The 57,671-nt window shown below is 32.5% G+C and carries 54 protein-coding genes, 2 tRNA genes and 5 pseudogenes (2 of these 61 cut by a window edge); 28 read left to right on the top strand and 33 right to left on the bottom strand.

Features of this window, described 5'->3' with window-relative positions:
* Together lpxA and ACPWTF_RS09880 are read left to right on the top strand one after the other, a co-directional pair.
* Positions 1-226, top strand: partial view of an acyl-ACP--UDP-N-acetylglucosamine O-acyltransferase gene (lpxA, locus tag ACPWTF_RS09885; protein ID WP_427875315.1) — the end only. The gene continues 548 nt to the left of window position 1, outside the view; the window shows 226 of its 774 coding nt (coding positions 549-774); its start codon lies off the left edge, out of view; it ends in the stop codon at positions 224-226.
* Between the two features lie 42 nt (positions 227-268).
* The gene (locus ACPWTF_RS09880) at positions 269-862 is read left to right on the top strand and encodes a YdeI/OmpD-associated family protein (RefSeq protein WP_427875314.1); all 594 of its coding nucleotides are present in this window, start codon (positions 269-271) and stop codon (positions 860-862) included.
* Positions 863-931: 69 nt separating this feature from the next.
* Here the strand turns inward: ACPWTF_RS09880 and ACPWTF_RS09875 are convergent, their stop codons facing one another.
* The gene (locus tag ACPWTF_RS09875) at positions 932-1,813 is read right to left on the bottom strand and encodes a DMT family transporter (protein WP_427875313.1); all 882 of its coding nucleotides are present in this window, start codon (positions 1,811-1,813) and stop codon (positions 932-934) included.
* Between the two features lie 343 nt (positions 1,814-2,156).
* On the opposite strand from ACPWTF_RS09875, the pseudogene ACPWTF_RS09870 reads away from it, so the two are divergent.
* From ACPWTF_RS09870 to ACPWTF_RS09845, 6 genes and pseudogenes are all read left to right on the top strand, one after another.
* Positions 2,157-3,240, top strand: a pseudogene (locus ACPWTF_RS09870) (acyltransferase family protein).
* 120 nt (positions 3,241-3,360) lie between these two features.
* On the top strand, positions 3,361-3,993 hold the full coding sequence (locus tag ACPWTF_RS09865; RefSeq protein ID WP_427875312.1) for an SMI1/KNR4 family protein: 633 nt from the start codon (positions 3,361-3,363) through the stop codon (positions 3,991-3,993).
* 120 nt (positions 3,994-4,113) lie between these two features.
* On the top strand, positions 4,114-4,653 hold the full coding sequence (locus ACPWTF_RS09860; RefSeq protein WP_320495857.1) for a hypothetical protein: 540 nt from the start codon (positions 4,114-4,116) through the stop codon (positions 4,651-4,653).
* Positions 4,654-4,714: 61 nt separating this feature from the next.
* The gene (locus tag ACPWTF_RS09855) at positions 4,715-6,097 is read left to right on the top strand and encodes a hypothetical protein (protein WP_427875311.1); all 1,383 of its coding nucleotides are present in this window, start codon (positions 4,715-4,717) and stop codon (positions 6,095-6,097) included.
* Positions 6,081-6,920: a serine hydrolase domain-containing protein gene (locus ACPWTF_RS09850; protein WP_427875310.1), complete on the top strand. Its 840-nt coding sequence runs from the start codon at positions 6,081-6,083 to the stop codon at positions 6,918-6,920. Before ACPWTF_RS09855 ends, ACPWTF_RS09850 begins: the two co-directional genes overlap by 17 nt.
* A 35-nt stretch (positions 6,921-6,955) precedes the next feature.
* The gene (locus tag ACPWTF_RS09845) at positions 6,956-7,642 is read left to right on the top strand and encodes a DUF3471 domain-containing protein (protein ID WP_427875309.1); all 687 of its coding nucleotides are present in this window, start codon (positions 6,956-6,958) and stop codon (positions 7,640-7,642) included.
* A 92-nt stretch (positions 7,643-7,734) separates the two neighbouring features.
* Here ACPWTF_RS09845 and ACPWTF_RS09840 read toward each other — a convergent pair whose 3' ends face one another.
* On the bottom strand, positions 7,735-8,241 hold the full coding sequence (locus tag ACPWTF_RS09840; RefSeq protein WP_427875749.1) for an adenylate kinase family protein: 507 nt from the start codon (positions 8,239-8,241) through the stop codon (positions 7,735-7,737).
* Positions 8,242-8,564: 323 nt separating this feature from the next.
* Between ACPWTF_RS09840 and ACPWTF_RS09835 the strand changes: the two genes are divergently transcribed.
* Positions 8,565-9,620, top strand: a complete 1,056-nt coding sequence (locus ACPWTF_RS09835; RefSeq protein WP_427875308.1) for a hypothetical protein — start codon at positions 8,565-8,567, stop codon at positions 9,618-9,620.
* A gap of 73 nt (positions 9,621-9,693) precedes the next feature.
* On the opposite strand, the gene ACPWTF_RS09830 is transcribed toward ACPWTF_RS09835, so the two are convergent.
* On the bottom strand, positions 9,694-10,710 hold the full coding sequence (locus tag ACPWTF_RS09830) for a serine hydrolase domain-containing protein (protein WP_427875307.1): 1,017 nt from the start codon (positions 10,708-10,710) through the stop codon (positions 9,694-9,696).
* 217 nt (positions 10,711-10,927) lie between these two features.
* Between ACPWTF_RS09830 and ACPWTF_RS09825 the strand changes: the two genes are divergently transcribed.
* On the top strand, positions 10,928-11,284 hold the full coding sequence (locus tag ACPWTF_RS09825) for a MerR family transcriptional regulator (RefSeq protein ID WP_250837517.1): 357 nt from the start codon (positions 10,928-10,930) through the stop codon (positions 11,282-11,284).
* Positions 11,285-11,509: 225 nt separating this feature from the next.
* On the top strand, positions 11,510-12,217 hold the full coding sequence (locus tag ACPWTF_RS09820) for a DUF6090 family protein (protein WP_427875306.1): 708 nt from the start codon (positions 11,510-11,512) through the stop codon (positions 12,215-12,217).
* A gap of 63 nt (positions 12,218-12,280) precedes the next feature.
* On the opposite strand, the pseudogene ACPWTF_RS09815 reads toward ACPWTF_RS09820, so the two are convergent.
* From ACPWTF_RS09815 to ACPWTF_RS09795, 5 genes and pseudogenes are all read right to left on the bottom strand, one after another.
* Positions 12,281-12,400, bottom strand: a pseudogene (locus tag ACPWTF_RS09815) (transcriptional regulator); the annotation flags it as partial.
* Between the two features lie 130 nt (positions 12,401-12,530).
* Positions 12,531-13,085 (bottom strand): DUF6985 domain-containing protein, encoded by a 555-nt coding sequence (locus tag ACPWTF_RS09810; RefSeq protein ID WP_427875305.1) that lies wholly within the window; start codon positions 13,083-13,085, stop codon positions 12,531-12,533.
* Between the two features lie 90 nt (positions 13,086-13,175).
* A tRNA-Val gene (locus tag ACPWTF_RS09805) sits at positions 13,176-13,250 on the bottom strand.
* Positions 13,251-13,406: 156 nt separating this feature from the next.
* Positions 13,407-13,481 (bottom strand) — tRNA-Val (locus ACPWTF_RS09800).
* Positions 13,482-13,659: 178 nt separating this feature from the next.
* Positions 13,660-14,886, bottom strand: coding sequence for a bifunctional folylpolyglutamate synthase/dihydrofolate synthase (locus ACPWTF_RS09795; RefSeq protein WP_427875304.1), 1,227 nt, complete (start codon positions 14,884-14,886; stop codon positions 13,660-13,662).
* A 130-nt stretch (positions 14,887-15,016) separates the two neighbouring features.
* On the opposite strand from ACPWTF_RS09795, the gene ACPWTF_RS09790 reads away from it, so the two are divergent.
* The gene (locus tag ACPWTF_RS09790) at positions 15,017-15,712 is read left to right on the top strand and encodes a MotA/TolQ/ExbB proton channel family protein (RefSeq protein WP_427875303.1); all 696 of its coding nucleotides are present in this window, start codon (positions 15,017-15,019) and stop codon (positions 15,710-15,712) included.
* A 3-nt stretch (positions 15,713-15,715) separates the two neighbouring features.
* Positions 15,716-16,111 carry an ExbD/TolR family protein gene (locus ACPWTF_RS09785; protein WP_008464192.1) on the top strand — a complete coding sequence of 132 codons (396 nt, stop codon included), beginning with the start codon at positions 15,716-15,718 and terminating at the stop codon, positions 16,109-16,111.
* A gap of 392 nt (positions 16,112-16,503) precedes the next feature.
* Here the strand turns inward: ACPWTF_RS09785 and ACPWTF_RS09780 are convergent, their stop codons facing one another.
* The 3 genes from ACPWTF_RS09780 to ACPWTF_RS09770 form a co-directional block, all read right to left on the bottom strand.
* A complete protein-coding gene (locus ACPWTF_RS09780; protein ID WP_427875302.1) occupies positions 16,504-17,409 on the bottom strand; it encodes an energy transducer TonB in 906 nt (301 codons plus the stop codon).
* A 304-nt stretch (positions 17,410-17,713) separates the two neighbouring features.
* Positions 17,714-18,940, bottom strand: coding sequence for a Glu/Leu/Phe/Val dehydrogenase dimerization domain-containing protein (locus ACPWTF_RS09775; protein ID WP_427875301.1), 1,227 nt, complete (start codon positions 18,938-18,940; stop codon positions 17,714-17,716).
* Positions 18,941-19,082: 142 nt separating this feature from the next.
* A complete protein-coding gene (locus ACPWTF_RS09770; RefSeq protein ID WP_427875300.1) occupies positions 19,083-19,658 on the bottom strand; it encodes a chalcone isomerase family protein in 576 nt (191 codons plus the stop codon).
* A 491-nt stretch (positions 19,659-20,149) separates the two neighbouring features.
* Between ACPWTF_RS09770 and ACPWTF_RS09765 the strand changes: the two genes are divergently transcribed.
* From ACPWTF_RS09765 to ACPWTF_RS09750, 4 genes are all read left to right on the top strand, one after another.
* Positions 20,150-21,292, top strand: coding sequence for an acyl-CoA dehydrogenase (locus tag ACPWTF_RS09765; protein ID WP_427875299.1), 1,143 nt, complete (start codon positions 20,150-20,152; stop codon positions 21,290-21,292).
* A gap of 132 nt (positions 21,293-21,424) precedes the next feature.
* Entirely contained in the window at positions 21,425-22,402 is a 978-nt protein-coding gene (locus tag ACPWTF_RS09760; protein ID WP_427875298.1) for a M20/M25/M40 family metallo-hydrolase, read from the top strand.
* A gap of 35 nt (positions 22,403-22,437) precedes the next feature.
* Positions 22,438-23,115, top strand: a complete 678-nt coding sequence (locus tag ACPWTF_RS09755) for an SDR family NAD(P)-dependent oxidoreductase (protein ID WP_095931811.1) — start codon at positions 22,438-22,440, stop codon at positions 23,113-23,115.
* Between the two features lie 76 nt (positions 23,116-23,191).
* Positions 23,192-23,788 carry a SprT-like domain-containing protein gene (locus ACPWTF_RS09750; RefSeq protein ID WP_379798888.1) on the top strand — a complete coding sequence of 199 codons (597 nt, stop codon included), beginning with the start codon at positions 23,192-23,194 and terminating at the stop codon, positions 23,786-23,788.
* Positions 23,789-23,879: 91 nt separating this feature from the next.
* Here ACPWTF_RS09750 and ACPWTF_RS09745 read toward each other — a convergent pair whose 3' ends face one another.
* The 6 genes and pseudogenes from ACPWTF_RS09745 to gcvP form a co-directional block, all read right to left on the bottom strand.
* Positions 23,880-24,641 (bottom strand): ABC transporter ATP-binding protein, encoded by a 762-nt coding sequence (locus tag ACPWTF_RS09745; protein WP_427875297.1) that lies wholly within the window; start codon positions 24,639-24,641, stop codon positions 23,880-23,882.
* Complete coding sequence (locus ACPWTF_RS09740) at positions 24,641-25,387, bottom strand: MlaE family ABC transporter permease (protein ID WP_250837501.1); 747 nt, start codon at positions 25,385-25,387, stop codon at positions 24,641-24,643. The genes ACPWTF_RS09745 and ACPWTF_RS09740 overlap by 1 nt, the downstream gene beginning before the upstream one ends.
* Before the next feature lie 79 nt (positions 25,388-25,466).
* Complete coding sequence (locus ACPWTF_RS09735) at positions 25,467-26,315, bottom strand: glycosyltransferase (protein ID WP_427875296.1); 849 nt, start codon at positions 26,313-26,315, stop codon at positions 25,467-25,469.
* 88 nt (positions 26,316-26,403) lie between these two features.
* Positions 26,404-26,931, bottom strand: a complete 528-nt coding sequence (locus ACPWTF_RS09730; RefSeq protein WP_427875295.1) for a methyltransferase — start codon at positions 26,929-26,931, stop codon at positions 26,404-26,406.
* 281 nt (positions 26,932-27,212) lie between these two features.
* On the bottom strand, positions 27,213-28,271 hold the full coding sequence (locus tag ACPWTF_RS09725) for a 3-oxoacyl-ACP synthase III family protein (protein WP_379798881.1): 1,059 nt from the start codon (positions 28,269-28,271) through the stop codon (positions 27,213-27,215).
* Between the two features lie 410 nt (positions 28,272-28,681).
* A pseudogene (gene gcvP / locus ACPWTF_RS09720) lies at positions 28,682-31,530 on the bottom strand (aminomethyl-transferring glycine dehydrogenase).
* Between the two features lie 197 nt (positions 31,531-31,727).
* On the opposite strand from gcvP, the gene ACPWTF_RS09715 reads away from it, so the two are divergent.
* A complete protein-coding gene (locus ACPWTF_RS09715; protein WP_427875294.1) occupies positions 31,728-32,540 on the top strand; it encodes a hypothetical protein in 813 nt (270 codons plus the stop codon).
* A gap of 466 nt (positions 32,541-33,006) precedes the next feature.
* Here ACPWTF_RS09715 and ACPWTF_RS09710 read toward each other — a convergent pair whose 3' ends face one another.
* From ACPWTF_RS09710 to ACPWTF_RS09685, 6 genes are all read right to left on the bottom strand, one after another.
* Entirely contained in the window at positions 33,007-33,402 is a 396-nt protein-coding gene (locus ACPWTF_RS09710) for a DUF1090 family protein (RefSeq protein ID WP_427875293.1), read from the bottom strand.
* 67 nt (positions 33,403-33,469) lie between these two features.
* Positions 33,470-33,925: an SRPBCC family protein gene (locus ACPWTF_RS09705; protein WP_427875292.1), complete on the bottom strand. Its 456-nt coding sequence runs from the start codon at positions 33,923-33,925 to the stop codon at positions 33,470-33,472.
* 142 nt (positions 33,926-34,067) lie between these two features.
* Positions 34,068-34,976 carry a TIGR01777 family oxidoreductase gene (locus ACPWTF_RS09700; protein ID WP_427875291.1) on the bottom strand — a complete coding sequence of 303 codons (909 nt, stop codon included), beginning with the start codon at positions 34,974-34,976 and terminating at the stop codon, positions 34,068-34,070.
* A 163-nt stretch (positions 34,977-35,139) separates the two neighbouring features.
* Positions 35,140-35,958 carry a hypothetical protein gene (locus ACPWTF_RS09695; RefSeq protein WP_427875290.1) on the bottom strand — a complete coding sequence of 273 codons (819 nt, stop codon included), beginning with the start codon at positions 35,956-35,958 and terminating at the stop codon, positions 35,140-35,142.
* A gap of 27 nt (positions 35,959-35,985) precedes the next feature.
* Positions 35,986-36,726: a YqjF family protein gene (locus ACPWTF_RS09690; RefSeq protein WP_427875289.1), complete on the bottom strand. Its 741-nt coding sequence runs from the start codon at positions 36,724-36,726 to the stop codon at positions 35,986-35,988.
* Between the two features lie 61 nt (positions 36,727-36,787).
* A complete protein-coding gene (locus tag ACPWTF_RS09685; protein ID WP_427875288.1) occupies positions 36,788-37,291 on the bottom strand; it encodes a GbsR/MarR family transcriptional regulator in 504 nt (167 codons plus the stop codon).
* Positions 37,292-37,428: 137 nt separating this feature from the next.
* On the opposite strand from ACPWTF_RS09685, the gene ACPWTF_RS09680 reads away from it, so the two are divergent.
* The 3 genes from ACPWTF_RS09680 to ACPWTF_RS09670 all read left to right on the top strand — a co-directional run bounded on the left by ACPWTF_RS09680 (position 37,429) and on the right by ACPWTF_RS09670 (position 39,532).
* A complete protein-coding gene (locus ACPWTF_RS09680) occupies positions 37,429-38,691 on the top strand; it encodes a cation:proton antiporter (RefSeq protein WP_427875287.1) in 1,263 nt (420 codons plus the stop codon).
* Between the two features lie 246 nt (positions 38,692-38,937).
* The gene (locus tag ACPWTF_RS09675; protein ID WP_095931523.1) at positions 38,938-39,180 is read left to right on the top strand and encodes a type II toxin-antitoxin system HicA family toxin; all 243 of its coding nucleotides are present in this window, start codon (positions 38,938-38,940) and stop codon (positions 39,178-39,180) included.
* Position 39,181: 1 nt separating this feature from the next.
* Positions 39,182-39,532: a type II toxin-antitoxin system HicB family antitoxin gene (locus tag ACPWTF_RS09670; protein ID WP_427875286.1), complete on the top strand. Its 351-nt coding sequence runs from the start codon at positions 39,182-39,184 to the stop codon at positions 39,530-39,532.
* 31 nt (positions 39,533-39,563) lie between these two features.
* Here the strand turns inward: ACPWTF_RS09670 and ACPWTF_RS09665 are convergent, their stop codons facing one another.
* Complete coding sequence (locus tag ACPWTF_RS09665; RefSeq protein WP_095931521.1) at positions 39,564-40,223, bottom strand: SanA/YdcF family protein; 660 nt, start codon at positions 40,221-40,223, stop codon at positions 39,564-39,566.
* A 143-nt stretch (positions 40,224-40,366) separates the two neighbouring features.
* A complete protein-coding gene (locus tag ACPWTF_RS09660; RefSeq protein ID WP_427875285.1) occupies positions 40,367-42,394 on the bottom strand; it encodes a M3 family metallopeptidase in 2,028 nt (675 codons plus the stop codon).
* A gap of 219 nt (positions 42,395-42,613) precedes the next feature.
* Here ACPWTF_RS09660 and ACPWTF_RS09655 point away from each other — a divergent pair, with 219 nt between their 5' ends.
* Entirely contained in the window at positions 42,614-43,285 is a 672-nt protein-coding gene (locus ACPWTF_RS09655; protein ID WP_427875284.1) for a hypothetical protein, read from the top strand.
* Between the two features lie 115 nt (positions 43,286-43,400).
* Here ACPWTF_RS09655 and purE read toward each other — a convergent pair whose 3' ends face one another.
* The 6 genes from purE to ACPWTF_RS09625 form a co-directional block, all read right to left on the bottom strand.
* The gene (gene purE, locus ACPWTF_RS09650) at positions 43,401-43,886 is read right to left on the bottom strand and encodes a 5-(carboxyamino)imidazole ribonucleotide mutase (protein ID WP_007803541.1); all 486 of its coding nucleotides are present in this window, start codon (positions 43,884-43,886) and stop codon (positions 43,401-43,403) included.
* Between the two features lie 392 nt (positions 43,887-44,278).
* Positions 44,279-45,427 (bottom strand): 5-(carboxyamino)imidazole ribonucleotide synthase, encoded by a 1,149-nt coding sequence (locus tag ACPWTF_RS09645; protein WP_427875283.1) that lies wholly within the window; start codon positions 45,425-45,427, stop codon positions 44,279-44,281.
* A 176-nt stretch (positions 45,428-45,603) separates the two neighbouring features.
* Complete coding sequence (locus ACPWTF_RS09640; RefSeq protein WP_427875282.1) at positions 45,604-46,155, bottom strand: hypothetical protein; 552 nt, start codon at positions 46,153-46,155, stop codon at positions 45,604-45,606.
* 23 nt (positions 46,156-46,178) lie between these two features.
* Positions 46,179-46,580, bottom strand: a complete 402-nt coding sequence (locus tag ACPWTF_RS09635) for a TonB-dependent receptor domain-containing protein (RefSeq protein WP_427875281.1) — start codon at positions 46,578-46,580, stop codon at positions 46,179-46,181.
* Positions 46,531-48,282, bottom strand: coding sequence for a TonB-dependent receptor (locus tag ACPWTF_RS09630; protein WP_427875280.1), 1,752 nt, complete (start codon positions 48,280-48,282; stop codon positions 46,531-46,533). The genes ACPWTF_RS09635 and ACPWTF_RS09630 overlap by 50 nt, the downstream gene beginning before the upstream one ends.
* Positions 48,283-48,535: 253 nt before the next feature.
* Entirely contained in the window at positions 48,536-49,810 is a 1,275-nt protein-coding gene (locus tag ACPWTF_RS09625; protein ID WP_427875279.1) for a PQQ-dependent sugar dehydrogenase, read from the bottom strand.
* Between the two features lie 186 nt (positions 49,811-49,996).
* Here ACPWTF_RS09625 and hpt point away from each other — a divergent pair, with 186 nt between their 5' ends.
* The 5 genes and pseudogenes from hpt (at position 49,997) to obgE (ending at position 53,746) form a co-directional block, all read left to right on the top strand.
* Positions 49,997-50,527 carry a hypoxanthine phosphoribosyltransferase gene (hpt, locus tag ACPWTF_RS09620; protein WP_244165420.1) on the top strand — a complete coding sequence of 177 codons (531 nt, stop codon included), beginning with the start codon at positions 49,997-49,999 and terminating at the stop codon, positions 50,525-50,527.
* A gap of 66 nt (positions 50,528-50,593) precedes the next feature.
* The gene (locus ACPWTF_RS09615) at positions 50,594-51,166 is read left to right on the top strand and encodes an adenylate kinase (RefSeq protein ID WP_427875278.1); all 573 of its coding nucleotides are present in this window, start codon (positions 50,594-50,596) and stop codon (positions 51,164-51,166) included.
* Positions 51,167-51,418: 252 nt separating this feature from the next.
* Positions 51,419-51,888: pseudogene (locus tag ACPWTF_RS09610) on the top strand (CNNM domain-containing protein); the annotation flags it as partial.
* A gap of 120 nt (positions 51,889-52,008) precedes the next feature.
* Positions 52,009-52,641, top strand: coding sequence for a transporter associated domain-containing protein (locus ACPWTF_RS09605; RefSeq protein WP_427875748.1), 633 nt, complete (start codon positions 52,009-52,011; stop codon positions 52,639-52,641).
* A 102-nt stretch (positions 52,642-52,743) separates the two neighbouring features.
* Positions 52,744-53,746, top strand: a pseudogene (obgE, locus tag ACPWTF_RS09600) (GTPase ObgE).
* 108 nt (positions 53,747-53,854) lie between these two features.
* Here obgE and ACPWTF_RS09595 read toward each other — a convergent pair.
* The gene (locus tag ACPWTF_RS09595; RefSeq protein WP_427875277.1) at positions 53,855-54,385 is read right to left on the bottom strand and encodes an outer membrane beta-barrel protein; all 531 of its coding nucleotides are present in this window, start codon (positions 54,383-54,385) and stop codon (positions 53,855-53,857) included.
* Between the two features lie 314 nt (positions 54,386-54,699).
* Here ACPWTF_RS09595 and ACPWTF_RS09590 point away from each other — a divergent pair, with 314 nt between their 5' ends.
* A complete protein-coding gene (locus ACPWTF_RS09590; protein WP_427875276.1) occupies positions 54,700-56,844 on the top strand; it encodes a S46 family peptidase in 2,145 nt (714 codons plus the stop codon).
* 62 nt (positions 56,845-56,906) lie between these two features.
* Here the strand turns inward: ACPWTF_RS09590 and ACPWTF_RS09585 are convergent.
* Positions 56,907-57,671, bottom strand: a protein-coding gene (locus ACPWTF_RS09585; RefSeq protein ID WP_427872856.1) for an IS3 family transposase (it continues 503 nt past the right edge of the window). Within the gene, positions 56,907-57,671 belong to an annotated coding region that runs on past the window's edge; the region does not span the whole gene.

Genomic DNA, 57,671 nt, shown 5'->3' with positions numbered 1-57,671 from the left:
GAGGTTTGCGGGTGTAAATTCTGTTGGATTAAAAAGAAGAGGATTTAATTCTCGAAAAATTGACGAGATTCGGTCAATTTATAGAATTATACTTCAAGAGAAGAGAAATACAAAATTTGCTGTGGATATAATCAATGAAGAATTTGAGCAAACGGTTGAACGAGATAAAATTCTAAATTTCGTTCGTCAATCTAAAAGAGGAATTATTAAAGGTTTTGAAATTTAAATATATAAAAATGCTAAATTTATATTTATAAATTAACTCGTAATGACAAAACATAGTACAAACTCTAAAGTTGATTTTTATTTCGAAAAAGCTGAAAAATGGAGAGCCGAAATTGAACAAATGAGAGAAATTGTTTTAGACTGTCATTTGTCTGAAGAATTGAAATGGGGATCTCCTTGTTATACTTTCGAAAAAGCAAATATTGTATTAATTCATTATTTTAAGGAATATTGTGCTTTTTTGTTTTTCAAGGGTGCTTTAATGAAAGATCCTGATAATATCTTGATCCAACAATCAGATAATGTACAGGTGGCTCGTCAAGTTCGATTTACGAATGTAGAAGATATTTTAGCCAATAAAGAAATTCTAAAAAAGTATATTTTTGAAGCGGCCGAAATTGAGAAATCGGGACAAAAAGTAGAACTGAAAAAAGTTTCTGATTTTGAAATTGCAGAAGAGCTTCAGCATAAATTTGATTCAGATGCTGATTTTAAAAAAGCTTTCTATGCTTTAACTCCTGGAAGACAGCGAGCGTATTTGCTCCATTTTTCTCAACCTAAACAATCTAAAACTAGAGAAGCTAGAGTAGAAAAAAATATTCCGCGTATTTTAGACGGAAAAGGATTGAATGATTAAAAAAAATAAATAAAAACAAAAAACTCCTTTTATACAAAGGAGTTTTTTGTTTTTATTATTCTAAGAGATTTACTCTGTGATGGTATTTTTCTTTCGAATAGAAATTAAAGATTGGAAAAGAACGGAAGTCATAACCAAACTTATTCCTATATAAAAAGAGAAATTGACCGACTGGCCTTCATTAAAAAACAAAAAGGCTAATATTATCGAATAAATTGGCTCTAAGTTGAATGTTAGATTTATGGTAAACGCAGGGATTTTTTTAAGGGATTCTGCAAACATTACATAAAGAGCAACTGTACAGCATGAAGCTAAAATTAATAAATAGAAAATGTCTTTTAAGTTTGGAATAAAAACCTGTTTTGGAAAATTGTAAAAATAAAACGGAAGAGTAAGCCCTAAAACTAAAGTTCCTCCAAGCATCTGATAAAAATTAATGAGCTTGCTGTCATAAAATTGTACAAGTCTTTCGTTGTAAATAGTGTACAAGGCAGCAAATGCTGATGAAATTACTCCGAGTAAAATTCCAAGCTGATAAGAAGAATCAAAATGAAAAATCAAGCTTATTCCTAATAAGGTTAACATGCTTAATAAAACCTGAGTTAGATTGAATCTTTTTTTATTGAGAATAGGTTCAAAGAAAGCTGTAAAAAAACTGGTAAGACAATAGCAAACAACGCCAATTGATATATTAGAATATTTAATGCTGGCATAAAAGAAAACCCAATGAATGGTGATCAAAACTCCAGCTTTAGAAATTTTTACTGCTTCAGAAAATGACTTTAGCATTTTAAGATTGTAAATTTTTAAAATGAAAAAGAGAATAATAGAAGCAAATAATACTCTATACCAAACTAAAGTAATTTCGTTAAGAGAAATAAGTTTTCCGAAAACGCCAGTAAAACCAGCAAGTAAAACTGCAGAATGCAGTATCAAATAAGATTTTTTCATAAGAGTTGTCTATCCTTTTTTTGAAGGATGTTTTTTGAATATTAATAATGTGATTGAGGTAAAGACACAACTAATAGGACTGAAGATTCAGTCAAGTGTCAATACTAAAGAAGCATTATTAATTTACTGGAGGAGGAAGACAACCTTTAAAACTCATGATAAAATTTAATTTTCGGTAAAATTAAGAAAAAAGCATTCCCTGAAAAAGTGTAAAAAGTTATTTAAATGTGAAACTTCAAAAATTTAACAATTGAATTAAATAGATCTGATTTTGATTTGAATATTTATTTGTAGAACTTGCAACGATACCAAATTACCTAAATTATAAGTTTATCACAATCTAATGAATACAGGCCAGCCAGCGACAGCAATTCTTGAAATTAAACAACATTTTGAAATTTTAGACGGATTAAGAGGAATCGCAGCTTTTGCCGTTGTTGTTTTTCATTTTATGGAATGGATTTTTACCGATCCAAGTCAGAATTTTATAGGACACGGATTTTTGGCTGTCGATTTTTTCTTTTGTCTTTCGGGATTTGTAATAGGATATGCTTACGATGATCGTATCGCAAAAATGGGACTTCGTAACTTTTTTATCTCAAGAATTATAAGATTACATCCGTTGGTTATTGCTGGGTCAATATTAGGATTGTTGGCTTTCTTGTTTGATCCGTTTGGAGGACATTTGGAATTATATAGTACTGGAAAAATTATTTTGACATTTATTTGTTCTCTGTTTCTTATTCCGTTTCCAGTTATTGCAGATCGTGGTTTCAATTTATTTAGTTTTAATGCTCCCGCATGGTCTCTTTTTTGGGAATATATTGCTAATATCGTTTATGCACTTGTACTTTATAAAATTCGCAAAAACTTTTTAGTTGTTCTTACTTTAATTTCTGCATTTGCAATTTGTTATGTTGGATATAGTTCTGGAAATTTAATAGGCGGATGGAGTGGACAGAACTTTTTGGGACGGCTGCGCCAGAATATCGTACTCTTTTTTGGCCGGATTGCTTATTTACCGATCCAATTGGATTATCAAAAATAAATTGGGATTTGCCGGATTGACTATCTTATTGCTTTTGGCTTTTGTAATGCCTTTTTCAGGGTGGAATTGGCTGACTGAACCTTTTGTGGTTTTATTTTACTTTCCGTTATTAATTTCTTTGGGTGCTGGCGCTCATTTAAAACCTTGTTTGAAAAAGATATGCACATTTTCGGGTAACATTTCATATCCGTTATATATGACACATTATGCTGTACTATGGATGTTCGGAAATTACTTTGTCAATTATAAACCAAACACAATGCAGCTTACATGTATCGTAACAGCGAGTGTAATACTTTTAGTTGGTTTTGCTTATTTAGTAATGAATGTTTATGATAAACCATTCAGAAAATATTTGACAGACAGGAGAAAAAAATGATTGTTAAAAGGATAATCTTTCAATATCATAAAATTTAAGATGAAAAAATATTACTTAATTTTAATACTTACATTGTTTTTTAATTATTCAAAAGCACAAATCAAAAAAAATCAATCTAAAATGAAAACAGAAGTAACAGTTAGTTTAATTAATGTTTGTAAAAGTAAGCTTGATATTTTTGATCGTTTTATGAATAAAGGAGCAACCGATGTTGAAATACAGGAACTGGAAAAATTTACAGGTCAAAAATTGCCTGCATCTTATATTCAATTATTGAAAACTTATAACGGAGAAAAAAGAAGTTTGGGTTTCTTGGGAGGATTTGGATATTTAGGTATTGAAGAAGTTAAAAGAGAATGGCTATTTTTTAAAAATGCTCCCGATACAAAACCTGAAGCTATTAATCAGGTTAAAAAAATTACCGATATTTTGTATTCCACTAAAAGAATTCCATTTGCCCATGATGGCTCGGGAAATTTTCTTTGTATAGATTTTATTCCAAATACAGACGGTATTTTAGGCCAGATTATCTATCTTCCATGCGGAGATCCTGAACCAGTTTCGGTAATCGCAGACAACTTTGAAGATTTTCTAAATTTGATAATTGAAAAAATTAAGTCTAAAAAATTGAAACTAGTTGATGAAAGAGAAGATTGGGACGCAAAAGATTGGGAGAAGGCAGATATTTATTTTGAGACTACATGGAATGATGATTGGAGTGATATTGCAGAAGAATATAATACAAAAAAATAATTTCGTTGTTCAAAATACAGAACCAATTCGGAGATGTTGGAGCCGAGAAAAAGATGTCTAAAAAAAGGATTAGTGAAATTTTAGGAACGGCATCATTTAAAAACAACAAAATAAAAGTAAATGGGCTTTAACCGATTAGAAATTCAAAAACCTGATGAATCGGGCTATTATGTTTTAGATGAAGAATATCTTCTTTCCTATATTTACTCAGATGGCTGGACAGAACGTCTCTTAAGATTTGAAATTTTCGTTGATATTTATTATGAATGCAGGGGAGAAATTGGCTTTTATACAAGAGAAAAAGATAGTAAAGAAATTGAAAGTTTATTGGGGTTTGAATTGCCTACTGAAATCAAAAAACTAATAGATCTTTTAATGAATCAGAAAGAATTGCAATTAAAAAAGTACTATTCCGATTTTTTTATGGAAGATTCCAGCAGACTTCATTTTGTTATTAATCGTGACGGAATTTCGCATAATTCAGGAATTGGAATTATGTTGAAAAAACTCGAAAATCCAAACGAATCAGAAAAGTTACTTTTTCTTTTGAAAGAAGAATTTGAAAAACTTCGCGAAGGTTTTTACAACAAAATGCTTTTAGAACGAGGTTTGATTAAAGAAGTTGTAACATCTAAAAAGAAACGAAACAGGCGCTTGTAAAATATCTTATATTTATAAAACGTTATTCGAAATCTAAACTTTTACTGCTAATAGAAATTGCATGAAAAATACACTTTTGCTGATTTTTTTATTATTAAGTTCACTTTCATTTGGGCAAAATCCTTCTTTTAAAATCAAATATTCTGAACAACTTGCGGTTTTTGTGTTCTTAGAGAATTTATCTGATTATTATCCAGACAATGTTTTTAAAACAGAGTTTCAAAAATCAAAATACAATATTGATAAGTATAAAAATGTAATCTCAAAATTTGAGCAATTATCTATTTCTTATAGTTTTCGATTTGAAGATTTTCCGTACGGATCAAAGAAAACAATGCAAACGCAGGATATATTGAAAAAGAATTTGATTGAAACCGACAATTTAAATGATTTCAAAATTCGTTCTGCAGGAATGATTCCCAATAAAACGCTAAGTGATTTAGGAGAATGTATTTCAGAATTTACTCCTATTTACAATGAATTGATCTATAATCCGAATAAAGAAAAGTTTGAAAAGCAGTTAGATGAAATTCAAAAATATTCTAATGATCATGAGATCGAAAATTATTTTAAAACAGGATTAGTATTTTATAATTCCAGTTGGGATAATTCAATTCCTTTTGTGGCGGCTTTTTATCCTTTACCTAATTCTAAAGGATTTACAGCTTCTGCATTTTGTAATAATTTCGTTAGTGCTATTCAAACCGACTTAAAATCACATAAAGATTTATTTAGTGTAATGATGCATGAGACCTATCATATCATTTACGACGAACAATCGTTGGAAGTAAAAACTGAAATTGACACTTATTTTAAAGAGAATAAATCAACGTGCAGTAATTACGCTTATCAATTATTGAATGAAGTTCTGGCGACGGTATTGGGTAATGGTTATGTTTATGCAGAATTAGAGGGTAAAGTAGATTCTGGAGATTGGTATAGTAATAAATACATCAATTTGATGGCAAAGCAGATTTATCCATTAGCTAAAGAATACATCGATCAAAAGAAACCAATTGATAAGAATTTTATAGATAGTTATATTCAGCTTTACGAAGCCAATTTTCCAAATTGGATTAATGAGCTTGATAATATCATGACGTACCGTTATGTGATTACAGAAAATGAAAAAGATTTTAAGGTTATAAATAAAATGTTTCGTTATCGTTCCAGAACAGAATATGAAGATCAAATTACGGAGAGCAGTTTTGAAAAAATGAAGCATACACCGCTGACTAAAATGGTGATTATTTCAAAAGACAGTAAGGAAAAAATTAAACTCCTAAAGAATAAGTTTAAAGAATTGAAGGACTGGAAAGCAAATCCTGATAAAGAATTTGCAGAGATGATTCTTTTAGAAGATAAAAGTCAATTGATAATTGTGAACCAGAAAAAAACGGAATTGGAAACATTAATTAAATCTATAAATGAAAAAAGTAAATAGTTATTTAGTATTAGTTATTTGTATCTGCTTTTCGTCAGCAACGGCCTTTGGGCAAATAACATCACAAAATATTGATGTATTGATGGAATCTGCCTTGGCAAAATTTAAAGTAGCAGGAGCATCAATTGCAGTTGTTAAAGATGGAAAAATAATTCATTTAAAAGGTTATGGAGTTAGTTCTATAGAAACAAAAAAAGCTGTAAATGAAAATACTAATTTTCAAATTGCCTCAAATAGCAAAGCATTTACAACGGCAGCACTTTCTATTTTGGAAGATGAAGGAAAATTAAAATGGACTGATAAGGTAAAAGATTACGCTCCTGAATTTAAAATGTATAATGATTATGTGACGGAGAATTTTAATATACAGGATTTGCTGACTCATCGCAGCGGACTAGGATTGGGAGTAGGTGATTTGATGTTTTTTCCTGACGGTACTAATTTTACCATTAAAGATGTCTTGACAAGTTTTCAGCATTTTAAGCCTGTTTCAGCTTTCCGAACGAAATGGGATTATGATAATTTGCTTTATGTCGTAGCCGGCGAAATAATTGCAAGAGTAAGCGGTATGAGTTATGAGGAATTTGTACAAAAAAGAATCATTGTCCCTTTACAAATGAATAACACTTTTGTTGGAAGTAGTTTAATAAAAGATACATCTAATTTTGCAGTTTCGCATTCGTCTGAATCTGGAACGATAAAGAAAATCGAAGGGTTCAATGATCAAATTAATGCCGCTGCGGGTGGTATTTTTTCTAATGCTCAAGATATGGCGAAATGGATGATAGTTCGTTTGAATAAAGGCCAGTACGGACAGATTTGAAAACGACGCTTTTTTCCTTAAAAAACCACAATGAAATGTGGAGAATACATACTGTTCAGGAAACAGATCAAAACCCAAGATACAATTCTCATTTTAATGGTTATGGTTTAGGTTGGCAATTATCAGACGAAAAAGGAAATTTAAAAGTATCGCATACTGGAGGTTTGCCTGGAATGCTTTCTATTGTAACTATGTATCCAGATTTGAATTTAGGGATTGTAATTTTAACTAATACTGAAAATGGAGGTGGAGGACTTTTTACAGCAGTTAGCAATACCATTTCTGATAGTTATTTAGGTTTAGATGATTTTGGATGGACTGATAAATTGGTACAATGGATGGGTGAAGACAGAAATTCGGGTGATGATATAACCAAAAAAGTCTGGGAAAAAGTAAAACTGGCAAAAAATGTAAAAATAAAAAATGAAGATTTTATAGGTGTTTATGCTGATAAATGGTTTGGTGAAATTGAAGTATTTGAAAAAAATAAAAAGTTATGGTTTAAATCGTACCGTTCGCCAAAATTAAATGGTCCAATGGCTTTTTATAATGCTAATACATTTGCCATAAAATGGGAATATCAAGCGATGAATTGTGATGCAATGGCCATGTTTTCTCTGGATGAAAATGGCAAAGCTCAATCTATTAAAATGAAAGGCATCTCTCCAAACATTGATTTTAGTTTTGATTTTCAGGACTTAGATTTAGTAAGAGTAAAATAACAATTAGTATAATAAAAAAAACTCCATTAGAAATAATGGAGTTTTTTTATTGGATTTAATAAGGTTGTAATTCAATGAGCTATTGCATTGTTTTACAAATTGTCTTTAATACGCTTTGTTATTTCTTCGATTGTACCCATTCCGTCAAAAGTAAGGACTTTAATTTTTGACTTCATATATTCAATCGCTGGTCTGGTTGAACTTTCAAAAACTTCAATTCTTTTAATATGAATGTTGGCATCTTTATCGTCTTTTCTGTTAGAAGTTTCGGCTCTTTTTTGTGCTCTTTTTAAAAGTTCTTCCTTCGGAACATCAATATTAATTACTTTTCCAATTTCCAGATTTTTAGATTTAACAAGTTCTAATAAATCATTTACTTGTGGTTCGGTTCTCGGGTAGCCATCTAAGATAATTCCGTTTGCATTTCTATTTTCATCCAATATTTTACTGAAAAGATCTTTCATTATAGAATCAGGAACCAAATCTCCTTTTTCTTCATATTGAGACATTATTTTTCCAATTTCCGTTTCGTTTTGTTTTTCCAAACGGCATCTGTCTCCAGTTGAAATATGCTCAAATTTAAGTTCGTCTTTTAAAATTTCGCATTGCGTACCTTTTCCAGAATAAGGACGAACCAGTAATTATTAATATTTCCATTTTAAGTTGTGAAGTTTTTATTTTTTTGATTCTTTAAAGGTACGAATGATTTATTCTGGCCTAACAAGGAATCTTTATTTATAAGGAAAAAACATCTTCTTTGTAAAATCAGCTAAAACTTCATTAACTGAGATATGGATAAATAAATCGTAGAAGACTGGAACAATTCATCTTCTAGAAACGACAATTCGGTCAATAAAAATTGAATCTTCTGCCGAATAAAAATATTTTTACATCAAAATCAAAACAACCATAATCCATAACCATGAAGAAAATTTTAAAATTTATCAAAATCACGTTTATTAGCCTTTTAAGTATTATTTTACTTTTTATTGCCTATTTGTATATCAGTAACAAATTATTTTTAGAATCGAAAGATGATGATAATATAAGTTATTTGTCAAAAAATAAAGTTCAGATTGGGACTTCTATCGATGAAAAGTTGTTTGATGATGAGTTTTTTAAATCACATGTTTTCTTACTAGGAGAAATTCATGGTTATGCTGACAATCAGAAGATAGATCAGGAAATGCTTTTTTTCTTGAATAAAAAAGTGGGAATCAAATATTATATTGCTGAAATGGATAGTTTGACGGCTAAAAAATTGAATGCCTTTTTGTTAGAAAAGCAAAAGGATAAATCGATTTTAAAAGAAGTTGTTGAATCTGTGAAGAAACGAATTCCGCAACAAGCTAGCCAAGAATTATTTGATAAATGGAATGCTATTTACGATTACAATCAAAAACTAGCAGATTCTCTAAAAATTACCGTGATCGGAATCGATAAAAACTTTGATGACGAATCAAAAGGTTCAAGAGATGAAGCAATGGTGGTGAATTTTGAAAATTCAATTAAAAAAAGGCATCTTGAAAATGAAAAATTCTATGGACTTTTTGGATATTTTCATACACTGCAAAAGAAAACAGAATCGGGCAGAGCAACTTTCGCTGCAGGATTAAAAGATTCGGGAGTAAAAGTGACAAGTTTGGTAAGCTATACAATTGACAGTGAAATGTATCTTCCTAAAAACCCGCAGTTTCCAACTCCTGAAAATGAAAAAGTAGATTGGCTAAATGCTGACAGCCAATTAATGCTCGTAAAAGGAATTAACGATCTAAAAGAATTGAACAAACCAGAAGCAATTACGCTTTTTAAGCTTAACGCGAAAAATTCACCTTACTTGAAGTCGCAAAATTTAATAACAGTTAAATCTAGAGTTTTTGGAGAAAATATTGTGCCTCTAGAAGATGCTTCTGTCACTGATTATTTTCAATATGTGTTTTTGCTGAGAAATTCTACAGCATTGACAAAATTGAAATAAAGACTTTAGTATGATTTTTATCAAAAAGCTCCATTAGAAATAATGGAGCTTTTTTATTATTGAGAAAGGAATGCTATTTATTTAGTATGGATTCTATTGAATTACTAATTTCCTCCAAATTATTTTGTTTATTATTGGTCATCAGAATAATCGTCCAATTAGGATTACTAATTAATAAAGCCTGATAATTAAAAGCGGCACCGTCGTGTATATGACTCGTTACTTTTCCGTTTTCGATAGTTCCACTCCCAAGGCCTGTTTGATTGTCTTTAGAAAAAGGTTCAAAAAGTTCATGTGTAGATTGCTTATTAATAATTTTAAAAGAATTAATAGCTTCAGACCATTTGTAAAAATCCGTTAGATTTAAAGCAGTCCAACCCGAAATGTTATATTTTAGAAGATCTTGTTTACCTTCTTTATTAAAAGATTTTGCAAAAAGAGGTTCTTTGTCGTCAGGATCTACAACTGCATTTTTAATTCCGATAGGTTTTAAGATTTTCTTCATCACAAAAGAATTAAAACTCATGTTGGTAATTTTTTCAATAATACGTCTTTGTAAAAACACATTATTGTTGTTGTAATCGTATTGAGTTCCCGGTTCAAAATCTAAATTTAAGGTCTTTTGCAGAAAAGCCATATTGTCTGAATCTTGATTGACTTCATTCCACTTTATTTGAGGAAGTCCGCTGGTGTACTGAAGCAAATGGATAATCTTAATCCTATTAGCCCAAGATGGAAGTTCAGGAAGAAATTTAGAAATCGAGTCGTTTAGTTTTAATTTCCCTTGCTCTTTTAACATCATAATTCCAACAGCGTTAAACTCTTTAGCAATTGAACCAATATGAAAACGGTAATTTTTATTTAATGGTATTGTGTTGCTCGCATCGGCTTGACCGAGAGCCTTTTCGTATATGATCTTCCCTTTACTAGCAACTAAAACATTTCCGTTAAAAGTTTTCGATTGAAGTGCTTTTTGAAATAAAACATCTAGTTCGATTCCTGGTTTATTTGTTTGAGCGTAAAAATAGTTACACATTGTTAATGCGATAATAAAAGCTGCAATTTTGATTTTTTTAATGACGGTGCTCATTTTCGAAGTTTTGATAAAAGTAAACAAAAACTTCATTAGAAGTATTGGCTTCTTATTACATGTTTTGTAATTCTGTATGTTTTAATTGTTGTTGAAATTGTTTTGCATCTCATTTATTATGTTTAAAAGCTTTAAAACTAAAAACAATTAGTATATTTGTAACCAAATAGTATAGACTATACTCTATACTTTATTGTTTTTTATAAAAAAAAATGTTATGCTTGTAAACGAACTATCAAAAAAGACAGGATTGTCGATTCATACTATTAGATATTACGAGAATTTAGGAATGATCAAAGGATTGACTGATGAAAAGGTGACATCTAATAACTATAAACATTACGATGCTAATACTATTGAGCGTTTAGAAATTATTATAGAAGCAAGAGAAGTCGGATTTACTTTAGCAGAAATAAAAAAAATATTGATTAGCTGGTTCGAAACAACTGACTCAAAACCCGAAACGCTCGAGCTTTTTCAAGCTAAAATAAAAGAGATTGATGATAAAATGAGATATTTCAAACAGACTAAGAATCTTCTTGAAAAAGTATGTGAGAAAATACAAAAGCAATAATGGTAGATTGTTAAAGTCTAAAAGCGTAGAAAAACTCCTTAAGAAATTGAGGAGTTTTTTTGTGGTTCTTATTTTAACTCTTTAAGAAAAGTTTTATGCGGAATTTAAGAAATTAATAAGAGATTTTGCAAATAGTATTATATTCGCTTTTGAACTTGTAGAATTAAATAGCAGACTAAAATAAACTACAAATAACAACTAGAATTAAAATTACAAAACTAAATTATGCAAGAAGAAATAACCAAGCATTCAAACAAAATTTACAAAGCTGTGAAAAAACCAGAACACACAGTAGGTGAGAAAGTAAAAGAGATCATTATAGAAATATTTATAATCGTTTTTGCTGTGACGCTTTCGATATGGTTGCACAGTTGGAGCGAGCATAGACACCAACAAGAAGAAGTATCTGTGTTTCTGGCTAATTTAAAGAACGATTTAAAGAATGATATTGAAAGTATCGATAGAGAAATACACGCATACCAAAAGACAAACGCAGAATACGAAAAAATTTTGGCATTAACGACTTCTCAACTGGACAGTATTTATAGATCTAAAAGTAGAGTTAATTTTCCAATTCATTCACATGGACAAACATTGACTATAGGTAATTACGAAAGTTTTAAATCAAGTGGTAAACTTGGCTACATTGAAGACGAAAAATTGAAACAGAAAATCTTAAACTATTACCAGATATATGTGCCAGCGGCTAATGAAGTAGATAAAATGTATACTGAATTTTTGTTTAAGTGTTTTGATAAAGAAATAGAAAATGCAGATAAGCCAGAAAAAGAATTATATTCAGATCCGAAATATAAAAAGACACTTTCATATCTTGTTAAATTAGGTAGAAATAACATAAGGGTTTATAAAGAAAATACAAAACCACTCGCAGTTGAGCTTATTAAAGAAATTGACAAAGAGTTGGGCAAATAAAAAAAGTTAAAGCATAAAAAAACTCCATTAGAAATAATGGAGTTTTTTTATGCTTTAAAAAGATTATTTTCCTTTTGCTATTTTTTCGAGATATTCAACTTTATCTTTTTCGGCTTGGATTAAGCGTTCATAAGGTTCTACAACTTTATCAAGTGTATTAAAAGTGCAGTTGTTATTTGTGCTTACAAAATGGTTGTTATTTACAGTGTGATTTCTCGTTCCTAGAAATGACAATGCTGAAAAAAGATATAAAAAACTCCTTAATTTCTTTCTTAAGAAGTTTTTTGGCTTTTTTTTAATGTTTTTTTTAAAATTAAAACTCACTCAATAGTTTATCCTGAGAATCTGGTTTTGCATAAGCATCTGCTTCAGTTAAATGACCGTCTTGACTACTAATTCTGGTTAACTTTTTCCCTTGTCTAAATACTAATTGGAGTCCATGTTCTTGTTCCCAATCACAATTGCAGGCAATACTTATATAAACATCCTTATCGTTTTTATATCTTCTTGAAATATAAATTTTTTCTGGATAAATGAAATCCCAAATTTCATCTGTACTCTGTATTTTTCTAAGTGAATCATCTGCTTCATCATATTCAATCAAATCAAGAAAATCCATACAGTTTTGATATGCTAATTCAGATATTAAATTTCGGTCTTCAATATTCATTTTAAGAAAATTTGTCAAAGCCTGATCTGCTTCTTCAATGAATTTTTTGTCATACTCTGGTTCAAAATCCATAAATGTAATTTTTAGCTTTCGATTATCTAGGAAAGGAATTTTTATTTCAGTGCTTTCCCACCAATCTGAAAAATCACTATTCTGATTGAGTTTTCCTATTGTTTTTGATGTAATGTGCTTTTCCATTTCAAAATATTTATAATTAATACCTGGGATAAAATATACAGCATAAAAAAAACTCCAAAATCAAATGACTTTGGAGTTTTTGGAATTCTGTGGGCGATGAGGGGTTCGAACCCCCGACCCCCTCGGTGTAAACGAGGTGCTCTGAACCAGCTGAGCTAATCGCCCTATTTTACTAGGTTGCTATCGTTTGTGATTGCGAGTGCAAATATACGTTTGTTTTTGAGTTCTGCAAACAATTTTTAACTTTTATGAATTTTTAAATATTCTTTTCAGTCCTCTTATTTAAAACAAAACTCCTTAATTTCTTAAGGAGTTTTTTTGTGGGCGATGAGGGGTTCGAACCCCCGACCCCCTCGGTGTAAACGAGGTGCTCTGAACCAGCTGAGCTAATCGCCCTATTTTACTAGGTTGCTATCGTTTGTGATTGCGAGTGCAAATATACGCTTGTTTTCGAGTCCTGCAAAGAAAAAAGAATAAAAAATAAAACTTTTTTAAAAATAACTCATATCTATTTGTTTATGAATTTGTTATTAAAATGAATTTTTTAAAGTTTTTTCTAAACCAAAAGTATATTTTAGTTCAAAGGCAATTCGGCAACAACAAAAGTGCTTCCGCCAACGTAAATAAAATCATTTTCTGAAGCATTTTTCTTCGCTTCCGCGAAAGCGATGGCAACAGAATCGTATTTTTCTCCAATCAAATTATATTTTTTTGCTTCGCTTTGTAAAGTTTCGGCTGGCAAAGCTCGTGACGAATCTGGATTGCAGAAATAATATATAGCTTCTTTTGGAAAAAGCGGCAAAATAGAATCCAAATCTTTATCATTTACAACTCCTAAAACAATATGAAGTTTCTCGTATTTTTCATTCTTCAGCTGATTCATCACCACTAATAATCCGTGTTTGTTGTGCGCAGTGTCGCAAATAATTTTTGGGTTTTCTCCCAATTGCTGCCATCTGCCTTGCAACCCCGTATTTTTTACAACATGCAATAAACCTTCTTTCAACTGTTCGATAGAAATTTTAAAATTGGTTTCATTATTCAAAATAGAAATCGTCTGCTGAACCGTTTTTTTATTATGAAACTGATAATCTCCAATCAAGTCAGACAAATAAATCTGATCAATCAAATCTGAAGCAAAAGAAATCGGTGCGTTGTTTTCTTCGGCTTTAGCCAAAAATACCGGTTTCGTTTCATCGGTATATTCGCCTATAACAACAGGAATATTTGGTTTTATAATTCCCGCTTTTTCGCCTGCAATCGCTTCCAATGTATTTCCTAAAAACTGAGTATGATCTAAACCAATATTGGTAATTACCGAAACCAAAGGCGTAATAATATTAGTAGCATCCAATCTTCCGCCCAAACCCACTTCGATAATCGCAATATCTACTTTTTCTGAAGCAAAATAATCAAAAGCCAAACCGACCGACATTTCGAAGAAACTCATATCATTTGCTTCAAAAAAATCTTTGTGTTTTGCGATAAATTCAATCACAAATTCTTCTGAGATTTCTCTACCGTCTATTTTTATTCTTTCCCTAAAATCTTTAAAGTGCGGAGAAGTGTATAACCCCACTTTATAACCCGCTTCTTGTAAAACAGACGAAAGCATATGCGAGCTAGAACCTTTTCCGTTTGTCCCAGCAACGTGAATACATTTTAGCTCGTTTTGCGGATTATCAAGATGAGCCGCCAACAATTTGATATTCGTTAAATCTTCTTTATACGCCGAAGCACCTTGCAATTGGTACATTGGAAGTTGATTAAACATCCAATTGGTGGTCTCTTGATAGTTCATTTGTTTAGATAAAATGGTTGTTGATTGAAATAAATTTCGATTTTTGTAGTTTAATATTACAGCGAAAATTATCTTTATTGCAAATTTCAAATATTTTTTAGAATTAATTATTAAAAACCAGAATTAATATATGTTTAGTTTTATTCAGTTACAAACAGATACAATCGCAAATGCTTCAAATGTAGTGATCGAGAAGATTGCAGCACCACAAAATGAAATTTCAATGTTTGGTTTCATCATGAAAGGGGGAGTGTTCCTAATTCCGATTGCGATTTTATTGTTTTACACTATTTACTTGATTTTTGAACGTTATATGTACATTAGCCGAGCATCTAAAATTGATAGCAGATTGATGCAAGATGTTGGTGAAAAATTGCATTCTGGAAATATTGAATTAGCAAGAACAATTGTAGAAAGAAACAATACTGCGGCCGGAAATATTTTAAAAGAAGGTGTTTTGATAATCGGAAGACCAATTTCAGAAATTGAAGCCAACATGGACCGCGCTGCCGATATCGAAATTGGCGAAATGGAAAGACATTTAGGTCATCTTGGACTTATTGCTGGTATTGCGCCAACCTTAGGTTTCATTGGAACGATTTCTGGGGTTATTAAAATTTTCTATAGCATTTCGGTTACAGAAAACATTAGCATCGGAAACATTTCTGGAGGTTTATACGAAAAAATGATCAGTTCTGGTTCTGGATTAATTGTCGGTATTATTGCATATAGCGCTTACCACTTGTTGAACGGAAAGATTGATAATTTTGCTTTAAAAATTCAGAAACAGATTTTAGAATTTGTCAATATAATTCAAAGAGCATAAGTCATGTCTATTAAAAGAAAAAGAAGATTTCACGCCGAAGTTGCGACTTCATCTTTGAGCGATATCATGTTTTTCCTGCTGTTGTTTTTCTTAATTATCTCAACACTGGCAAATCCGAATGTGATTAAGATGACATTGCCAAAAGCTAAAGCGAATGAAAAGACCAATAAACAATTAATTAGTTTATCGGTTACCGAAGATAAAAAGTTCTATATTGACAAACAGGAAGTAGATTTTGAAAATCTAGAAACGAGTTTAATGTCTAAAATAGGAACAGATAAAGAGCAAACCGTTGTGGTTCGAATTCCGTTTAACCTACAAGTTCAAGACTTAGTAGATGTTTTACAGATAGGAGTAAAGAACAATCTGAAGTTTGTAATTGCAACAAGTCCAAAATAGATTTAATATTAGGGCGTGACCATACCGAGATAAAAAGGCGTATATACGCAAAGTATATTTGCCTTTTTATCTCGGTACGGTCGGGCTATCCGCGCTACTTCGGTAGCTTGCTTCTATCCCTCACGCGAACAAATTGGTAATCTTGACCTGACAGGTTTTAAAAACCTTTTAGGTCTAATAGGAGAAGCAAAAAACGCAATTTTGTTATTTCGACGAAGGAGAAATCTCTACAAGTAACTCCGCAACGAGAATCCAATCTTTGTAGAGCTTCTCGCGAAGATTTCTCCTTCGTCGAAATGAAAAACTGGGCGGAAATAAAAAAGGCTTTCAGAATTCTGAAAGCCTTTTTCTATGAAAACAGATTTAGTGTAAATCTGTGTAATTCGTGTTTTTTAATCCAAACTAAAATTATAAATAATTTTCCCAACCTGTTTTGCAGGAGCATCACTATCAGATTCCCATTTGGTATTCATGGCTGCAATTCTTGCTTGATCTAGTAAACATTTTGCAGTATTGGTTGTTCCTTTAATTCCTGCAGTCGCACTTATTGTTTTACCGTTTTGGTCAACGCTTACTTCAACAACGACTTTTCCTTCTTCGTTGCAAGTATATTTTGGTGCAGGTTTAGAAAGGGCTTTTCTGTTTCCTAGAGAATATCCAGATCCTCCGCCAGAACCACCACCAGTTCCAGCTCCGTAACCGCTTCCGGTTCCAATACCATTTCCGGTTCCGTTACCGCCTCCAGTTCCTCCGCCAGAGCCACCAGATCCGTAATATCCGTTTGAGTTTAAACTTCCGTTCGCTTTTCCTTTATTTCCTGCTGCTTTATCATCTCCATCGCCACCTTTATTAGAACCTTTCATGATGCTGGCTAAAGCATCATTTGTTGAGTTAGAAACTTTTGGTTTTTCTGGCACAGGTTTTTGTATCGGTTTTTCAACAGGAACAGGTTTTTTCGGCTTCTCTTTGGTCGGAATAACAACATCATTATCAGCAGTTGTATTTTCTTGACTAATTATAGCTTCTTCTTCAGGAGTTGCTTTTGCGGGAGCTTGTTTTACATTGTTTTTTACATCCAGAACTTCGCTTTTATAATTGGCACCAGAGCCTAAATCGCTGTCTCCGAAATTTACAGTCACGCCTCCGCCACCTCCGCCGCCATCAGCAAGGGCAACATTGTTTTCTGGATTATAAGGAGGCCAGAAACGTATAAAAAGCAACAATAGAATTATTGCCGCATATATAGCTGTTGTGAATAGCAATGATTTCTTTTGATCTGTAGAAATAGAGGAACTCATTTAAATTCTGAATTTTGAAATGTATTATTTTAAAAACGTTTAAAAGTAGTAAAAATTGTTTAGAATGAAAGAGAGAATTTAACCGCTAAGTTCGCAAAGGTTTACGCAAAGTTCGCAAAACGGTTTGTTTTTAAATCTCGCAAAGTCTCGGAGAAGCAAAGAAACTTAAAAAGAAAAACTTTGCGACTTCGCGACTTTGCGAGAAATAAATTAGCGCTCTTTGCATAAACCTTTGCGCGTCTTGCGGTTAAAAAAAAACGAGCCAACAATAATGCGGCTCGTTTAGATTGAGATATAAATAAATCTATACTAACTGTTTCAATGCAATTTCAAAAGCAGTTGCGCTGATATTTGTTTTTGATTGACTTAAAGTATGAGCTTTTACAATCGCATTTTTAATTGTGTCTGAAGTATCGTTAAAAATAGCCTCATCTGTCATTTGAACTTTTTTCTCCATGAAGTAAGCAAAAACTCGTGCCATTCCGCAATTTGAAATAAAGTCTGGAATCAAACTCACTTTACGGTCTACTTCTTCCATAATAGAACCAAAGAAAATTTCCTTGTCAGCAAAAGGAACATTTGCGCCGCAAGAAATAACTTCCAATCCGTTTGCGATTAAGCTGTCAATTTGTGTTTGAGTCACCAATCTTGAAGCAGCGCAAGGTGTGAAAATTTCAGCACCAATAGTCCAGATTTTAGAATTGATTTCATCAAACGGAATCATATTATCAGCAACCAATTTATTTCCGTCCTTATTTAAAAACAAAGTTCTGATTTCTTCAAAAGAAAGACCTTCTTCTTTTATTAATCCACCGTCGCGATCAATAATTCCGATAACTTTCGCACCCATTTCAGCTAAATAAAAAGCAGCTGCAGAACCCACGTTTCCAAAACCTTGTACGATTGCTTTTTTGCCTTTTATGTCTCCGCCGTAAGTTGCATAAAAATGACGAACCGCTTCGGCAACGCCATAACCCGTAATCATATCGGCAACTGTATATTTTCTAGTTACGTCTGGAGAGAATTTAGGGTTTTCGATAACCTTAATTACACCCTGACGCAATTGACCAATTCTATTAATTTTGTCAGCTTCTGTTGGTTTAAAGTGTCCATTGAAAACACCTTCCTGCGGATGCCAAACACCACATTCTTCTGTCATTGGAATAACTTCGTGAATCTCATCAACATTCAAATCTCCTCCAGTTCCATAATAGCTTTTCAATAACGGAGAAACGGCTTTGTACCAACGTTGCAAAACACCTTTTTTGCGAGGATTGTTTGGGTCAAAGTTAATTCCAGATTTAGCTCCTCCAATTGCATGACCAGAAACTGAGAATTTAACTTCCATAGTTTTTGCCAATGACAAAACTTCGTTCATGTCTAAGCCTTTTCTCATTCTTGTTCCTCCACCCGCAGCTCCTCCACGAAGTGAATTAATAACAGTCCACCCTTCGGCTTCTGTTTCAGAATCTTTCCAATTGAAAACAATTTCAGGTGCTTTGTTTTCAAATTGTTGTAATAAATCTTTCATTTTGTTGTGATATGTTTATTTTGCGTAAATGTATAAAATAGAATAATGCGAATAATGTATTTTGCAGCAAATTTAGCAAACAAAAAAGAAAAGCCGAAAACTATTAGGTTTTCGGCTTTTTGAATATTTAGAAAATTAAGAACTATTGTCCTAATAAGTGTTTTTTCAAAGTTTCGTCAACTGGTTTGTCAGAAAGCCAGATTCCGAATAATGCTTTTTTGAAATCAAATCCAGGAATTTTTCCTTTCAAAACTTCATTTTTAGAAACGTAAACATTTTGGTCAAAAGGGTTGTAAGCTAAAACAAATACATCTTTTTCTGTAATTGCGTCACTTAAAAAGCTTTTCAGCTGTTCGATTCTAGGGCGTAATTGTTCAAGATTTGCTCCTGCAGATTTTTCAAAACCTGCGTTCATTGCTTTTGTCAGTTTGCTTGAAGAAACCATAGAAGAAGTAATTTCGATTCTAACAGCCATTTCAGTATCACTATCGATAATGAATTGCGGATCCTGTGCTAATTGAGATAAATACAATGCCTGAACATATACTTCCAGCCACATTTTTGATCTTCCGCCTGCTCCGTTTAACTGTAATGACTTGCCTTGAAATTCTATTTTTCTAGGAACTGTTACACCGTTAACTTCGATTTGAGTTTGTGCCGAAACAGTAGAAAATGGTAAGCTTAAAAGGACTATCAGTAAAAGTAAAATCTTTTTCATATTCTATCAAATTTTTATTTTTAAGGCAAAAATAATAGTAATTTATTAATATTTGGTTCATTTTTGTTATGTTTTTTTTATGTAAAAAATACATTTAATTTTTCTATTACATTAAAAATCAAATTAGTAAGACTAGTTTTACGTAGATTTACGTGCTTTAAGAATTGTTTAAGCATTGCTCGCTAAAAATCTATCAAAAATGTTCGTTTTTTTATGCTTTAAAAAGAAAAATTGACTTTTAAATTTTAAAAGAATTGTTGCGAGATTAATGCTGATTTGAAGAAAAAGCTAAATAATCACGAAAACGTTATCGTAATCTTTGCTGATCTATTAATTTTATATGCGCGCATTGTAAATTACACTTTTAAAAAGTATCTTTGGAAGCCTTTGAACTGAAAAGTTTTAGGAGCTCAAAAAAACAAAAACATAAAAAACCATCAACTAAAATTTCTTTTTGAAATTGAGTTGAAAAAACTTTAAAGAATACTACTATGGATTTTAATCTTACCGAAGAACATTTAATGATTCAGCAGGCTGCAAGAGATTTTGCTCAAAATGAATTATTGCCGGGAGTTATTGAACGTGACGAAAACCAGACTTTTCCAACTGAGCAAATCAAAAAAATGGGTGAGCTTGGATTTATGGGAATGATGGTTGATCCTAAATATGGAGGAAGTGGTTTAGACGCTATTTCTTATGTTATTGCAATGGAAGAAATTTCTAAAGTAGATGCTTCTGCATCTGTTGTAATGTCTGTAAACAATTCATTAGTTTGTTGGGGATTACAAGAATATGGTACTGAAGAGCAAAAACAAAAATACCTTCCAGGTTTGGCTTCTGGAGAAATTCACGGTGCTTTTTGCTTAAGTGAACCTGAAGCAGGAAGTGACGCAACTTCTCAAAAAACAACTGCGGTTGATATGGGAGATCATTATTTGGTTAACGGAACTAAAAATTGGATCACAAACGGAAATACAGCATCTGTATATTTAGTAATTGCACAAACACATCCAGAATTAAAGCACAAAGGAATCAATGCTTTGATTATGACTAAAGATATGCCAGGTTTTTCAGTTGGTCCGAAAGAACAGAAAATGGGAATCCGTGGTTCTGATACACATTCATTAATGTTTTCTGATGTTAAAGTTCCAAAAGAAAACAGAATTGGTGAAGATGGTTTCGGGTTTAAATTTGCAATGAAAACCCTTGCAGGCGGTAGAATTGGAATCGCTTCGCAAGCATTAGGAATTGCTTCTGGAGCTTATGAATTGGCTTTAAAATATTCTAAAGAGCGTAAAGCTTTTGGAACTGAAATTTGCAACCATCAGGCAATTGCTTTTAAATTGGCAGATATGGCAGTAAATATTGAAGCAGCGCGCCATTTGTGTATGAAAGCAGCTTGGGATAAAGACAATAATAAAAATTACGACGTGAGTGGTGCAATGGCAAAATTATTTGCTTCGCAAGTTGCAATGGATACTTCAATTGAAGCTGTTCAAATTCACGGAGGAAACGGGTATGTAAAAGAATATCATGTAGAGCGTTTTATGCGTGATGCTAAAATTACTCAGATTTACGAAGGAACTTCTGAAATTCAGAAAATCGTAATTTCGAGAGCAGTTATTGCTGGATAAATAATCGTAAGAATATATTTTAAACCCTTTCGGCTTTTAGTTGAAAGGGTTTTTTTATGAATATTCTATTACTTTTCATAAGTTTATAGTCCAATAAAATTTATTATCAATCATCAATAAAAACAGAAAACCATGAGAAAGCTATACTTTTTGCTTCCATTTATTTTTTTAGCATGTAAATCGGGAACTTCAACTTCAAATGAAAGTGGAGGAAAAACAGATTCAAAGCCAATAGAAATTAGCTATAAAGTAAAAGAATCTGAAATTTCAGATTTTCTAAAATACCTTTCTTCTGATGAATTGGAAGGACGTGAAACAGGAACAAAAGGAATTGAAAAAGCTGCGGTTTTCTTGGAAGACTTTTTAAAGAAAAATAAAATCAAACCGTATTTTAAAACCTATCGCGATACTTTGACCAATTTTGATTTGCCAGCTTTCAACATTGTTGGGGTTATTGAAGGAACAGATCCTCAATTAAAAAAAGAATTTGTTGTATTAAGCGCACATTATGATCATATTGGTTTAGAGAAAAAAGAACAGGCCGATAAAATAAATAATGGCGCAAACGATGATGCTTCGGGCGTAACTTCTGTAGCTGCGATGGCAAAATATTTTAGCGAAACTAAAGCGAATAAACGAAGCATCTTAATTGTGTTTTTTGCGGGAGAAGAAAAAGGATTACTAGGCTCAAAAAGTTTAGTAGAGAAATTGAAAAAACAAAATTTCAATCTTTATACACAATTAAACATAGAAATGATTGGCGTTCCAATGAAACGAGATTATTTGGCTTACATAACAGGTTTTGATAAATCGAATATGGCGCAAAAAATAAACGAATACACAGGAAAAAACACCATCGGATTTTTACCTAAAGAAGCAGAGTATCAATTATTCTATCGTTCTGATAATTATTCGTTTTTTCAAGCTTTTGGAAAACCATGCCAATCCCTAAGTACTTTCGATTTTGAAAATTTTGATTATTATCACCATGTTTCAGATGAATTTAAATTAATGGATATTCCTCATATCACAGCATTCACACAAGAATTATTGCCTGCAGTAACCAAAATTGCGGTTTCGCCAACGCAAGAAATAACGATGAACAAATAAGAGGCTGTTTTACAGCATTTGATTATTTTTGCTACATGAAAAATATTATCGTTACAGGAACAAGCAGAGGAATTGGTTACGAATTAGCCTTGAAATTTGCCGAAGCAGGTCATCAGGTTTTGGCCATTTCCAGAAAAATACCGCAAGCACTTTTAGAACATCAAAATGTAACTTGTCTGTCTGTTGATTTGGCAGATGAAACGGCTTTGGATCAGGTTGACAATTTTCTTTCTTCAACGTGGAAAAAAGTAGATGCAGTGGTTCATAATGCGGGCGCTTTGCTTTTAAAACCTTTTGAGCAAACTACGCAGGCAGATTTTGAAAATATTTATAAAGTGAATGTTTTTGCTGTTGCCAATTTAACTCGTATCTGTATTCCGTATTTAGAAAAGGGAAGTCATGTTGTAACAATTAGTTCAATTGGTGGAGTTCGCGGAAGTTTAAAGTTTGCTGGATTAGCGGCTTACAGTTCGAGTAAAGGAGCCGTAATTACTTTAACTGAATTATTGGCTGAAGAATATAAAGAAAAAGGAATTTCATTTAATGTTTTGGCTTTGGGTTCTGTTCAAACTGAAATGCTTAATGAAGCTTTCCCTGGTTATCAAGCTCCAATTTCTGCTGAAGGAATGGCAACTTATATTTATGATTTTACATTAAATGGAAATAAATATTTTAACGGAAAAGTTTTAGAAGTTTCTTCAACAAATCCGTAAATTAAATTCCAAAATAAAAAATCCAAATTCCAATTTCAAAACGTCTAACATCTAACAAATAACATTTAACTTTAAATTGAGCGAAACTTTAGCTAAATATATCCCTGAACACGCGGTAAAACCTGTTTTCGATTTGATAGTGGCCAATCAGGTTCACTTGAAAATTGTAAATGAGCGTCAGACGCGTCACGGAGATTATAGGAGAGGACCAAGTGGAAAGCATGAAATTACGGTTAACGCAAGTTTGAATAAGTATCGTTTTTTAATTACGCTGATTCATGAAATTGCACATTTGGTTGCTTTTGAGAAATTCGGACGAAATATAAAACCACATGGGAATGAATGGAAATATACTTTTCAGCGTTTAATGGTTCCGTTTATTCGGCCAGAAATATTTCCAGGACAAATATTGCCGCTTTTGGCAAGACATTTCAAAAATCCTTCAGCAAGTAGTGATACCGATACCACTTTGTCTTTGGCTTTAAAACAATATGACAAGGAAAATGATAAAAATTACGTTTTTGAAATTCCTTACGGTAGTGTCTTTAGGATTAAAAATGGTAAGGTTTTTAAGAAAATAGCCGTTAGGACAAAACGTTTTGAGTGTTTAGAAATCAGCTCTGGAAAGACTTATCTTTTTAACCCAAATGCGGAAGTGGAATTGATCAATTAAATTCCAAAGTAAGAATGAATAGAAAATCCCAAATTCCAAAGTTTACTACAATTGGAATTTGGGATTTTTGATATTGGAATTTTTAAAAGGACTAGCCTTTCAAATAGGCTTCTCTTACTTTTTTGAAAAGGTTTGAAGAATAAACAAATTTAACTACTGCCTCATTGTCGGTCGTAAAGATTTCTTCTTTTGTTCCTTGCCAAGCTTTCAGGCCTTTCTTTAAGAAAACAATATTCTCACCGATTTCCATTACAGAGTTCATATCGTGAGTATTGATTACCGTTGTAATGTTATATTCTCGGGTAATTTCCTGAATCAAATTATCAATCAAAGTCGAAGTATTTGGATATAAACCAGAGTTAGGTTCATCACAAAACAAATATTTCGGATTGTTTACAATTGCGCGAGCAATAGCAACACGTTTCTGCATTCCTCCAGAAATTTCAGAAGGCAGTTTCTTGTGTGCATCGATTAGATTTACTCTTTCTAAAACAAAATCAACTCGTTCTTTAATTTGCGCTTTGTTATTATTAGTAAACATTTTTAGCGGGAAAGCTACATTTTCTTCAACAGTCATCGAATCAAATAAGGCACTTCCCTGAAATACCATTCCGATTTCGGTTCTCAAGTCACGTTTTTCATCTTTGTCTAAATCAGAATAAACCCTTCCGTCAAATTCAATTGTTCCTGAGTCGGGTGTATGAATTCCTAATAACGTTTTTAATAAAACTGTTTTTCCAGATCCACTTTGTCCAATAATCAAGTTGGTTTTTCCAGTTTCAAATACCGTCGAAACGCCTTTTAAAACTTTGCTATCCCCAAATGATTTTTCTATATTTTTTACTTCTATCATTATCCTAATAATAATTGAGTTAATATATAATTAAAAAGAATGATACAAACAGAAGTCCATACGAATGATGTTGTACTTGCTTTACCAACTTCTAATGCACCACCTTTCATATAATATCCGTGAAAAGATGGGATTGTTGCCAATAGCATGGCAAAGATTAAAGTTTTAATAAAGGCATAAGTAATATGGAACGGTATGAAATCTTTTTGAGCTCCCATAATAAAATCTGCACCAGTTGAAAATCCTCCGTAAGCACAAGCTATCCATCCACCAAAAATTCCTAAAAACATACTAATCCCGATTACGAAAGGATACATTAATAAAGCGATTATTTTTGGAAAAACAAGATAGTTTACAGAGTTAACTCCCATAACTTCTAACGCATCAATCTGTTCTGTAACTCGCATTGTTCCTATACTTGAAGTAATGTAAGACCCCATTTTTCCGGCCATAATTACCGAAATAAAAGTAGGGGCAAACTCTAAAACTACAGATTGACGCGTAGCAAAACCAATTAAATATTTTGGAATTAAAGGATTGGTTAAGTTTAATGCTGTTTGAATGGCAACAACTCCTCCGATGAAAAAAGAGATAAAGCAAACAATTCCTAGTGAGTCAATAATAAGATCATCAATTTCTTTTAGAATTAGATTTTTCATAACAGGCCATTTAGTCTGTTTGTTGAAAATTTCTTTCAGCATTAAAAAATATTTCCCTACTTGGGATAAATAACGGATTAGCATCATAATTTTTAAATATTGGCTAAATTAAGGATTAGTTTACAGTTTACCGTTTCAGCTGGGCAGTTTTTTAATTTTTTTAAGATTAAAAAAGCTTTTGTTTCATTTTTGCAAAACGATAATTTCTAATAAATTTAGCCTGTTCGGGGGTAACTAATAAAGGAGTATTGGCTTTTTTGGCTTTCCAAAAACCTCTTATATAATCTAAAAACAGAAATGGTTTTTTCTTCATCATCGCCAATTTTGCCGAAGCAATTGCGGTGATCCAAAATCCATAACCTAATGTGTAAAACGCTTCGCCTTGTTTGTAACGAGCTGTTTTGTTGTAATTTGCTCCCGTTGGTTTTAAATGTTTTACATGTAAAGATTGGTCGGTTACAATTTTCCAATCGTAATATTTGCAAAGCAATTCATCAACAGTATCCCAACCCATTGCAGGACGTAAACCACCAATTTGCTGATAGGTTTCTTTTCTATACGCTTTTAAAGCTCCGCGAATATGATCTTTATCGGTAAGATTTTCTAAAACCCATTCGCCATTTTTATCAATGTAACAGAATCCTCCAGCCATTCCAACTCTTTCATCTGATTCGAAATGTTTAATAATGGTCTCAAAATAGTTTGGAGGGAAAATTAAATCGCCGTCTATTTTTACAATGATATCATAATTGGAATCTAAAGTTTCAAAACCTTTTTGAAAAGCCTGAATCACTTTGCTTCCAGGCATATGAATTGCATCTGAAGTTTTATTTACAACAGAAATATACGGATTGTTTGTTGCAAAACCCAACACGACTTCTTCAGTATTATCTGTAGAATTGTCATTTACCACCACAACTTTTGATGGCAAAACAGTTTGAGAAACCAAAGATTCTAAAGTCAAGCCTATTAAATCTTGTTCGTTGTGTGCGGGAATGACGATGTAGTATTTCATTTTAAGAATTTTAGATTTTAGATTTTAGATTTTAGATTGTATGGAAATCATCTAAAAATCAAAAATCAAAAATCGTTAATCTGCAATCTTAGTTCTTAACTTTTTCAGCCACAACAATATAATATCTCGGAATGAAATATCTTAATAAGGGTCTGAATCCGATTTTTTTTACTGGATGTGTAAATTGTAATCGATCGGTAATTTTCCAGCCCGTTTTTTCTAAAAGCCAATCCAATTGCCAATCTTCAAATTCATGGTAATGTCTGTCCCACATATCGGTTTTAGAACGATATGCTGGTGAAAACCATAAGCGTAATGGAATTGAAATTAATAGTTTGTCACATTTTACGTTTTGTAAAACTGTGTATGGATTTAGTAAATGTTCGAAAATCTCAAATGCAGTAAAAACAGTATATTCTTCCGTTTGTAGCGCCGTATGGTCGTTGTCTAAATCTTCGCCTTTTGTGTTTTTTACGGTATAACCATTTTCTTCCATTATCTTAGAAAACGGATTGGGTACACCAAAATCAAAAATGGTTTCAGATGTGCTAACGTGCTTTTTTAAAAACTCTAAGGTAAGTTTGAATCTTTTATTCGGAAACGTTTTTTCGTACATAGTTATTGCGAACGAATTAATCTCTCGTTCTTGATTTTAATTAGGTCGCAAATATACTAAAAAAGTATTCAGTGTTCAGTTTTTAGTATTCAGTTGCGGTGCTAAGTTTTAAAATGAATTTCTCGCAAAGACGCGAAGTCGCAAAGTTTTGATTAAAAAAAATAAACCATATAAGTAATATAAGTTCAATTAAAAGAAAACTTAATTGAACTTATATTACTTATATGGTTGAAAACTTAGTGACTTCGTGTCTTTGCGAGATATTTACTCGACTTTAAATTTTAATATCTATAAACAAAAGCATTAATATTCATTCCAGCTCCTACTGAAGCAAAAATAAGAACATCTCCTTTGTTGATTTCATGGTTTTCTATTTTTCCTTGTAAAATCAAATCGAATAGAGTAGGCACAGTTGCAACACTGCTATTTCCTAGATCATGAATACTCATTGGCATAATATCTTTTGGAGCCGTTTTATCGTAAAGTTTGTAGAAACGTTCGATAATCGCTTCGTCCATTTTTTCGTTTGCTTGGTGAATCAGGATTTTTTTCACTTCATCAATTCCAATTCCGCTTTTATCTAAACAGCTTTTCATAGCGCATGGAACATTGCTTAAAGCAAATTCGTAGATTTTACGCCCATACATTTTAATGTATTTAATGTCTGGATCTAAATCTGGATTATACGATTTTCCGAAGAAAAGATAATTCGCTTCATCATTGGCATAAGTAGCACTTTCGTAAGACAACAATCCAGCATCATCTGTGGATGCTTCTAAAATTGAAACCCCAGCTCCATCAGAATAAATCATAGAATCACGGTCGTGATCATCTACAACTCTAGATAAAGTCTCGGCACCAATTACCATTACTCTTTTTGCCATTCCAGATTTGATAAAAGCATTTGCTTGTAAAACGCCTTCAATCCATCCTGGACATCCAAAAAGAATATCGTAAGCCACACATTTAGGATTTTTAATTCCTAATTTATTTTTAACTCTTGTTGCTAAACTTGGTAAAACATCAGTTTGATGCGTTCCTGTTTTTACGTCACCGAAATTATGCGCAAAAATAATGTAGTCTAAAGTTTCTGGATCGATTCCCGCATTTGCAATTGCTTTTTCAGCCGCAAAGAAAGCTAAATCAGAAGAATTATATTGTGGTTCGGCATAACGGCGATTCTCGATTCCCGTAATACCTTTAAATTTTTTAATTACAACTTCATTAGGATAACCAAAAGGAGTTCCGTCCTCATTTAAAAAAACATGTTTATCAAAATCTGTGTTTTTTACTTCTAAATTAGGAATATAACTCCCAATACCAATAATTTTTATTTTCATTTCCCTTTAATTATCCGATAAATTTAGTGCTAATGTATAAATAATATTATGATAACTATCATAAAAAATAGTATGCATGCATATAATTATGAAATAACTATTTTTCTGTAAATATATTGTCTTTTTTCTAATGATTTTTTAATATTTCCTAGATTTCAAACGATTGAAGGAGATTTGCAGACTAATCTTTTTTTGCTATTACCTTGATTTTACTGAATTAATTTCACAAAAGATTAGCAGAAAGTTATGTTTCTTTAAATCAGATTTCTTCTTTGTTGCTTGAGTTAGAAAGTTTCAAGTTTCAGGTTTCAGGTTTCAAGTTATGCTGGAGCTTGAAACCTGAAACAAAAAAATAAACCCGACAAGTTTTTAAAACCTGTCGGGTTTGGACATTATAAGAAAACTAAATTTTAGCTTTCCATGTAAGCTTCAATAGGAGCACAGCTACAAACTAAATTTCTGTCACCATAAGCATCGTCAACGCGACGAACAGATGGCCAGAATTTATTGTCAGCAATATACTCTAATGGGTAAGCCGCTTTTTCTCTAGTATAAGGGAAATCCCAATTGTCTGTAGTTAACATTGCCAATGTGTGAGGTGCATTTTTCAATACATTGTTTTTATCATCAGCTGTTGCAACTTCAATTTCTTTTCTAATTGAGATAAGAGCATCACAAAAACGATCTAGTTCTGCTAAATCTTCAGATTCTGTAGGTTCGATCATTAAAGTTCCTGCTACAGGGAAAGAAACCGTAGGAGCGTGGAAACCGTAATCCATTAAACGTTTAGCAATATCACCAACCTCGATTCCGTTTTCTTTGAATGCACGGCAATCTAAAATCATTTCGTGAGCTGCTCTTCCACATTCTCCAGTATAAAGAATTGGGTAGTGTCCTTCGAAACGAGATTTCATGTAATTAGCATTCAAAATAGCGTGCTCTGTAGCGCTTTTTAATCCTTCAGCACCCATCATTGTGATGTAGCCGTAAGAGATTAAACATACTAAAGCAGATCCGTAAGGCGCAGATGAAATTGCTGTAATAGCTTGTTCACCACCTACTTTTAAGATTGGGTTGGTTGGCAAGAAAGGAACTAATTTCTCGTTCACACAAATTGGTCCAACACCAGGTTCACCACCACCGTGAGGAATAGCAAATGTTTTGTGTAAGTTTAAGTGACAAACGTCAGCACCAATTGTAGCAGGATTTGTTAATCCAACTTGCGCGTTCATGTTTGCACCATCCATATATACTAATCCGCCGTTATCGTGGATTAATTTTGTGATTTCAATAATTGAAGATTCGAAAACTCCGTGAGTAGAAGGATACGTAACCATTAAGCAAGATAAATCATCTTTGTGCTCAATTGCTTTTTCTCTTAAATCATCTACATCAATATTTCCTTCTGGAGTAGTTTTCGTAACAATGATTTTCATTCCAGCCATCGCTGCAGAAGCAGGATTGGTTCCGTGAGCTGATGAAGGAATCAAACATACATTACGATGACCTTCGTTTCTTGACATGTGGTAAGCACGAATTGCCATTAATCCAGCATATTCTCCTTGAGCACCTGAGTTTGGCTGTAAAGTTGTTCCAGCAAATCCAGTAATTACATTTAATTGTTGCTCTAATTTTTTAAGCATTGTTATGTAACCTTCTGCTTGCTCAACTGGTGCAAACGGGTGAATGCTGTTCCAGTTTGGCATTGAAAGAGGCAACATTTCAGAAGCTGCGTTTAACTTCATTGTACAAGAACCTAATGAAATCATGGAGTGATTCAATGATAAATCTTTACGCTCTAATTTTTTGATGTAACGCATCAACTGACTTTCTGAATGATGATTGTTGAAAACATCATGTGTTAAGAAAGAAGATGTTCTTTCTAATGAAGCAGGTAATTGACTAGCTTCAGTTAATTCAGAAACAGAAATCGTTTCTTTTCCTAAAGCTTCAGCAAAAATAGCAACGATTTGGTTGATATCGTTAATTGAAGTCGTTTCGTTTAACGAAATAGAAATTGATTCAGCATCAGGATAGAAGAAGTTTACTTCGTTTTTCTCTGCTACAGCTTTTACTTTTTGAGCGTCTGCTTTTACTAAAATAGTATCAAAGAAAGCTGTGTTAGTTTGGAAAACTCCTAATTTATTTAAAGCCTCAGCAGTAGTAACTGCAGATGCGTGAACTTTGTTTGCAATATATTTTAATCCCTCTGGACCGTGGTAAACTGCATACATTCCAGCCATAACTGCTAGTAAAACTTGAGCGGTACAAATGTTAGAAGTTGCTTTTTCACGTTTAATATGTTGTTCACGAGTTCCTAAAGCCATACGTAAAGCGCGGTTTCCATTTACGTCAATAGAAACTCCGATAATACGGCCTGGCATAGATCTTTTGTATTCGTCTTTAGTTGCAAAAAATGCAGCGTGCGGACCACCATAACCCATTGGTACACCAAAACGTTGTGAAGTTCCAACCACAACTGCAGCTCCCATTTCTCCCGGAGAAGTTAAAGTAGCAAGTGATAAAATATCGGCAGCAAAGGCAACTTTGATTTCGTTTTCTTTTGCTTTAGCAACAAAAGCGCTGTAATCGTTTACCTGACCGTATTTTCCTGGGTATTGTAAAATAGCTCCAAAAAACTCAGTCGAAAAATCAAAAGTTTCGTGGTTTCCAACAACTAATTCAATTCCAATTGGAGTTGAACGTGTTTGAAGTACTGATAAAGTTTGAGGTAAAATTTCTTCAGAAACGAAGAATTTGTGTGTATTGTTTTTCTTTTGATCACGAGTACGAACATCAAAAAGTAAAGCCATAGCTTCGGCAGCAGCTGTACCTTCGTCCAATAAAGAAGCGTTTGCAATTTCCATTCCTGTTAATTCGATAACAGTAGTCTGGAAATTTAAAATTGCTTCCAAACGACCTTGAGCAATTTCTGCTTGGTAAGGCGTGTAAGCAGTATACCATCCTGGGTTTTCGAAGATATTTCTCTGAATTGGCGCAGGAACGATAGTTGGATGATAACCCAAACCAATATAAGATTTGAATACTTTATTTTTCTTCCCTAATTCTTGAATGTGATTTGCGAATTCATATTCTGTCATCGCAGGATCTAAGTTCAAAGGTGCTTTTAAACGAATATCGTCCGGAAGGGTTTCATAAACAAGTTGCTCAATTGAGTCAACTCCAATAGTTTTCAGCATGTGCTGAAGATCAGTTTCTCTTGACCAATGTGTCTTAAAGCAAAAGCATCTGTTTTCATTTGTAGCTATCTATTTTTTTAAATTGATGTGTTCGTACACCATTTTGACATACGAATCACATTTAAAAGTAAATGTGTTGTTTTTTTGTGGCGCAAAATTAAGTATTATTAATAATTTAATAGGTATTTTTAACTTCAATTTTTATCAAATTTATAACTAAAGAGTTGATTTGTTACTAATTGATTAGATTTGAGATATGAAACTTTTAAAACAAATTTTCGATTTTTATTTAAACAGCAGTATTCACGTGGCTTTATCGTGTTATGCTTTGGTCCGAATTACATTTCATGTGTTTCATATTCAGTACGATGAGCCAATGGCATTGTTTGTTTTTTTTGGAACAATTGTAGGATATAATTTCGTAAAATATGATGCGCTAGTCCGTGTAAAGAAAAATCCTATTGGAACTCAACTAAAAATTATTGCTGTTTTAAGTTTTATTTCGGTGATTTTAGTTGGCTATTATTTTTTTCATTTAAAGAGAATAACACAAATAGTCTCCGTTGGAATTTTTGCCATAACCGCACTTTACACTTTACCTTTTTTTCCAAATCGAAGAAATGCCAGAAATTGGGCAGGAGTAAAAATCTACATTGTAGCGCTTTGTTGGGTTGGTGCTACTTTGGTTTTACCTTTAATAAATGCAGAGATTCCAGTTACTATAGATTTCTTTATTAAATGCATTCAAAGATTCGTATTGGTTTTTGTACTGATTCTAGTTTTTGAAATTTTAGATTTAGCCAATGACGATCCGCATTTACAAACCGTTCCGCAGACAATTGGAGTAAAGAAAACCAAGTTTTTAGGATTTTTGTTATTGATTCCGTTTTGGTTTTTAGAAGTTTTTATTTCGACATTCAATATTCATGACGCGATTATAAATCTTATTATGGTCATCATGCTGATGTTGTTTATTGCTTTCGCCAATCCGAATCGTTCCAAATATTACACTTCCTTTTGGGTCGAAAGTGTTCCGATTTTTTGGTGGCTTATGATTGTGTTTTTATAAATAAATCTTATATCTAGAATAATTTGGGCATGTTTCGCCGCGGCGAACCGGGCTTTCGGCTATATCTTTACTCCGCTTCGCTCCATAAAAGGATACCGCCTCTATCCCTCACGCAAACTGTAAAACGAGAAAATTCGTTTTCAAAATTTAGCATTTTCAGCATAGATAAATATTGCCAATGATTTCAGTCCTTCGCAGCGGATTCCTTACAAAACGTTTCCCGCGGTTGAAACCGCGGGCTATGTTTGAAATTAGAATTAGAAAATAAATTTTAATCGAATTTGTCTCTGAATTGCCTCCAGCTTTAGCTGGAGGTAAAAAAAAGCCTTCAATAACGGCTTTAGCCAAACTTTGGTTTTTGGCTAAAGCCAGATATTCTATCCTAATTTATCCTCCAGCTAAAGTTGGAGGCAACTGAAATTAATATTATAAAATCTGCCCAATCTGCTAAATCTGCGAGAAAAAACTATTTCGTTTTCTGCTCCGCCAAAGCTTTATTCAAATCTGCTTTAGCCTCATTTAGTTTTTTTCTTTTCTTGTCGATTTTTTCTTTGCTTTCCTTGTCTTTAATCGCTTCGTTCAAATCGGCAGTTCTTTCGTTTACTTTTTGCTGTTTTTCTTTTACCTTTTTGTCAAGATCTTTGTTGACTGTTTTGGTAGTGCAGTTTTTCTTGGTTTGTGCAATCGCTTCTTCAACACCTTTAATCTGATTTTGATTTCCCGCTTTTTTCGCAGCAACCAATTTTGTGTTTAATTCACAAAGCTTTCTTTCACATCCTTTTAGAGTTGTACAATTACTTTGAGAAAATCCGATAAAAGAAATGGTAAAGAAAACTACAGTTAATATCGTTTTTAATTTCATAAGTATACTTTTTTGATTTCTAATTATTCATTTTAAGGATAATACTTATAAAAGTAAGCAATTTATATTAAACGACTTTTTCAGAAACGGCTTTCAAAACCTTATTTCTTTCTAAAAGAAAATTAGTAAGATGCTTTTCCAAAAACAAAACATTAAAAAGTTCACCGAATATTCCAAACGGAATTTCATATTGTAATTTGTCTTTCATGATTGTAATTCCATTTTCTTCTTCAAAAAAATGTTCATGTTTAAACGATTTGAATTTACCGCGTTCCATTTCATCCACAAAATAATCATAGAAATTCATTGCAGTGATACGGCTTTTGTGAGTAAGGTAAAGCCCAAAATGTTTGCCACGCCAAGTTACGGTTTCGTTTAAATTAATTAAACTAGACGTTACACCAGCAATTGCTTTTTCTTTTGACGGACTTGCCGATTGCTGATGAATATCAATATTTCTTGAAGCATCAAAAACGATTTGTTTTGCGGCTTTTATTTTGGTTGTGAGGTTTATTGTTGTCATGATTTAAGTTTAGTTTTCCGCATTTTTGTCATCCCGAGGAACGAGGGATCACACTAGAGACTCCACAATACATATCGACAATTCTTTGTCGAGCTTCGTGTGTGATCCTTCCTCCGTCAGGATGACAAAAAATGCGTAGTTTTTAACGCAATAAATTTTTAAAAGCCTCATCAATATCCCCAAACTTAAACCCAAACCCATTATCCAAAAGTCGTTTCGGAACTACGTTTCTACTTTTCAAAACCAATTCTGTTTCTGTTCGAATAAAAAAAGATCCAATTTCAAGAAAAAATTTATTCATTGAAATTCCAAAAGGAAAACCAACTGCTTTTCGAAGTTTCTGCATAAAGTCAACATTTCGAATTGGTTCCGGAGAAACAATATTAATAACGCCAGTAATTTCTTTTTGAATAATAAAATCAATTGCATTTGCAAAATCTTCTTCATGAATCCAACTTATAAACTGATTCCCTTTTCCTTGTTTTCCTCCAAAACCAATTTTAGCCAAAGTCTTTAACGGAATAAAAGCACCGCCATTTTTTCCTAAAACGATCGAAGTTCGCAAAGCTGTTTTTAAAGTCTTTGGGGTTTCAGTTTTAAAGAATGCTTTTTCCCAAGACAAAGCGACATTTATAGAAAAGTCATTTCCGATTTCGCCATCAACTTCATCCATTTGTTTATCTAATGAAAATCGATAAATGGTTGAGGTAGATGAATTCAGCCAATGTTTTGGCGGATTTTGACAATTTAAAACTGCTTTATTTAGAATTTTGGTGCTTTCAATTCGAGATAATAGAATCTCTTTTTTGTTCTCTTTCGTGTAACGGCAATCAACAGATTTTCCTGCGAGATTAATTAAAACCGTTGCATTCTCCAATTCCTTTTCCCAACCCGAAAAAGTTCTGGCGTTCCAATTTACATATTTGATTCCGTCAATTGTTTGAGATTTCCCTCTTGTTAGAATTACAATCTCTTCAAATTTATCTTTGAAATTATTGACTAAAACTTGTCCCAGAAAACCTGTTCCTGCTGCGATAATAAGTTTTTCCATTGGTTTGTATGTTTGGTTGCCACGAATTACACGAATTTACACGAATTATTTTTGCCACAGATTAAAGGATTTTAATGATTTTTACGCAATTAATAAATCCGAATAATCACTTTAATCTGTGGCAAAAATTATAAAAATAAATTTGTGAATTCGTGGCTAATGATTAATTTAAAATTAAAAGTAAAGCGAGAATTCGATAAAAAATCCAAGTGAAAGATAAATAAAAAGGGAGTTTTAAAATTTTCACCCTTCTAAAATGTTCCAAAAACATAATCAAAACCGTCATTCCAAACCAACCTAAAATAATCGTTTGTGGAAGCTGGAAAAACTGACTTGAAATAAAAATCGGCATCAAAATTAAACTTCCCATTAAAGAAACCGTCATTAAATTTCCTGCGTAATTGAGAATCGTTTGTTTGTGAAATTTCAGCAGCAGTAAACTTTGAAAAACAATTTGTCCACAAGCCAAAATAATTTCTCTGGTAATATTAGATTTTGGCAAATTCGGAATCAAATTAGAATATCTAAATAAAACAAAACTCGTTATTGTCAATGCAAACGCAATAAATAGAAATCTGTATTTATAATTAAAATCTGGTGTACATTGCAATTTATTTTCTTCTTTTACATTTCCAGGAATAATTACTTTTCTATTGTAAGAAACAAAAGAATACATTTTTTTTAAGATGAAATGAATGGGTTTTATAGTCGCAATTTTTTCAATTAAAGGAAAAGAAAATCCAATAACTTTTATCAAACTGTCAATTCCGTAAGTGACTGTTTTTGTTTTATTGTTGATCAAAGCAATTTCGTTTGGAGCACGTTTTAAGTCTACAAAATTTTGTTCTTCTGCAGATAATTGGCAATACGATTTTCTTCCGTTTTCATCAAGCATTCCGCTTTTTACAAATCCAGTTGTGTACAAACTGCAAAGCGGACAATCTTCATCATAAAGTAAGGTTTGGTTTTCTAACATTTTCATGATTTTTGGTTTTAAAGATGAATAGTTTTATGCGTATAACTCTTCTTTGACAGGAGTCAGCTCAATTTTTCTTTTGTTTTTAACCGTAATTCTTGAACCTTCAGCCAAGAAAATTGAGGTTGGTTTTTGCGTTTGAAGAAATCCAAAATCAGTTCCGTAATTTTTTTCGAAATCAACATCAATTCGGTGATTTAAAACTTCAAATTGTTCCCATCTCGGATGCTGAACTTCATATTCAAAAGTCGTTTCTTTGTCGATTTTAGTATATCCGAAATAATGTTCTGTAATAAATTCTGCTTCAGAATCGATTTCGATTTTACTCAAATCTTTTTTGGTTTCAATTTCAATTGTGTTCCATTCTTTTTCATTTTTCCATTGATAAATGAAAGTATTGCTATTTTTATTTTCAATGATTTCATGTTTCATTTTCTGAGTTTCATAATGTTCTTGATACAAAGTATTCGCAATAAAAGTGATCGCTTTTTTAGGAACAATTTCTTTGATGAAAACGACACCGCGTTTCCATTCACCATTTTCAAAACGCTTTACATAAAAACGTAGATTCACTTCTTCAAAATTGATGTGAAACGGAACTTTCAATCCTAAAACTTTGGTATTTTTAAACATAAATCCAACCAAGCTTACGTAACATTTGTTGTTCCAAATGTCAATTTGAGTTCCTGCAGGAAGATATTTTTCTAGAATTGTAGCATCAATTCCATAATTGAAAAGTGCTAAATTTTTCCATTCTGCTTTTAAGAAGTTCATGATAAGTTGTTTTTAAGTTTTTTAAGTTTCAGAAAAAAATGAAAGTTTGTATTAAATTTTTTTATTTCATCATTTTTATAACCAGTTTTCCTAGCCAGTTATCATTAAATTCAGTCATTTTGTCCAACATATTGTCTGCTTTTAAAACGAAATCATACAATTTGGTAGTTTGATCTACAAAGTGTTTTTCTTCTGCCGAATCTTTTGCTTCAATAGTCGAAACTTCTTTTAAGATTTTCAGCGTTGGCTTGATTTCTCTTTTGCTTCTTTCTCTGGAAATTTTAACTGCTAATTCGTCTAAATCTTTTTCTGCCGTAAAGAATTCTTTTCTTTCTCCAGCTTTGTATTCTTTATAAACAATTCCCCAATCCATTAAACCTCTTAAGTTCATGCTGGCATTTCCACGGGAAATTTGCAATTCTTCCATAATGTCTTCCATAGAAACAGGTTCATTCGAAACCATTAATAAAGCGTGGATCTGTGCCATCGTTTTATTAATACCCCATTGAGTACCTAATGCTCCCCAGGTTTGTACAAACTTATTTTTTGCTTCTTTGAATTCCATGAATCAAATGTAAGTAAAAGTTTTTAAACTTTCAAAAATAATTGAAACATATTTAACGAATTATAAAGTTATGTTAATTCAAACCTTGAAATTTTTGATTAAATAATGATACAGCTATTTTTGTAAAAATCACATTTATGGAATTATACTACACATTTTCGGTACTTATTGTACTGGCTTCTTTCTTCGCCTATTTAAATTTAAGATTTTTAAAACTTCCAGGGACGATCGGAATTATGATTATTGCGATGCTGGTTTCCGTTGGAATTCGTCTTTTGGGAGATTCTTATTTTCCTGCAACCACCAAACATTTTTTTGATTTAATAAAAGAATTCGATTTCAACGAAATCCTAATGGGAGCAATGTTGAACTTTCTTTTGTTCGCCGGCGCACTTCACGTAAATATGGCAGATCTTAAAGAGCAAAAAGTTCCCATTATGATTTATTCTACAGTAAGTGTAGTATTGTCAGCTCTAATAATTTCTGGTTTACTTTTTTACATCGCACCACTTTTAGGAATAAATATCCCTTATATATTTTGTTTAGTTTTTGGAACCTTAATTTCACCAACCGATCCAATTGTAGTTTTAGGCGTTCTAAAAGAAGCGAAAGTTCCTAAGAGAATCGAAACCAAAATTGTTGGTGAATCTCTATTTAATGATGGAGTAGCCGTAGTGATGTTTGCTGTTGTTTTGAAAATGGCAACCGACCCAACATTTGATATGACTTTTGGTTCTATTGCTTGGTTATTTGCAAAAGAAGGAATCGGCGGACTTTTATTAGGTGCTGTTCTTGGGATTTCGGCATCAAACGTTATGAAGAAAATAGACGATTATAAAGTCTCAGTTTTAATCACGCTTTCTATTGTAATGGGGGGATTTTTGATTGCTCAAAGCTTACACGTTTCTAGTCCGCTGGCAATGGTTGTTGCCGGATTGATTATTGGTAATTATGGTAAAAAAGTAGCAATGAGCGAAGTTACCCAAGATTATCTAGGGAAATTTTGGGAACTTATCGACGAAATATTAAATGCTATTTTATTCTTATTTATTGGTTTTGAATTGTTGTTACTGCCAGATTTAAATAAACAATTGATAACAGGTTTTGTAGCCATTTTTATTGTTCTTTTTTCAAGATTAACTTCTATCGTTTTACCTTGGAAATTCTTTGATATCTTCAAATTCTTCGGAATCAGGTCTGCTTATAACAAAGGATCTCTGATGGTTTTAGTTTGGGGTGGAATTCGTGGTGGGGTTTCTATTGCTTTGGTACTTTCTATGCCTGAAGGAGAATACAAAAACCTTTTACTTGAAGTAACTTATATAGTAGTTTTATTTTCAATTGTAGTGCAAGGACTTACTGTTGGGAAATTGGCTAAAAGAGTTTTGGAGAAAGAGTAAAAAGAATATAGAATAAAGAGTAAAGAGTAAAGAAAATAGATGATAGAGTAAAGATTTTATTTTAAAATCATTTAATAAAGGACTTGCAAAAATATTTGCAGGTCTTTTTTTTGATTTGTTTTTCGATTAGATATTTCTGGTTTTAAAAATACGGATACAAATTGAAAGATTTTTCTTAATTTTACTTTCTGGTTTAATTTGTAACTAAATTGTAGTTGCAGATTAAAGATTTAATTATAAATTTGTATGAGTAAGATTGATAAACTTATTGAAAGATTAAAATCAAAACCAAAAGATTTTTCTTGGGATGAAATGCTGAAAGTTTTAAATCACTTTGGTTATAAACAAATCTCACAAGGAAAAACTGGTGGTTCAAGAAGAAAATTTGTGAATGAAAATAAACAGATTATAAGTCTACACGAACCACATCCGCAAAAAGTTTTGAAAGGATATCAGATTGATATTATTATTGAATATTTGGAATTGTAATATGAAAAACTATTTAGAATATAACGGCTACATTGGGACTTTAGAATTTTCTTCGGATGATAAAATATTCTTTGGAAAAATTCAAGGTATAAATGATTTAGTAACCTTTGAAGGATCTTCGGTTGCCGAATTGGAAGCATCTTTTAAAGAAGCTATTGAAGATTATTTAGAGACATGTAAATTGTTAAATAAATCCCCGGATAAAACTTATAAAGGTTCTTTTAATGTGAGGGTGTCTCAAGAGTTACATCAAAAAATAGCACTTTTAGCTTCCAGAAAGGGATTGAATTTAAATGAAGTTGTAAAAGAAGCATTGTCTTACGTTGTCAAACATGAAGAAATTTTAAATTAGAAACCCGAAACAAAAATGTTTCGGGTTTTGTTTATCGTTTATCTTCTTTAGAATAATTAGATTCTCCATTAATATTAATTTCTCCGCCTAAAAAACGAGGTTCCCGATTTCTCAAAACATCAAAAAAGGATTTAAAAACTGAGCCATATTCTCTAAAGCGAACATAATTATATCCAAGATATTCTCCATGGTTTGCAGAATATCCAGCTGATTTAATTCCGAGTTTTTGTCCGATATAAATAGCGCGATTTAAATGATATTCCTGCGAAATTAAAGTCGCTTTTTTAATCTTAAAAATATGTTTTGCCCGATACATTGTTGAATAGGTATCGAAACCTGCATAATCAATAAATATCTTTGTAGTGTCGACGCCATGATTGTAGCAATAATTTTTCATTACTGTCAATTCATCATATTCATCACGGCCGTTATCTCCAGAAAGCAGAATTTTATTGATGCGTTTAGCTTTCCAAAGCATAATTCCAGCATCTAAACGATCTTTTAGATATTTGCTTGGCTGATTTCCGTTGATTCCTGCGCCAAAAATAATTCCGACATCATTTTTAGGAAATTTTTTAATGGAATAGTGAATGTATCTCTTAGTAGAAGATTTTACATAGTAATTTACTGAAACGACAGCAATCAATCCGATAATTGCAAGATAAAGCACTATTTTAAAATATTTTTTCACGGCTGGTATTTGTAAGATTAAGATTTAAAACACGAAGATAGTTAAAGTAAAACCAAATAAAAAACCGAAGTATTTCTACTTCGGTTTCAAAATTTAATTCTGTAGGAAAGTTAGCAACTTAGGAGCTTAGTATCTTAGAAACTCTATAATAATCCCGCTCTTTTCAACAAAGCTTCAGGCTTTGGTTCTTGTCCTCTAAAACGTTTGTACAAAGTCATAGGATGTTCTGTTCCTCCTTTAGAAAGAACATTGTCTTTGAATTTCTTTGCAATTTCTTCGTTGAAGATTCCATTTTCTTGGAAATATTCAAAAGCATCTGCATCCAAAACTTCTGCCCATTTGTAGCTGTAATATCCAGAAGAATATCCACCTTGAAAAATATGAGAAAACGCTGTACTCATAGCATTTTCTTTTACATCTGGATATAATTGTGTATTAGCAAATTGTTCCGTTTCGAAAGCTTTTAGATTTGTAATATTGGTTGGATCTTGTCCGTGCCAAGCCATGTCTAATAATCCAAAACTTAACTGACGTAATGTTGCTAAACCTTCTTGAAAACTGGCACTTTCTTTAATTTTCTGAACGTATTCAATCGGAATGATTTCTCCCGTTTCGTAGTGATTCGCAAACAAAGCCAAAGCTTCTGGTTCGTAACACCAGTTTTCCATAATCTGACTTGGTAATTCTACAAAATCCCAGTAAACAGAAGTTCCCGATAAACTTGGATAAACTGTATCAGCCAGCATTCCGTGTAAACCGTGACCGAATTCGTGGAATAAAGTGGTTACTTCATTAAAAGTTAATAAAGACGGTTTTGTTTCGGTTGGTTTGGTGAAATTACAAACGTTAGAAATATGCGGTCTTTCGTTTATACCGTCTTTCACATATTGTGATTTAAATGAAGTCATCCAAGCACCGTTTCTTTTTCCTTTTCGTGGGAAGAAATCAGCGTAGAAAATCGAAACTAAATTTCCGTTAGCATCTTTTACTTCGTAAGTCGTAACTTCTTCGTGGTATTTATCGATATCAAAAACCTCGGTAAAAGTTAAGCCGTATAATTTTTTGGCAACGGTAAAAGCGCCATCTAATACTTTTTCTAACTGAAAATAAGGTTTTAGTTTTTCATCGTCTAAATTAAAAAGTTGTTGTTTTAATTTTTCAGAATAATACGCACCGTCCCATTTTTCTAATTGTTCAATTCCGTCTAACTCTTTTGCAAAAGCAGTTAATTCAGCAAATTCTTTTTGAGCTGCTGGTTTTGCTTTTGCTAATAAATCATTCAGGAAAGAGAAAACTTTCTCTGGACTTTCGGCCATTCTTTCTTCGAGAACAAAATGTGCGTGTGTTTTGTAACCTAATAAATTTGCTCTTTCATGACGAAGTTTAGCAATTTTTAAAACGTTTTCCTCGTTGTTGAATTCGTTATTTTGAAATGCTTTTGCACCAAATGCAATTGCCATTTTTTTACGCAATTCACGATTATCTGCATAAGTCAAAAACGGAACATAACTTGGATGGTCTAAAGTGAAAATCCAGCCTTCTTTTTCTTGGTTTTTAGCTAATAATCTTGCAGCTTCGATTGTTCCTTCTGGTAAACCTGATAAATCCTTTTCATCCGTTAAATGCAATTCGAAATTGTTGGTTTCTGCCAAAACATTTTCACCAAACTGTAAACTCAATTTAGATAATTCTTTGTCAATTTCTCTTAATTGGTTTTTCTTGTCTTCGGGCAAATTGGCACCGTTTCTCGAAAAGCTTTTGTATTTTTTATCTAATAAAGTTGTTTGTTCAGGATTAAGATTTAAACTTTCTTTTTGATCGTATACGGCTTTTACTCGTGCAAATAAATCAGCATTCAATCGAATATCATTTCCAAATTCTGAAAGTAAAGGCGAAACTTCCTGCGCAATTTTCTGCATTTCATCATTCGTTTCTGCCGAATTTAAATTGAAGAAAATACTAGAAAGACGATCTAAAATATCGCCCGAAAAATCCATCGCCACAATTATGTTTTCAAAAGTTGGCACATCTGGATTATTTACGATTGCATCAATTTCGGCTTTAGCCAAAGCAATTCCTTCTTGAAAAGCCGGAACGTAATCTTCTATTTTAATTTGAGAAAAAGGGGCTGTATTATGTTTAGTTATAAATTTTGAAAGTAAGACGCTCATTATGATATAAAATTTTTTATTAATTGAACTCGAAATTTTTGAATTCCAAAGATAACAATTTATAAAAATCTAATTGGATATAAAGAATTCATTCTGGGCATAAAACTCTCTTAAATTGTGTTAGAGATATGTTATTTATTGTTGAAGGTGGTTTGAAAAGGCGTAAATTGAGAAAAAGCTTAGAATACAAAATTCTAATCATAAATTATAAAAACTGAAATGATGAATTATCAAGTAGTAATTAAGAATATTGATACGGTGAATGAAGTAGAAGGATATTGGTCTGATGAAGATTTTATTCAGTTATTAGGAAAATTTAATTATCCCGACGGTGCGACAGCTGAGAAAAGCAGTTTGCCAGAATTACTAGAAATGGCTATTTCTGATTACGAAGCTAATGAAGCCGCTGCAATAGTTTTAGAATATAAATTGGGAGAGGAATTAACGGAAGGACAAGTGGAGCAAATATCAAACAATATGTTAATTGATAAGGTTTGTGAAGAATATCCAGAAATTCACATGCAAGGGACTTTATTTCATATTAATCAATTACTTTTTAAAGCATATAACGGAAAATTTCCAAATGCAAAAGCTTCTATAGTTCATTTTTCTATGACATCAACTGATGGAGAAGCACAAAAACTGACAGCCGAAAATGTATTGAAATTATTGAATAAAGGATTGTCTGATAGAAATCTTATCAAGAGATTGTTTGAAAATCAAATCTCGCAAAACATTCCATTTCCAGAAGCTGAAAGTATTATTTGGGAATTGACGACAGAGGACAATATAAATTATGATTTGGTTACTTCAGAGAATTGGATAAATAAAGAAGATATAAACGAATCTGAATTTGAATCTGTTTTGGAAGAAGTTGAAGATGCGGCTTAATTCAAAAAAGAGATAAAATTGTAGATTTAGTTTCACAAAGAAGCTCAAAGAAAAAACACAGAGATTCACAAAAATTTTGTGGGCCTCTGTATTCTTTTTGTGTATCTCTGTGGAATTACTTTTTTAAACCTTCAGCAGCTTTATTAACCGCCGCTTTCAATTCTTCTTTGTAAGAAATAATAGTATCTAAAACTTTTTTATCGTGACTTCCGATGATTTGTGCTGCTAAAATTCCAGCATTTTTTGCTCCGTTTAAAGCAACAGTTGCAACAGGAACTCCGCCTGGCATTTGCAGAATTGATAAAACAGAATCCCATCCATCAATAGAATTACTTGACTTAACAGGAACTCCAATTACAGGAAGCGGAGACATTGAAGCCACCATTCCAGGTAAATGCGCCGCACCGCCCGCACCGGCAATAATTACCGAGATTCCTCGAGTATGTGCATTTTTACTGAAATCGAATAATTTCTCCGGCGTTCTGTGTGCCGAAACGATATCTACTTCAACTTCTATATTAAATTGTTTTAATATGTCGATTGCATCCTGCATAACTGGCATGTCGGAGATGCTTCCCATTATAATAGCTACTTTGCTCATGTTTTTTGTTGTATTTGTTTACTTCGTCTGTTCGGCTAAAGCCTCGGGTCAGGTTTAAAGTTTCAAGTTTTGTTGAGACTGAAAATTGTCATTAGTTTCATTATTTTAAACTTTCCTACTTATAGGATTTTTTTAATCTGTTTTTGATTATGTTACCCAAAAAATAAATTACAAGTAAAATAATTGTAACTGTAATGAAATTTATAATCAAAAATTCTGGATAAAAATAGTCATTAACGTAACATTCCGCATCAACTCTTCTATATGCCTGAAATGGAAAACCTATAGAAAAACCTCTACCATGTTTAGTTATAGGTATAGTTATTAATTGTATTGCGAAATAAATTAAGATTGTTAATCCAGAGATTTTTAATGCTTTTTTCATTTCATTATTAAGCGCTAATCACTTTAATAGTTTCCTTCACTTCCTGTGCAATTCTCCTAGCTTCAGCCATATTTTCGTTTACGATTGTTACGTGACCCATTTTTCTAAAAGGACGAGTTTGTTTTTTACCGTAAATATGTGGTGTAACGCCGTCCCATGCTAAAATGGTTTCAATGTTTTCATAAATTACATTTCCAGAATGACCTTCGGCACCCACTAAATTTACCATAATTCCGGCAACTTTACTATCGGTATTTCCTAACGGAAGATCTAAAATAGCGCGTAAATGATTCTCGAATTGTGATGTATAACTGGCTTCAATAGAATAATGTCCAGAATTGTGTGGGCGAGGAGCAACTTCATTGACTAAAATTTCATCGTCCTGAGTTTGGAACATTTCAACAGCCAAAAGACCAACGTGATTGAAGTTCTCTGAAACTTTTAAGGCAACTGCTCTCGCTTTTTCGGCTACTTTATCATCGATTCTTGCTGGGCAGATTACATATTCAACTTGGTTTGCTTCTGGGTGAAATTCCATTTCTACAACTGGATACGTTTTCATTTCTCCTGACGGATTTCTGACCACAATAACTGCCAATTCATTTTTGAACGGAACCATAGTTTCTGCAATACATTCTACATTTGGAAGCGTATCTAAATCTGAAGCTTGACGAACTATTTTTACGCCATTTCCATCATAACCAAATTCAGTGCATTTCCATACAAATGGCAATTGCAAATCGTTGATTTTAAATTTTAGTTGATCTAAATTTTCGAATCTTTCAAATGGTGCAGTTGGGATATTATTTTTAGCATAAAAATCTTTTTGAACACCTTTATTCTGAATTCCTTTTAAAGTTTTTGGAGATGGATATACTTTTAGGCCTTCGTTTTCTAATTGCGTTAAAGCTTCAAGGTTTACCAATTCGATTTCGAAGGTCAAAACATCGACTTGTTTCCCGAAGTTGTAGACGGTTTCGTAATCCATTAAATCGCCTTGAAAGAATTTATTGCAGGCGATTTTACTAGGCGCTTCGTCGCTCGGATCTAGAACGTAAGTTTGTATATCAAATTTTCTGGTGTCAAACAAAAGCATTTTACCTAATTGTCCGCCGCCTAATATTCCCAATTTAAAATCAGAAGAAAAATAATTCATTTTGTGTTGTGTTTTTGCAAAGATACTTTTTAATCTTTTTTTAGCCAAAATTTCGTTGTATACAAGTTTTTTCCGCCACGAATTCACGAATTTTTTTTCCTTGCATTATGTATAAAAAAATAATTCGTGAATTGCTTCGCCTGTTCGCTATCGCTCGGGTCGTGGCTATTAAAAACTTATTTTATTTTCTTTAATACTTCTTTGGCTACGGCTTTGTAAGCGGCAGAATGATCTCCGAAATCTTTATCAATTATTACTTTTAATTCAGGATGAATCCAATCGTAATAATTTCCTAGAATATATAAAGTGCGAATGGAGTAGGCTTTTGTGGCCACTTTCGTGTCATTAATTAACCAATCGAAAGATGCTTCAATGCAATCTTGAAGATTTTCTTCAGAAAGTTTTATGCAGTTTTCGTTTTTCTTATAATGCGATTTAACTAAAAGTTGTGTCACTTTTGCAATGGGGCGCATGGAACTTTCGTCTTTTAAAACTTTCAAATTCGAACAGAAAAAATCAAGATGAGGCTGGAGCCAAAGCAATTCTTCGTACGAAACAAATTCTAAAATCCAGCAGGCTTTATGATTGTTTTTATCTTCGGGCGAAAAGCAAATTGAAACCAATTCACTAAAAAGCGTGGGGTTTTCTAGAACATCTTGAGCAGCTTTGAGACGGTTTTCTCTATATGCATTTACGTAATCCAGTTTTTTTTGCAATTCGGATAGCATTGTTTTTGGTATTTAATACAACGCTAAAATAAGTAATTTAATGAGATAATTCCGTAATAATTTATGGGTAATCCAGGATAATAAAATCTCGGTTGCGCATTTCCAACTCCTGTTGCATTGGTTAAAATCATAGAAGCATATTTTTCATTTGTTACATTATTGATTCCAGCGTCTAAACGTGCTTTTAAACCAGATAAAATTTCAAATTGATAACCGGTTTTTAAATTCAAAAGAGAATAAGAATCTGAAAAATTGGCATTTGAATCATTCATTGGGATTTTATCTGTGAACTGAAAATCGGCTGAAACATAAAACCCTGAATTGGTGTTTAGAATAAAACCAGCACTTGCTGTATTGGCGGGAACTCCAGTTAATTTATTTTCCTGAATAATCATTTCCGTTGTCGACAAATTCTTTGAATTCATAATTTCCGATAGATGTTCCGACATAAGAATTTAAATTAAAAGTTTGATTGATTGGCCAATTGTGGTTTAATGAAATTTCAATTCCTTCATGAAAAGTTTTTCCCGCATTTACGCCTTCGTATTGATCGTCGCCAATTCTTTTGGCAACTAATAAATCTTTAATTTCCATTCGGTAAATAGCGATTTCGGTATAGAGTTTTTTATTGAAGAAATGTAGTTTCCCTCCCAACTCAAAATTATAACCTGTTTCGGGTTTAATATTTTGATTGATGTTTCCTGTTGAGGTTAAAGTTTCTTCGGTTGCTGGAAGAGAAAATCCTCGGCTTACAGAAAAGTAAAAAGTTTGAATTTCATTTGGCTTAAATAGAAAAGAAAGTTGTGGCGAAAAAATCCCATCATAACTATATTTCTCCTTCGGATTATTCGCGGAAGCGGGAAAATCATTCTGCAATTCAAATTTGGTTTTGTTGTAATTTAATCCTGCCTGAATTTCAAATCGATCAGAAAGTAAAGTTCTAATTTGCGAAAAAACATTATAAAAATGTCTTTTTTGATCAGTTGCTGTAAGTTGATCGCCTTGCAAACTTCCGTTTCCGTTATTTTGCTGATAGAGATTTTCAAAAGTATTGCCGCTGTAATTATCTCTGAAATATTCCAACCCTGCAATAAATTGATTTTTGATTTTTCCGATTGTAAAATCACCAGAAAATTGTGTTCTTGCGCCTGAGGCAAAAGTATATTGGCGTAAAATATCAAAAGGTCGCGGTTCGTTGCTGTCTTTATAATTGATGAAAACCGAAGTGGAATTGTTGAGGTGATCGTTTATATGGAAATCATAAGCCAATCCGCCCAAAGTCGATTTGTATTCTTTAAAACCCTGTGAAGCAACCCAAGTTGGCGCGCCCGCCTGCGGATTATTTTCTAAAGTAGTTTTATTGATGGAACTCGGAATAAAAGCTTTCAAATAAGTATAATTAGAGAAGTATGTCAGTTTGCTGTTTTTCTTTCGGAATAATTCTCCCGAAAGTGTAATTCCTTCCCGATTGTAAGCGCTATTTTGGCGCCATCCGTCTGTTTTTAAATTATGATAACTAAGATTTAAAGACGAACTTTTTTCGTTCAAATCAAAACTGACTCTATTCTTCAATAATCCAAAAGAACCAAAAATAGAACTTATTTCAGTTTGATAATTGCCTTTTTTTAATGTTTGAGGCGAAATGAGAATCGCTCCGCCCAAACCTGCTCCATAAATACTCGAAAGTGGCCCTTTTATGACTTCAAGTTGATTGATGTTTTGAAGATCGATATCGTCAATTACCGTTTCGCTGTTTCCAGATGTCAACGGAATGCTTCCATAGAAAGCTCTAATTTTATTAGTTCCGTATGGAGTTCTAGCGCCAATTCCCCGAATTGAAATTCGGGTTGTCGTGATATTTGACGATTGCATAAAAACGCCAGGAATTGTATTAATGACATTGCTAATGTCTGTAGTGTTATTTCGAAGTAATTCTTTTTCGGATAAAATGCCAATCGATGAAGGACTATTCTGTAAATCACGATTAATATGAAGCGGACTTATTAAAACTTCGTTTAGTTTTTGAGTTTGGACAGAATCAATATTTTGGATTTCTCTTTCTTGTGCAATTAGATTTTGTAAAATCGAAAAAACAATAATTAGAAAATAGTACTTTTTTAAAAACATATATTTTATGTAGCAATTCTTGTGATTTGGAATTTTATCTGAACAGATTACTATTGGGATTTATTTTTAACACATAGAAACATAGCATTGATTGAGGCAAAAAAGGCGTTTCACTTATCAAAAATCACATAAAAAACTATGTGTGAAAACGAGTTTTCTTAATAACATCTTTTTAAACAAAAATCTATGTCTCTATGTGTTTAAATTTTTTTTATAGTTGGAATTTGGAATTTTTAGTTTGGAATTTAATTTTTTATTTCTTCGCCTTAACCTTCCAAATGGTATTACTACTGTCGTCATTTACCAAAAGCGATCCGTCATTCATCACGGTAACGGCAACAGGGCGTCCGTAAACTTCGGCTTTGTTTGCATCAGAAATAAAGCCAGTTAAAAAATCTTCTGGTTTTCCTGAAGGTTTTCCATCTTTAAAAGGAACAAACAACACTTTATAGCCAGAAATTTTAGAACGGTTCCAAGAACCATGCTGACCTACAAAAGCGCCGTTTTTATATTTTGCAGGAAAAGCATCTTTAGTATAAAAAGCCAATCCCAACGAAGCAGTATGCGAACCAACGGGAACATCTGGAACAATTGCTTTTTCGACTAAGTCTTTTCTTTCGCCTTTCATTCTCGGATCAGGAATATTTCCAAAATAAGAATAGGGCCATCCGTAGAAACCGTCTCTTTTTACACTTGTAATATAATCTGGAACTAGGTCGTCGCCCAACTCGTCGCGTTCGTTTACTGCAGTCCACAGTTCTTTGTTGGCAGGATTCCAGTCCATTCCAACTGGATTTCTAAGACCCGAGGCGAAGATTTTTTCTCCAGTTCCGTCAGGATTAATTTCTAAAATTGCTGCGCGACGCACTTCTTTGTCCATCCCGTTTTCGCCAACATTACTTCCGGAACCAACAGAAACGTAAATTTTGCTTCCGTCTGGACTTGCCAATAAATTTCTTGTCCAGTGATTGTTGTAGCCACCCGCAGGAAGTTCAAGAATTTTTTCTCCTTTAGTTTCCAATTTAAGCGGATTGTTTTTATATGGGTAACGGTATAATCCGTCGGTATTGGCAATGTAGAAAAAGTCTTTTAAGACTAGCATTCCGAAAGGTTTGTTTAGTCCAGAAATAAAAACTTCTCTAGTTTCAAATTTTCCGTCCTTATCTTTATCTCGTAAAACTGTAATCTGATTTTTACTATTGCGAGTTCCGCTTTCCACCACAAAAATATCTTGGTTTGGCGCAATGTAAGTCCAACGCGGATTCTCAAATCCGTCAGCAAATTTAGTTACGGTAAAGCCTTCAGGAGCTTTTGGAGTTTTGCCAGCGGGCCAGCCAATCACTTTACTATTGTTGCTTTTTGATTCGGTCGCATAGGGCGGAGGAAGCGTTATATCTCCAATGGCAGTTTTTACAACATTGCCCGGCTGTTTTGCCAAAGCTTCTTTTTCTTCTTTTTTTACTTGCCCATTGCAGGCAGTCATTAAGGCTAATAACGGGATTGAAAATAAGGTTAAGGATTTTTTCATTAGTTTTTTGGAGTTAAATAATTATAGTACAACAATTTACTTAAAATTCAGGTAGTCTCAAAGAATAATTTGTAAACATTAACTGATATTTAACATTCTTAAAAAATATCGCGATACACTCCATTTTGATAGAAGCAGTTAAGTTCTAATTCTTTATCTTTGTCCATTATTTTAAAATGAAAAATAATGATACAACTTCACGATAAACAATTTGTTCCGTTTATTTCGGCTAAAGAAATTGATTTTGCTTTAACTAAAATAGTGGCTCAGGTCGAAGATGATTTTGGAGATGATACGCCAATTTTTATTGGAGTTTTGAATGGCGCTTTTATGGTAGTGTCAGATTTTTTGAAAAAGTATAAAAAACCGTGCGAGGTTTCGTTTATCAAAATGGCATCGTATGAAGGAACTGAAACAACAAATTCGGTTAAAGAACTAATTGGAATTAACCAAGATTTGTCTGGAAGAACAGTAATTATTATTGAAGACATTATTGATACTGGAAACACAATTGAAGAATTAAAGCATTTGTTTAAAGCGCAGAATGTAAAGCATTTTAAAATTGCAACATTGTTTTTTAAACCAGAAGCTTATAAAAAAGATATAAAAATAGATTATATCGGAATTAGAATTCCGAACAAATTTATTGTAGGTTACGGTTTAGACTACGATGGTCTAGGAAGAAACCTAACTGAAGTTTACAAATTAGCAGAATAACAAAACACAACTATATATTCATTTAAAGACTTCTGAAAGACAGAGGTAACAACACTCATTTCAATTATGATTAACATCGTTTTATTTGGAAAGCCTGGTGCAGGAAAAGGAACTCAGGCAGAATTTTTAAAAGAAAAATACAATTTAACACACCTTTCAACTGGAGATATTTTTCGTTTTAATTTAAAAAATGATACTGAACTAGGAAAAAAAGCAAGAGTTTTTATGGACAATGGAGAATTGGTTCCTTGCGAAGTAACAACTGCAATGTTAATTGATGAGGTTAAAAAACATCCAGATACTGCAGGATTTTTGTTTGACGGTTATCCAAGAACAATCAATCAGGCAGAGGCTTTAGATAAATTTTTACCAACAATTGGATCAAGCGTAACAGCAACAATCGCTTTAGAAGCTGATGACGAAATTTTGGTAAAACGTTTACTTGAAAGAGGAAAAACAAGCGGAAGAGCTGATGATCAAGACGAAGAAAAAATTCGTGTAAGATATCAAGAATATAATGAGAAAACAGCTCCGCTTATTGGATATTACAAAGAACAAAATAAGTTTCATGCCGTAGATGGTATCGGAACTGTAGAACAAATTACAGAGCGCTTAACGTCAGTTATAGATAATTTGTAGAAAGCTTTTTTAAGCTGTACGTTACTCCCGATAATTATCGGGCTCAAAAAAACTATTTTTCTAACTCTAAAACGGGCTTTTCAAATGTTTTTGACAATCAAAGTTTTTGGGTTAGAAAAATTAGTTTTTTAATTGACAGCCTTAATAAATTGAATACAAATTACATTTAATGAGACCATTTTATAACGAATCCCCTATCAATTGGAAATACTAATTATATTTTTTCTAATTCTATTAAACGGAGTTTTCTCCATGTCTGAAATCGCATTGATTTCGGCCAGTAAAAACAGGCTGGAAACTGCTCGAAAAAAGGCAACAAAAGCGCTAAAACGGCACTCGATTTAGCCAATTCCCCGAATAAGTTTTTATCTACTGTACAAATCGGAATTACCTTAATCGGAATTTTGACGGGTATTTATTCTGGTGACAAAATCACTGCCGATGTAGAACTTTTTGTAGCAGGTTTTGCAGCTCTTAAACCTTATGCACATTCAATCGCAGTTGGAATTGTAGTAGTAGTTTTAACTTTTTTCTCATTGGTTTTGGGAGAATTACTTCCAAAACGAATCGGATTAAATTATCCAGAAGCTATTGCTAAAATGGTTGCAATGCCAATGAAAGTGATTTCGATTATTACTGCACCATTTATTTGGCTTTTAACTTCATCAACAGATTTTTTGCTGAATGTTTTTCAGATAAAACCAACTGCTGACGGAAAAGTTACAGAAGAAGAAATTAAAGCCATTATTAAAGAAGGTACAGAAGTAGGAGAGGTTCAAGAAATAGAGCAAGATATCGTGGAACGTGTTTTTCATATCGGAGATAGAAAAGTAAGTTCGTTAATGACACACAGAAAATCTGTTGATATGCTTCCACTAAAAGCAGACAGAGAAAAGATTAAAGAATTGGTAGTTCAAGATCTGCATACTGTTTATCCAGTTTATAATGATAATTACGATGATATTGTTGGAGTTGTGACGCTTAAAAATATTTTTGCTAACATCGAAAACGATAATTTTGATTTGTCAGCAATAGTTTCTGATGCACCTTATTTAATGGAGCAAACTACAGCATACAAAGCTTTAGAAAATTTCAAAAAAACAGGTGTTCATTACGCTTTAGTTTCAGATGAATATGGGGTTTTTCAAGGTTTAATTACTTTGAATGATATTCTGGAAGCTTTGGTTGGAGATGCATCTGAGTTTTATAAAGATGAATTCCAGCTTATAGAAAGAGAAGACGGTTCTTGGCTGGTTGATGGACATTATTCGTTACACGATTTCTTAACTTATTTCGAGTTAGACGAACTAACAAACGATTACGAAGTAAATACTGTAAGCGGAATGATCATGACTGAGCTTTCTCATATTCCAAAAGAAGGCGAAAAACTAGTTTGGCAGAAATTCGTCCTAGAGGTAATCGATATGGACGGTGTTAAGATTGATAAAGTGCTTGTGAGAGCATTGAAAGAGTAGAGAGAAAATTTGTTTCAGGTTTCATGTTTCAAGTTTCAGATTATGCATTACGCAACTTGAAACTTGAAACTTGAAACTTGAAACTTTACATAAACAAAGAAAATGACAGAAGGAAATTTTGTAGACTACGTTAAGATATATGTTTCTTCCGGAAAAGGAGGAAAAGGATCTACGCATTTACATAGAGAGAAATTTATTGAAAAAGGAGTGTCCCGACGGAGGAGATGGAGGCCGTGGAGGACATGTGTATTTAGTTGGAAATAAAGGACTCTGGACATTATTTCATTTAAAGTTTGCACGTCACATTAAAGCTGGTCACGGTGGAGATGGAGGTGGCGATCGTAGTACAGGTGCAGATGGAGAAGATAAAATCATTGAAGTGCCACTAGGAACTGTTGTAAAAGACAAAGAAACTGGAGAGACACTTTTTGAAATTACGGAACACGGAGAAAAACAGATTCTTGCAAGAGGAGGAAAGGGAGGTTTAGGAAACTGGCATTTTAGAAGTTCGACAAACCAAACACCTCGTTATGCACAGCCAGGTTTGCTTGGAATAGAAATGGATGTTATTCTAGAACTTAAAGTTTTGGCCGATGTTGGTTTAGTTGGTTTCCCAAATGCTGGAAAATCTACATTATTGTCTGTATTAACTTCAGCAAAACCAAAAATTGCAGATTATCCGTTTACGACTTTAAAACCTAATTTAGGAATCGTAGCTTACAGAGATTTTCAATCTTTTGTAATTGCCGATATTCCTGGAATTATTGAAGGTGCTGCCGAAGGAAAAGGTCTTGGTCATTATTTTTTGCGTCATATTGAGCGTAACTCAACATTATTATTTTTAATTCCAGTTGATACCGCTGATATCAAGGCAGAATATGATATTTTGGTGAATGAATTGACTAAATACAATCCCGAAATGTTAGATAAAGAACGTCTTGTTGTTATTTCAAAATGCGATATGTTGGATGACGAATTGAAAGCAGAGCTGAAAGCAGAATTAGATGTTTCGTTCAACGGAGTTCCTTATATGTTTATTTCGTCTGTTGCCCAGCAAGGTTTAACAGATTTGAAAGACAGACTTTGGAAAATGCTTAACGAGTAAAAGTATTTTACTAAAAATATAAAACCCGACAATATTATTTATTGTCGGGTTTTTACTTTTTGCACGAAAAAACAAAAAGTATTAAGATGGCTAAATCTTTACTTTTAATTATAATCGGAAGTTTTTAGAAATTCCGATGTTTAGAGTTTTTCCAAAGTTAAAACCAAAACGTTCTTGTCTTGGATTATTTTTTCCGTCAAGATTATCGTAATTGATTCCTCCAATAGAGAAATTTAAACCAAAACCATTTTTCATATTAATAAATAATCCTGGATCAAAACTTGCATACATTCCTTTTGCATTGTTTAGTGAAGTGTTTTGATATCCTGCACCTAAGTCTACATAAACAGAGAATAGTTCAGAAAGCGGAGTCGAGTAACGTACAAAACCACCAATTTTATATTTTTCTGTTTTGTCCATTCCTGTTGTTTTTACATTCATAATAGAACCTTCAACTCCAGCTGTCCATTTATCGGCAAATTGATACCCTACTTTAGGGGAGAATTCAAAATTCTCCAATTTAGAATCTCCAATTTTATCAGAAGAGAATCCAACATTTCCGCCTAATAGGATAGAGTTTTTTTGTGCACTTGCCATAGTTGTAAATAATATTACAACTGCTACTAATAATTTTTTCATTTTAATTTAATTTTTGTTTGGGTGGCAAATGTAGTAGAAAACAATTTGTAAGAAAAAATTTAAATTATAATTTTAATTTTGAAAGTTTATTTTTATAAATAATGGTTTTAATTAAAGTTTAAAATCATTTTATCTAATCTTTTTATTATTTTTTGTGAAGTAACTTTTAAAATTTAAAGGTTATTTTTGTTTTGCTAAAATTGTGAATTTCGCAAAATCACCTTTTTGTTTTGTTTATTATGTTTAGTTTATGATTGTTTGGCTTATTTTTTTTGCGAAAATGAGTTATATTCGCATCACTTAAACAAAATAACATGAAAAAAGTAATTTTATTCTTGACCATGTGCCTTATGGCTTTCCCAATGAGAGCCGATGAAGGAATGTGGTTTTTGATGTTTATCGAAAGATTGAACCATAGAGATATGGAAAAAATGGGCTTGCAATTGACAGCCGAAGAAATTTACAGTATCAACAATCATAGCTTAAAAGATGCGATTGTACAATTCAATGGAGGCTGTACAGCTGAAATCGTTTCAAACAGCGGATTGGTATTGACTAATCACCACTGTGGATATAGCGCGATTGCAGAACTTTCAACTGCAGAGCAAAATCATTTGAAAAATGGTTTTTGGGCAAAAAATCGTTCAGAAGAACTAAAGCCTAAATCTTTATACGTTCGTTTCTTTGTTCGTATGGATGATGTTTCAAAAAGAATCTTGTCTAAAGTAAATGATACTATGACAGAAACTGAAAGAAACAAAATCATTCAGCAAGAAATCGCTTTAATTGAAAAAGAAAACAGCGAAAACGGAAAATACACTGTTTCTGTTCGTCCTTTCTTTCAAGGAAATGAATATTACTATTTTGTTTATCAAGATTACACAGATGTACGTTTAGTTGGAACTCCTCCTGAAAGTGTTGGTAAATTTGGTGGAGATACAGACAACTGGGAATGGCCTCGTCAAACTGGAGATTTCTCTATGTTTAGAGTTTATGCAGATAAAGATGGAAATCCTGCAGCATATTCTAAAGACAATGTGCCATTGCAACCTAAACACCATTTGCCTGTCAGTTTAAAAGGAGTAAAAGAAAATGATTTTGCAATGATCTTAGGTTATCCAGGAAGAACAAACCGTTGGATGCCAGCTGGAGGAATTGAGCAAAACATTAAATATGCTTATCCTGCATGGGTTGAAGGTGCAAAAACCGGAATGGATGTAATGAAAAAGTATATGGATAAAGATGCAACTGTTCGCTTACAGTATGCTTCTAAATATGCTTCAACTGCAAACTACTGGAAAAACCGTCAAGGTATGATCGATGCTTTAACAAAAGCTGGAACGGTTGATACAAAAGCAGAACAAGAAGATAAATTCTACGAGTGGGCAAGTAAACCTGCAAACAAAGAGAAATACGAAAATGTAATTCCAACTATAAACGATTATTACAGAGAAACAAACTTAAAAGCACGTCACGATAATTATTTGATGCAACTTTTACGTACTTCTAGTTATGCAACTGAACCTGCTAATTTAGGAAATGCATTAATTGCTTACTATAAAGAAAATGATGCTAAGAAAGCAGAAATGCTTCCTAAAATCAATGCAATGGTTGAAAGTATCTATGGTGAGTTTAATGCTCCGTTAGAAAAAGATATTTTAGCTGCTCAATTGAATTTATACGCTTCAAAAGGTGCTGAATATGGTATTGCTTCAGAAATTGCAAAAATGAAAACAGCTAATAATGGTGACTTTACTGCAGATGTAGCAAAAGCAACTGAGATTAGTTATTTTACTAATAAAGAAAAAGTATTAGCATTTTTAGCTGATCCAAAACCATTAGCAATTGTGCACGATCCATTGTATATTATTTCTAATGATTTATTGACAAAATACCGTTCTAAAACAGACGATCAAGCAAAAGCAGATGATGGTTTTGCAACTGCTTACCGTAAATTGGTTGAAGGTTTAAGAGAATCTAAATTAAACGCAATTAAATATCCAGATGCAAACTCTACGTTGAGATTAACTTACGGAAAAGTTCGTGCTTTACCTGCAGATCCTCGTAACGATGCAAAAATTAATAACTATACTACAATGGAAAGTATGGTTAAAAAATACAAAGCAGGAGATCAGGAATTTGACTTGCCAGCTCGTTTATTAGAATTGAACAAGAAAAAAGATTTCGGACAGTATGCAGATAAAGCTGGTTATATGCCAGTAAACTTCTTAACTGATAATGATATTACTGGAGGAAATTCTGGTTCACCTGTTCTTAACGGAAAAGGAGAATTAATCGGAATTGCTTTTGACGGAAACATCGAAGCTATGGCTGGAGACGTAATTTTTGATTCTAAATTACAAAGAACTATCAACGTTGATATTCGTTACGTACTTTGGATTATTGACAAGTACGCTGGTGCTAAAAACATTATTGACGAATTGACGATTGCTAAATAATCTTTAGTTCTTTATATGAGTCGTCCTGAAAAAAGTTGACTCGATTAGTAATATAAAATTAGTTAAATCGGAACAGAATTACTTTTGTTCCGATTTATTTTTTTCCATGTTTTGAGTTTAATTTGATTTTGTAAATGTGCTTGATTTGGAGTTAGCATATTTATTGATAAATGCACTCTGATTTGATTGTAAAATAAAATGGATTGCTGGACTTGCTTTTTTAAGTTCTCAAAATCTTCAAAGATTTCCGATAATCCGAACTCCTCTTTTAAAATGCCATTTACTCTTTCTGCAATTGCATTTTCATATGGATCATAGTTTTGTGTCATACTTATAAGGATCTTACTTTGAGATAAATACTGAGTATACTCTTTGCTGCAATATTGAAGACCTCTATCGGAATGATGTATAAGATTTCTGTTGTATTTTCTATTGCTAACAGCCATCTTTAAAGCTTCTAATGTAGAACAAGCCATTAAATTATCCGATAAATTATAGCCTACAATCTTCTTTGAATAAGCATCAGTTATTAAATGAAGGTAGTACGTTTTTTCTTTTATTCTTAGATAAGTAATATCAGCAACCCAAACCTGCTCCGGCTCATTGAGCTTAATTTCTTTTATTAAATTGGGATATTTACGCATCCAATGCCTTGAATTTGTTGTTTTATAATATCTTCTAACTTTAGGAATCAATAAATATTCATCACGTAAAAAATCAAATAATTTATCTCTGCCAATCTTTATTTGATATCTTTTTAAATCATCTTTCAGCATATAATACAGTTTCCTGCCGCCAGTTTTTGGTAGTTTTTGACGAACCGACAT

The sequence above is a fragment of the Flavobacterium sp. MMS24-S5 genome, assembly GCF_050320125.1.
Lineage (GTDB): Bacteria > Bacteroidota > Bacteroidia > Flavobacteriales > Flavobacteriaceae > Flavobacterium > Flavobacterium tyrosinilyticum.
Note: the sequence above shows the minus strand (reverse complement) of the source record. Positions and strands in the feature narration are given on the sequence as shown.

Coding starts and splice junctions, on each gene's coding strand:
- ACPWTF_RS09680 (WP_427875287.1), top strand. CDS start 37,429: ATGGAATTATACTACACATTTTCGGTACTTATTGTACTGGCTTCTTTC.
- ACPWTF_RS09780 (WP_427875302.1), bottom strand. CDS start 17,409: ATGAGTTCCTCTATTTCTACAGATCAAAAGAAATCATTGCTATTCACA.
- ACPWTF_RS09590 (WP_427875276.1), top strand. CDS start 54,700: ATGAAAAAAGTAATTTTATTCTTGACCATGTGCCTTATGGCTTTCCCA.
- ACPWTF_RS09835 (WP_427875308.1), top strand. CDS start 8,565: ATGAAGAAAATTTTAAAATTTATCAAAATCACGTTTATTAGCCTTTTA.
- ACPWTF_RS09760 (WP_427875298.1), top strand. CDS start 21,425: ATGAGAAAGCTATACTTTTTGCTTCCATTTATTTTTTTAGCATGTAAA.
- ACPWTF_RS09775 (WP_427875301.1), bottom strand. CDS start 18,940: ATGAAAGATTTATTACAACAATTTGAAAACAAAGCACCTGAAATTGTT.
- ACPWTF_RS09830 (WP_427875307.1), bottom strand. CDS start 10,710: ATGAGCACCGTCATTAAAAAAATCAAAATTGCAGCTTTTATTATCGCA.
- ACPWTF_RS09705 (WP_427875292.1), bottom strand. CDS start 33,925: ATGACAACAATAAACCTCACAACCAAAATAAAAGCCGCAAAACAAATC.
- ACPWTF_RS09640 (WP_427875282.1), bottom strand. CDS start 46,155: ATGCTATCCGAATTGCAAAAAAAACTGGATTACGTAAATGCATATAGA.
- ACPWTF_RS09755 (WP_095931811.1), top strand. CDS start 22,438: ATGAAAAATATTATCGTTACAGGAACAAGCAGAGGAATTGGTTACGAA.
- ACPWTF_RS09810 (WP_427875305.1), bottom strand. CDS start 13,085: ATGGAAAAGCACATTACATCAAAAACAATAGGAAAACTCAATCAGAAT.
- ACPWTF_RS09795 (WP_427875304.1), bottom strand. CDS start 14,886: ATGAACTATCAAGAGACCACCAATTGGATGTTTAATCAACTTCCAATG.
- ACPWTF_RS09845 (WP_427875309.1), top strand. CDS start 6,956: ATGTGGAGAATACATACTGTTCAGGAAACAGATCAAAACCCAAGATAC.
- ACPWTF_RS09635 (WP_427875281.1), bottom strand. CDS start 46,580: ATGAATTCAAAGAATTTGTCGACAACGGAAATGATTATTCAGGAAAAT.
- ACPWTF_RS09670 (WP_427875286.1), top strand. CDS start 39,182: ATGAAAAACTATTTAGAATATAACGGCTACATTGGGACTTTAGAATTT.
- ACPWTF_RS09715 (WP_427875294.1), top strand. CDS start 31,728: ATGAAACTTTTAAAACAAATTTTCGATTTTTATTTAAACAGCAGTATT.
- ACPWTF_RS09625 (WP_427875279.1), bottom strand. CDS start 49,810: ATGAAAAAATCCTTAACCTTATTTTCAATCCCGTTATTAGCCTTAATG.
- ACPWTF_RS09655 (WP_427875284.1), top strand. CDS start 42,614: ATGATGAATTATCAAGTAGTAATTAAGAATATTGATACGGTGAATGAA.
- ACPWTF_RS09690 (WP_427875289.1), bottom strand. CDS start 36,726: ATGAACTTCTTAAAAGCAGAATGGAAAAATTTAGCACTTTTCAATTAT.
- ACPWTF_RS09685 (WP_427875288.1), bottom strand. CDS start 37,291: ATGGAATTCAAAGAAGCAAAAAATAAGTTTGTACAAACCTGGGGAGCA.
- ACPWTF_RS09820 (WP_427875306.1), top strand. CDS start 11,510: ATGCAAGAAGAAATAACCAAGCATTCAAACAAAATTTACAAAGCTGTG.
- ACPWTF_RS09745 (WP_427875297.1), bottom strand. CDS start 24,641: ATGATAGAAGTAAAAAATATAGAAAAATCATTTGGGGATAGCAAAGTT.
- hpt (WP_244165420.1), top strand. CDS start 49,997: ATGATACAACTTCACGATAAACAATTTGTTCCGTTTATTTCGGCTAAA.
- ACPWTF_RS09875 (WP_427875313.1), bottom strand. CDS start 1,813: ATGAAAAAATCTTATTTGATACTGCATTCTGCAGTTTTACTTGCTGGT.
- ACPWTF_RS09730 (WP_427875295.1), bottom strand. CDS start 26,931: ATGTACGAAAAAACGTTTCCGAATAAAAGATTCAAACTTACCTTAGAG.
- ACPWTF_RS09630 (WP_427875280.1), bottom strand. CDS start 48,282: ATGTTTTTAAAAAAGTACTATTTTCTAATTATTGTTTTTTCGATTTTA.
- ACPWTF_RS09700 (WP_427875291.1), bottom strand. CDS start 34,976: ATGGAAAAACTTATTATCGCAGCAGGAACAGGTTTTCTGGGACAAGTT.
- ACPWTF_RS09785 (WP_008464192.1), top strand. CDS start 15,716: ATGTCTATTAAAAGAAAAAGAAGATTTCACGCCGAAGTTGCGACTTCA.
- ACPWTF_RS09860 (WP_320495857.1), top strand. CDS start 4,114: ATGGGCTTTAACCGATTAGAAATTCAAAAACCTGATGAATCGGGCTAT.
- purE (WP_007803541.1), bottom strand. CDS start 43,886: ATGAGCAAAGTAGCTATTATAATGGGAAGCATCTCCGACATGCCAGTT.
- ACPWTF_RS09790 (WP_427875303.1), top strand. CDS start 15,017: ATGTTTAGTTTTATTCAGTTACAAACAGATACAATCGCAAATGCTTCA.
- ACPWTF_RS09770 (WP_427875300.1), bottom strand. CDS start 19,658: ATGAAAAAGATTTTACTTTTACTGATAGTCCTTTTAAGCTTACCATTT.
- ACPWTF_RS09855 (WP_427875311.1), top strand. CDS start 4,715: ATGAAAAATACACTTTTGCTGATTTTTTTATTATTAAGTTCACTTTCA.
- ACPWTF_RS09645 (WP_427875283.1), bottom strand. CDS start 45,427: ATGAATTATTTTTCTTCTGATTTTAAATTGGGAATATTAGGCGGCGGA.
- ACPWTF_RS09740 (WP_250837501.1), bottom strand. CDS start 25,387: ATGATGCTAATCCGTTATTTATCCCAAGTAGGGAAATATTTTTTAATG.
- ACPWTF_RS09605 (WP_427875748.1), top strand. CDS start 52,009: ATGACACACAGAAAATCTGTTGATATGCTTCCACTAAAAGCAGACAGA.
- ACPWTF_RS09725 (WP_379798881.1), bottom strand. CDS start 28,271: ATGAAAATAAAAATTATTGGTATTGGGAGTTATATTCCTAATTTAGAA.
- ACPWTF_RS09695 (WP_427875290.1), bottom strand. CDS start 35,958: ATGAAAATGTTAGAAAACCAAACCTTACTTTATGATGAAGATTGTCCG.
- ACPWTF_RS09710 (WP_427875293.1), bottom strand. CDS start 33,402: ATGAAATTAAAAACGATATTAACTGTAGTTTTCTTTACCATTTCTTTT.
- ACPWTF_RS09850 (WP_427875310.1), top strand. CDS start 6,081: ATGAAAAAAGTAAATAGTTATTTAGTATTAGTTATTTGTATCTGCTTT.
- ACPWTF_RS09660 (WP_427875285.1), bottom strand. CDS start 42,394: ATGAGCGTCTTACTTTCAAAATTTATAACTAAACATAATACAGCCCCT.
- ACPWTF_RS09765 (WP_427875299.1), top strand. CDS start 20,150: ATGGATTTTAATCTTACCGAAGAACATTTAATGATTCAGCAGGCTGCA.
- ACPWTF_RS09865 (WP_427875312.1), top strand. CDS start 3,361: ATGAAAACAGAAGTAACAGTTAGTTTAATTAATGTTTGTAAAAGTAAG.
- ACPWTF_RS09825 (WP_250837517.1), top strand. CDS start 10,928: ATGCTTGTAAACGAACTATCAAAAAAGACAGGATTGTCGATTCATACT.
- ACPWTF_RS09880 (WP_427875314.1), top strand. CDS start 269: ATGACAAAACATAGTACAAACTCTAAAGTTGATTTTTATTTCGAAAAA.
- ACPWTF_RS09615 (WP_427875278.1), top strand. CDS start 50,594: ATGATTAACATCGTTTTATTTGGAAAGCCTGGTGCAGGAAAAGGAACT.
- ACPWTF_RS09735 (WP_427875296.1), bottom strand. CDS start 26,315: ATGAAATACTACATCGTCATTCCCGCACACAACGAACAAGATTTAATA.
- ACPWTF_RS09595 (WP_427875277.1), bottom strand. CDS start 54,385: ATGAAAAAATTATTAGTAGCAGTTGTAATATTATTTACAACTATGGCA.
- ACPWTF_RS09675 (WP_095931523.1), top strand. CDS start 38,938: ATGAGTAAGATTGATAAACTTATTGAAAGATTAAAATCAAAACCAAAA.